Raw genomic sequence first — 55562 nt, 5'->3', positions numbered from 1 at the left:
TCTGCGCGAGAGAGCCGCCCTGACCGAATTGGCCGACAGCATCGGCGGATTCGCGGTGCCCGGCGACGTCTCCGACCCGGCCGAATGCGTGCGGATCGCCGACACCGTCGCCGACACCGCCGGCCGACTGGACGTGCTGGTGGCCAACCACGCCTACATGACGATGGCGCCGCTGCTCGAGCACGACGATGCCGACTGGTGGGCGGTCGTCGACACCAACCTCGGCGGCACCTTCTTCCTGGTGCAGGCGGTGCTCCCGCACATGCGGCGCCACGGGGAGGGGCGCATCGTGGTGATCACCAGTGAATGGGGAGTCACCGGCTGGCCGGAGGCGACGGCCTACGCGGCGTCCAAGGCGGGGTTGATCTCGCTGGTGAAGACCCTCGGCCGCGAACTGGCACCGGAGCGCATCATCGTCAACGCCGTCGCGCCCGGCGTCACCGACACCCCGCAACTGGAGGTCGACGCCGCCGCCGCGGGTGTCGACCTGGCCACCGTGCACGCCCAGTATGCCCAGGGCATTCCTTTGGGCCGCATCGGATCCGCTGCCGAGATCGCGGCCGCCGTGGAACTGCTCGCCGACTTCGAGGTCTCGGCCGTGGTGGGACAGGTGCTGTCCTGCAACGGCGGGTCCACGCGGTCGCGGGTGTGAAAAGGACGCGAAAGGAAGTAGCCATGGCACAGGGATCCCATGTGCGCACCGAGAGCGGCACGCTCGGACAGGTCGACGCCCAGCAGGTGCCCCGCTACGCGGGGCTGGGCACGTTCGCGCGGCTTCCGCAGCGCCACGAGGTCGAGCGCTACGACATCGCGGTGGTGGGCGTTCCGTTCGACAGCGGCGTGACTTACCGACCCGGGGCACGCTTCGGTCCGGCCGCGATCCGGCAGGCCTCGCGGCTGCTCAAGCCCTACCATCCGGCACTCGACGCCACGCCGTTCACCGCGGCGCAGGTGGTCGACGCCGGGGACATCGCGGCCAACCCGTTCGACATCTCCGCCGCGGTCGACCAGATCCGCGACGGCGTGGCGGCGTTGCTGACCGAGGATGGCCACCGGGTGGTGCTTCTCGGTGGCGATCACACGATCGCGCTGCCGTCACTGCAGGCGCTGCACGCCGTGCACGGTCCGCTCGCGCTGGTGCACTTCGACGCGCACCTCGACACGTGGGACACGTATTTCGGGGCGCCGTGCACGCACGGCACGCCGTTCCGGCGCGCCGCTGAGCAGGGGCTGCTGGTCAAGGACCGGTCGGCGCACGTCGGGATTCGGGGGTCGCTGTACGACCGGGCCGATCTGCTCGACGACGCCGAACTCGGGTTCACGGTGGTGCACTGCCGCGACATCGACCGCATCGGTGTGGACGGCACCATCGAGCGGATCCTGGAGCGGGTGGGCGACCATCCGGTGTACGTGTCCATCGACATCGACGTTCTCGATCCCGCGTTTGCGCCCGGCACCGGCACCCCGGAGATCGGCGGGATGACCAGCCGCGAGCTGGTCGCCGTGTTGCGCGCGATGCGGGAGCTGCCGATCGTCGGCGCCGACGTCGTCGAGGTCTCGCCGGCCTACGATCATGCCGAGGTGACCGCCGTCGCGGCGGCGAACCTCGCCTACGAGCTGATCACCCTGATGGCGGGACGATGACCGAATTCGCTTGGCCGCAAGGCAAGGTCGCGGCGGCGGCGTTCACGTTCGACGTCGACGCCGAGTCGGCGGTGCTGTGGGACGCCTCGGGCGACTGGGAGTCGGTGGGCGCCCGGATGAGCGTGATGAGCCATCAGGCCTACGGCCCGCTCGTCGGCCTGCCCCGCATCCTGACTCTGCTCGAGCGGCACCAGATCGCCTCGACGTTCTTCGTACCCGGCCACACCGCCGACCGTTACCCCGAGGCGATCCGCGCCGTCGTGGCGGCCGGTCACGAGATCGCCCATCACGGCTATCTGCACGAGCAGCCCACCCGCCTGTCGCTGGAGGGTGAGATCGACGCGCTGGACCGGGGATTGGCGGCGCTGGCCGACGTCGCCGGGGTGCGGCCGGTGGGCTATCGGGCGCCGATGTGGGACCTGTCCTGGCGCACGCCCGCGCTGCTGGTGGAACGCGGCTTCCTCTACGACTCCAGCCTGATGGACGCCGACCATCCCTACGAGCTCGCAGTCGGTGACGACCACCTCGTCGAGATCCCCATCCAGTGGGCGCTCGACGACTGGGAGCAGTACTGCTTCCTGCCCGACGTCTCGGGCAGCGGGCTCATCGAATCACCGCGCAAGGCAAGGGAACTGTGGCAGCTCGAGTTCGACGCACTGCGCGGGGTCGGCGGCTGCTGGGTGCTGACCAACCATCCCTTTCTGACCGGAAGACCTTCGCGCGCAGCCGAACTCAACGACCTGATCGGGTACGTGGCCGGTCACGACGACGTGTGGACCACCAGCCTCGGCGAAATCGCGACGCACGTGCGCGCGCTGGGGCTGCCGCCGCGCAGCATCAGCCCGCCCGACGTCCCGCGCTGAGGTCTAGTACCGCAGCCGGTCGTCGAGCACGTGGACCGGGGCGTCGCGGTGGCGCGCCGCATAGATCGGGTGCAGCAAGCTCGGATGCTCGCAGTGGGGGCAGGACACCCTCGGGTCTCGCCGGGAGTTGAATGCGAGGTGGTGACAGGCCGAGCACCGCACCACGTACAGCGCGCCGATCCAGTTCAGCAAACCCAGATAGATCGCGAGCGCGGCCAGCGTGGCCAGCGCCGTGATGAGGGCAACGGTCAGTACCTCGTAAACCGTCATATCGGCCTACCTTCTCCACGAAACTGCCTGACGGATTCCTCCACGGTACGCCGCTGACCAGGCGCGGATCAGGCCTTTCGCGCTCTCTTGAAGACCTTCTCCAGGTCCTTGCCGCGGATCCCGTTGCGCTCGGCCCTGCTGACCTTGTGCAGCACCACCGGGCACCGCTTGCAGCGGGGTTTACTGCGGCAGCACTTCTTCTTCGGGGTGAGCTCGGTGAGCTTGCGGGCCACGTGACGGGTGTCTCTCGTTTTCGCGATCGGTGCACGGCACTGCGACAATCACCGGCGTGACTGCACGCCCCGATTTCCGCAACGTCGCCATTGTGGCCCACGTCGACCACGGCAAGACCACGCTGGTCGACGCGATGCTGCGCCAGTCCGGGGCGCTGACCCACCGCGGTGACGACGCGATCGAACGGCTCATGGACTCCGGTGACCTGGAAAAAGAAAAGGGCATCACCATCCTGGCCAAGAACACCGCGGTGCACCGGCACCACGCCGACGGCGGCATGACCGTGATCAATGTCATCGACACCCCGGGTCACGCCGACTTCGGCGGCGAGGTCGAGCGCGGCCTGTCGATGGTCGACGGCGTGCTGCTGCTCGTCGACGCCTCCGAGGGTCCGCTGCCGCAGACCCGGTTCGTGCTGCGCAAGGCGCTGGCCGCGCACCTGCCGGTGATCGTCGTGGTCAACAAGACCGACCGGCCCGACGCCCGCATCGCCGAGGTCGTCGAGGAGAGCCACGACCTGCTGCTCGATGTCGCCTCCGACCTCGACGAAGAGGCGCAGGCGGCCGCCGAGAAAGCGCTCGACCTGCCCACGCTGTACGCGTCGGGCCGCGCCGGCATCGCCAGCACCACCCAGCCCGCCAACGGCGAGAACCCCGACGGGGAGAACCTCGACCCGCTGTTCGATGTGCTGCTCGAGCACATCCCGCCGCCGCAGGGCGACCCCGAGGCGCCGCTGCAGGCGCTCGTCACCAACCTCGACGCGTCGGCGTTCCTGGGCCGGCTCGCGCTGATCCGGATCTACAAGGGACGCATCCGCAAGGGCCAGCAGGTCGCCTGGATGCGCGAGGTCGACGGCCACCCCGTCATCACCACCGCGAAGATCACCGAGCTGCTGGTCACCGAGGGTATCGAGAGAACTGCGGCGGACTCCGCTTCGGCCGGTGACATCGTCGCCGTCGCCGGTATCCCCGACATCATGATCGGTGACACCCTGGCCGACCCCGACCACGCGCACGCGCTGCCCCGCATCACCGTCGACGAACCGGCGATCTCGGTGACCATCGGCACCAACACCTCCCCGATCGCGGGCAAGGTGTCCGGGCACAAGCTCACCGCGCGCATGGTGAAGAGCCGGCTGGACGCCGAACTCGTCGGCAACGTGTCGATCAAGGTCGTCGACATCGGCCGCCCGGACGCCTGGGAGGTGCAGGGCCGCGGCGAGCTGGCGCTGGCGGTCCTCGTCGAGCAGATGCGCCGCGAAGGCTTCGAGCTGACCGTCGGCAAGCCGCAGGTGGTCACCCGCACCATCGACGGCAAGCTGCACGAGCCGTTCGAGGCGATGACGATCGACTGCCCGGAGGAGTTCGTCGGCGCCATCACCCAGCTGATGGCCGCCCGCAAGGGCCGCATGGAAGAGATGACCAACCACGCCGCCGGCTGGGTCCGGATGGACTTCATCGTGCCCAGCCGTGGACTGATCGGGTTCCGCACCGACTTCCTGACGCTGACCCGCGGCACCGGCATCGCCAACGCGGTGTTCGACGGCTACCGGCCGTGGGCGGGGGAGATCCGCGCCCGCCACAGCGGCTCGTTGGTGTCCGACCGCAGCGGTCAGATCACCCCGTTCGCGATGATCCAGCTCGCCGACCGTGGGCAGTTCTTCGTCGAGCCCGGCCAGGAGACCTACGAGGGCCAGGTCGTCGGGATCAACCCGCGCGCCGAGGACCTCGACATCAACATCACCCGCGAGAAGAAGCTCACCAACATGCGGTCGTCCACGGCCGACGTGATGGAGACGCTGGCCCGCCCGCTGGAACTCGACCTCGAGAAGGCGATGGAGTTCTGCGCCGAGGACGAGTGCGTGGAGGTCACCCCGGAGATCGTGCGCGTGCGCAAGGTGGAGCTGACGGCGTCGCTGCGGGCGCGGGCCAAGGCGCGGGCCAAGCAGGCCAATTCGTAGCCGGCCGTCGGCACGCGTCGCCGCCGATCCGGCGGTCGATACGCTGGCAGCGTGCCGACCGCCCGCCGTGTGCTGACCTGCGCGGTCGCGGTGATGGTGCTCCTGGCGGGCTGCACGGTGAGTCCACCGCCCGCGCCGCAGAGCACCGACACCACCGAATCCACGGCCCCGCCGCCGACGAAGGCGACGCAGATCATCATGGCGATCGACTCGATCGGTCCGGGCTTCAACGCCCACCTGCTCTCCGACCAGTCGCCGGTCAACGCGGCGATCAGCTCGCTGGTGCTGCCGAGCTCGTTCCGGCCGATCCCGGATTCCCGCACCCCGACCGGGTCGCGCTGGGAGCTGGACACCTCACTGCTGGAATCCGCCGAGGTCACCAGCCAGGACCCGTTCACCGTCACCTACAAGATCCGCCCCGAGGCGCAGTGGACGGACAACGCGCCCATCGGCGCCGACGACTTCTGGTACCTGTGGCGGCAGATGGTCAGCCAGCCCGGCGCCGTGGACCCGGCCGGCTACGACCTGATCACCGGCGTGCAGTCGGTGGAGGGCGGCAAGACCGCGGTGGTCACCTTCGCCCAGCCGTACCCGGCCTGGCGCGAGCTGTTCAACGACATCCTGCCGGCGCACATCGTCAAGGACGTGCCCGGCGGTTTCCCCGCCGGTCTGGCGCAGGCGTTGCCGGTGACCGGCGGACAGTTCCGGGTGGAGAGCATCGACCCGCAGCGCGACGAGATCCTGCTGGCCCGCAACGACCGCTACTGGGGCAAGCCGGCCACCCCGGATCTCATCCTGTTCCGGCGCGGTGGCGCCCCGGCCGCGCTGGCCGACTCGATCCGCAACGGCGACACCCAGGTCGCCCAGGTGCACGGCGGTTCGGCGGTGTTCGCGCAGCTGTCCGCGATCCCCGACGTCCGCACGGCCCGCATCGTGACCCCGCGCGTCATGCAGCTGTCGCTGCGCGCCCAGCAGCCCGCCCTGACCGACGTCCAGGTGCGCAAGGCGGTCCTCGGTCTGCTCGACGTCGACCTGCTGGCCGCGGTCGGTGCCGGCGACGACAACACCGTGACGTTGGCGCAGGCGCAGGTGCGTTCCCCGTCCGACCCGGGCTACGTGCCGACGGCGCCGGCGGCGATGACGCGCGAGGAGGCGATGGCGCTGCTGGGCGCCGCCGGTTACCGCGTGGACCCCGCGCCCACCTCCACCCCCGGCCAGCAGCCGCCCGGACCGACCCCGCCGGAGAGCAACCGCGGTCAGCTGACCAAGGACGGTGAGCCGCTGACGCTGGTGCTCGGGGTGGCCAACAACGATCCGACCGCGGTCGCGGTGGCCAACACCGCGGCCGACCAACTGCGCAGTGTCGGCATCGCTGCGTCGGTCTCGGCTCTGGACCCGGTGACGCTCTACGGCGACGCGTTGGTCAACAACCGCGTCGACGCGGTGGTCGGGTGGCACCAGGCCGGTGGCGATCTGGCGACCGCGCTGGCGTCGCGCTACGGCTGCCCCGCCCTGGAGGCGACCGCCATCCCCACCGCGACGGCGCTGCCGTCCACCGGTGACAGCCCCACCCCGTCGCCGTCCCCGACGCCGTCCCGGCCGTCCGCCCCGGCGACGACGCCGACGTCTGCGCCGCCGGCGCCGGAATCGGGTCAGCTCGTCCAGGCGCCCAGCAACATCACCGGCATCTGCGACCGGGCGATCCAGCCGCGCATCGACGCGGCGCTGCAGGGAACCGCCGACATCGGCGAGGTGATCGACGAGGTCGAGCCGCGACTGTGGGACATGGCCACGGTGCTGCCGATCCTGCAGGACACCACGATCGTCGCCGCCGGACCGAGCGTGCAGGGCGTCAGCCTGACCGGGGCGGTGCCGGTCGGGATCGTCGGCGACGCCGGGCAGTGGGTCAAGCTGCCGCAGTAGCGGACCGTCGGCGCCGCCGCAGCGCCGCCAGACCGGCGGAGGTGAACGCCGCGAGCGCGAACACCGCCAGCAGCCAGACCGGCGGGCGAGCCAGCTCCCAGACGAACAGCGTCGCGAACAGCGGCGAGCGCTGGGTGATCGCCAGCACGCCCGCCGCACACGTCAGCGACACCGCCGCCACCGGCAGCGCGGTTCCCGCCCCCGCGTTGAGCGCGAGCGCCACCACCGAGCCCGCCGCCGCACCGGTCGCCAGCGCCGGGGTGAGCATCCCGCCCACCGCGCCCGCCCGCAGGAACAGCGCCGTCAGCACCGGCTTGAGCACCAGGATGGCAGCCGCCGCGGTGAGCGTGAGCCCGCTGTTGACGCTCACCTCGAGGACGCTGCGGCCGTTGCCCGGGAGCTCGGGCAGCCAGATCGAACACACGCCGGTGAGCAGTCCGGCCGCCGCGATCGCCGGAATCAGCGCGGCCGACCGCGGCGTGGTCGCCGGTCGCGCGGCGGCGGTCAGCCGGTCGAACGCCAGCCCGACCGCGACCGCGAGCGGCGCCAGCGCCACCGCGAGGAACCCGAACAGGTACGACAGGTCTGCGTCCGGCCACACCAGCGGGTGTTCGAGGTGGGTGACCGGCGCGGCCACGGCGACGGCCAGGCTCGAGGTGATCAGGGCCGTTCCCCAGGCCCGCGGATGCCACGTGCCGAGCAGGATCCGCGTCGCGAACAGCGCGCCGCCCAGCGGCACGCTGTACACCGCACCCAGCCCCGCGCCCGCCGCGCAGGCCAGCAGGATCTCGCGGTCGCGTGCGGTGAGCGCCCACCGCGACGTGCCGAGGTCACCCCAGGCCACGGCGAGCTGCCGCGGTGCTCCTTCGCGGCCGAGCGACGCCCCGGACCCGACGAGCAGCACCTGCAGTCCGGCGTCGACGGTCAAGCCGAGACGGCGGACCGGCCGCTCGCCGGCCAGCACCGCGGACATCCCCTGGACCGGGCGCCGGCGTCGCAGCAGCCACCACCCGAAGCCCGCCAGCGCTCCGCCGACCATCGGCCCCAGCGCACGGCGCAGGTCGCCGCTGTTCTCCACGCCCGTGAGCAGGGTGCCGAACGTGTACCGGTAGGTGAGATGTTCGACGGCGTGCAGCAGCAGTGTCGTCGCTGCGCCTGCCACACCGGCGAGCAGACCGATGAGCACGACGGCGCACCCGTACTCGACAGCGCGGCGGCTCACCAGGGGAATCTAAGGCAAGCTGAGCGCATGGAGACGCCGCGGCTTCTTTTCGTGCACGCCCACCCCGACGACGAGACCCTGACCACCGGCGCGACCATCGCGCACTACTGCGCGCGCGGCGCGCAGGTGCAGGTGCTGACCTGCACGCTCGGCGAGGAGGGCGAGGTCATCGGCGAGCAGTGGGCGCAGCTGGCCGTGGACCGTGCCGACCAGCTCGGCGGCTACCGGATCGGGGAGCTGACCGCCGCGCTGGCCGCGCTCGGGGTGGACCGGCCACGCTTCCTGGGCGGCGCCGGCCGGTGGCGGGACTCCGGCATGGAGGGAACCGCACCGCGGCATCGGCAGCGGTTCGTCGACGGGGACTTCGCGGAGCAGACCGCGGTACTCGCCGCCGTCGTCGACGAGCTGCGCCCGCACGTCGTCGTCACCTACGACCCGCAGGGCGGCTACGGCCACCCCGACCACATCCACGCCCACCGGGTCACGATGGCCGGCGTCGCCGCGGCACGCTGGCGGGTGCCGAAGGTGTACTGGACGGTGATGTCATGGACCGCCCTGTCCGCCGGGCTGGAGGCGCTGACGAACGTGCCCGAGGGGTGGATCCGCGTGGACGCCGGGGCCCTGCCGATCATCGGCTACGCCGACGACGCGATCGACGCGGCGCTCGACGTCGCCGCGCACGTGCCCGCGAAGCTGGCGGCGCTGCGGGCGCACGCGACGCAGGTGCAGGTGTCACCGGACGGCACCGCGATGGCGCTGTCCAACGGCATCGCGTTGCCGGTGCCGTTGGTGGAGCACTACACCCTGGTCGAGGGCGTTGCGGGGGAGCGCGACGACCGGGGCTGGGAAACCGATCTGCTGGCCGGTCTGAGCCTGGGGTGAGGGCGGGCCCGACGGGGTACAGTGCCCTCAACTGCACGGCGCGCGCGGAAGGCATGCACATGGATCCGGATCTCGATCCCAACCTGCAGCACTGGCAGGACCGTCTGGACAACTTCCAGTGGGTCGTCGGTTCCCTGGTGTCCGTGCTCGACAGCATTCCGACCTGACGGCGCCGACCGCGCCGGGGCCCGATCGGCTCCGGCTCCTCGTCCTGGGCGTGCTCGCGCTCGACGGTGTTCTCTCCGCGCTGATGGCCGTGTTCTTCCTGCCGCTGCGCATCGGCGGCGTCCCCCTTCCGATCAGTGCGGTGCTCAGCGGTGCGCTGAACGTCGGGCTGGTGTGGGTGGCGCTGCAGTGGACCACGTCGCCGCGGCTGGCGGCGCTGCCGCTGTGGACCTGGCTGGCGACGGTGCTGCTGTGCACGTTCGGCGGTCCCGGCGACGACATCGTGTTCGGCGGCTCCGGACTGATGGAGTACGCGTCGGTGCTGCTCATCGCCGTCGGTGCGCTGCCGGCGGGCTGGCTGCTGAGCCGGCGGCGGGCCGCGGCCCCCAGCACCGGGGCGGGCGCCCGGACGCGCGCTCGTTGACTACTGTGGCCGGTATGCCAGGCGCCTGGGTTCGTCGAATGTGTGACCCGCGGAAGATCCGCGGCCATGCCGGGGTTATGAGGAAGTGGCTCTGAACCCCCAGCGCGGCACCGACCTGCCCAGCCCCAGCGTCCCCCCTGTCTCGAGCGCGCCGTCCGCGGCCGCGCTGCGGAGGGTGTTGCGCCGCGCGCGTGACGGCGTGGCGCTCAACGTCGACGAAGCCGCGATCGCGTTGACGGCGCGCGGCGACGACCTGGCCGACCTGTGCGCCAGCGCGGCGCGGGTGCGCGACGCCGGCCTGGAGGCCGCCGGCCGTCGCGGGGCCACCGGCAAGCTGCCGGTCAGCTACTCCCGCAAGGTCTTCATCCCCGTCACGCATCTGTGCCGCGACACCTGCCACTACTGCACGTTCGTCACGGTGCCGGGCCGGCTGCGCGCCGCCGGCAAGGGCATGTTCATGGAGGCCGACGAGATCCTCGAGGTGGCCCGCCGCGGCGCCGAATTGGGCTGCAAGGAAGCCTTGTTCACGCTGGGGGACCGGCCGGAGGCGCGCTGGGAGGAGGCGCGCCAGTGGCTCGACGAGCGCGGCTACGACTCGACGCTGGACTACGTGCGGGCCATGGCGATCCGGGTGCTCGAGGAGACCGGGCTGCTGCCGCATCTGAACCCCGGGGTAATGAGCTGGTCGGAGCTGTCCCGGCTCAAGCCCGTCGCTCCGTCGATGGGCATGATGCTCGAGACGACGTCGCGCCGCCTGTTCGAGACCCGCGGGGAGGCGCACTACGGCAGCCCCGACAAGGACCCCGAGGTGCGGTTGCGCACGCTGGCCGACGCCGGCCGGCTGTCCATCCCGTTCACCACCGGGCTGCTCGTCGGCATCGGTGAGACGCTCGCCGAACGCGCAGACACGATCCACGCGATCCGGCGCTCGCACAAGGAGTTCGGCCACGTGCAGGAAGTGATCGTGCAGAACTTCCGCGCCAAGGACCACACCGCGATGGCCTCGGTGCCCGACGCCGGGATCGATGACTTCCTGGCCACCCTGGCCGTCACACGCTTGGTGATGGGGCCGAAGATGCGCATCCAGGCCCCGCCGAATCTGGTGTCGCGGCAGGAGTGCCTGGCGCTGATCGGCGCGGGCGTCGACGACTGGGGCGGGGTGTCACCTCTGACGCCTGACCATGTGAACCCGGAGCGGCCGTGGCCGGCGCTCGACGAGCTGGCCGCGGTGACCGCCGAGGCGGGATACGACCTGGTGCAGCGGCTCACCGCGCAGCCGCAGTACGTACAGGCCGGCGCCGCGTGGATCGACCCGCGGGTGCAGGGTCACGTCAACGCGCTGGCCGACCCCGACACCGGCTACGCGCTGGATGTCAATCCGGTCGGGCGGCCGTGGCAGGAGCCCGACGAGGCCGCCGAGTCGCTGGGCCGCACCGACCTGCACACCGCGATCGACTCGCAAGGACGGCTGACCGAGACGCGCAGCGATCTGGGCAGCGCGTTCGGGGACTGGGAGTCGATCCGGGAGAAGGTCAGCGAGCTGGCAGCCCGTGCCCCCGAACGCCTGGACACCGATGTGCTGGCCGCGCTGCGCTCGGCCGAGCGCGATCCCGCCGGCTGCACCGACGACGAGTACCTGGCCCTGGCCACCGCCGACGGTCCCGCGCTGGAAGCGGTTGCCGCGCTGGCGGATTCGTTGCGCCGGGACACCGTCGGCGATGATGTGACGTTCGTCGTCAACCGCAACATCAACTTCACCAACATCTGCTACACGGGCTGCCGGTTCTGCGCGTTCGCGCAGCGCAAGGGCGACGCCGACGCGTACTCGCTGTCGACCGACGAGGTCGCCGCCCGGGCGTGGGAGGCGCACGTCGCCGGCGCCACCGAGGTGTGCATGCAGGGTGGCATCGACCCGGAGCTTCCCGTGACCGGCTATGCCGACCTGGTGCGCGCGGTCAAGAAGCGGGTGCCCTCGATGCATGTGCACGCGTTCTCCCCCATGGAGATCGCCAACGGGGCGACCAAGAGCGGCATGAGCATCCGCGAGTGGCTGACCGCGCTGCGGGAGGCCGGACTGGACACCATCCCGGGGACCGCGGCGGAGATCCTCGATGACGAGGTGCGCTGGGTCCTGACCAAGGGCAAGCTGCCGACCTCGCTGTGGATCGACGTGATCACCACCGCCCACGAGGTCGGGCTGCGCTCGAGCTCGACGATGATGTACGGGCACGTCGACCAGCCCCGGCACTGGGTGGGACATCTGCGGGTGCTGCGCGGAATCCAGGACCGCACAGGCGGATTCACCGAATTCGTGCCGCTCCCGTTCGTGCACCAGTCCTCGCCGCTGTACCTGGCCGGCGGGGCGCGGCCGGGGCCGACGCATCGCGACAACCGCGCGGTGCACGCGTTGGCGCGGATCATGTTGCACGGCAGGATCTCCAACATCCAGACCAGCTGGGTGAAGCTCGGTGTCGAACGCACCCAGGTGATGCTCACCGGTGGCGCCAACGATCTGGGCGGCACGCTGATGGAGGAGACGATCTCGCGGATGGCGGGCTCGGAGAACGGCAGCGCCAAGACCGTCGCCGAACTGGTTGCGATCGCCGAGGGCATCGGCCGTCCGGCACGCCAGCGCTCGACGGACTACAGGCCGCTGGCCGCGTAACTTTTCGGCGCGCCTGTCGTGGCGCCGATTCACAGCTGCGACTGGTATCACAGTCACTGTGAAACTGCGGCGGGTGCTGACCGGCGGCGGGCTCGAGCTGCAGTCGCTCGACGCCGACGGTGCGTGGCACGCCACGTCGGACGATGCGGCGCTGGGCGGTCGGGTCTTCGACGCGGAGTGGGAGCTCGCCTGCGCGCAGCGCCATCACCAGGCGTCGGGCAACGTCCTGCCCTTCGCGCCCGCGTCGTTCCGCGACTTCATGCTCTACGAGAGGCACGCGATCGACGCGGCCCGCGGTCTGGTGCGCCGGTTCCATCCGGGTCAGTCGCGCGTCACCGGTGTCGTCGAGAGACTGAGCCGGAAACCGTTCCCGCTGTTCAGACCCAAGCCGCTGTTCTACCGGCAACCCATCTACTACATGTCCAACCATCTGAGCTTCGTGCCCAGCGGTACCCCGGTGGCGGTTCCGTCCTACTCGCGCGCACTGGATTTCGAGCTGGAGGTGGGCTTCGTGCTGCGCGCGCCGCTGCTCGACGCCGCGCCCGCCGAGGCGCTCGACGCGATCGGGGCCTTCGTCGTGGTGAACGATTTCAGCGCCCGCGACGTACAACGAAGCGAGATGGCAACGGGACTGGGGCCGCAGAAGGCCAAACACTTCGCCTCGTCGATGTCGGTGCTGGCCGTGACCGCCGACGAGATCCTGCCGCACATCGACGATCTGACGGGGTCCGTCACCGTGAACGGCACGACGGTGGCCACGGTGTTCAGTCGCGGCATGCAGTGGACGCTGGGCGAGGTGCTCGCGCACGCATCCCGGGACGAAAGACTCTATCCCGGTGAACTGTTCGCCATGGGAACCGTGCCCGGTGGAAGCGGTATGGAGACGGGCCACTGGCTGCGCCCCGGCGATCGACTGACGTTGGCCATCGACCAGATCGGCGAGATCAGCCATTCCATCGTGAGTTCCGAGGAGACCCCATGACCACTCTTGCCGGCCTGCCCGCGCACGCTCTGCTCGTCCACGGCGTCGTCGTTCTGGCGCCGCTGACGGCGATCCTGGCCATCCTGTGCGCGGTCTGGCCCGCAGCGCGACAGCGCTTCGTCTGGCTGGTGGTGGCGCTGGCGGCGATCAACCTGGCGCTGACACCGCTGACCACCTCGGCCGGTCAGTGGCTGTACAACCAGGAAAGCGAGCACCGGCCGATCCTCGAGAAGCACGAGGAGCTCGGCGAGACGATGATCTACTACTCCATCGGACTGCTCGTGGTCGCCCTCGCGATCGCGGTGCTGCACGTGCTGGCGCATCGCACCGACAAGACGCGGACCGTGGCCACCGTCGTCGTCGCGGTGGCGGCCGTCCTGGTCGGCGCGTCGGCGATCGTCGGGGTCGTCGGCATCGGACATTCGGGCGCCGAAGCGAAGTGGGGCACCGAATAGCCTGTGGCGGACGTCACCGGCCCCGTGCCGTTCGGTTTGCCGCCTGCCCGCCGTCTCAAGGGCAGTAACGGAAATCGAAGGAGTGGCAATCATGGGAGATCTGTCCGACAAGGCTCAGGAATTCGCCGGTCGCGCAAAGAAAGCCGCCGGCGACGTCACCGGCGATGACAACCTGCGCGCCGAGGGCGCCGCGGACAAGGCCGAGGCCGAGGTGAAGCAGAAGGTCGACGACGTGAAGCAGGCCGTCACCGAAAAGGCCTCCGACATCGCCGATTCGGCGCAGGACAAGGCCGAGGATGTCAAGCAGGCGGTCAGCGAGAAGGTGTCCGATGTCGCCGATTCCGCGCAGGACAAGGCGGTCGAGGTGAAGCACGCGGTCACCGAAACGGCCTCCGACTCGACGTTCGTCGCCGTACTGGCGGTGGTCGGCGCCGCCCTTGTCGCGGCGCTGTTGCTGCGGCGGCGGAGTCGGACTGCGTCCTCGGGGTCCGCGCGGTCCTCGGGCAAGCGACACAAGGGCCGCGCGGTCGCGACCAAGGCCGTGACCGCCGGACTGAAGGAAGCCATCGTGCGGTGACCGACTCGGGCCGCATCACCGATGCGGCCCGAGCCCACGGCGTCAGGCTTGCTTGAGGGCCTCGATCTCGAGGGTGATCGTCACCTTGTCGCCGACGACGGCCCCGCCGGTCTCCAGCGGCATGTCGATGTCGATCCCGAAGTCCTTGCGGTTGAGCACCACCGAGGCCTCGAAGCCGGCGACCTCGCCGTGGCCCATGCCGGGGTTGACACCGTTGAACTCCAGCGTCAACGAGATCGGCTTGGTGACGCCCTTGAGGGTGAAGTCGCCGTCGAGGACGTAGTGGTCACCGTCGGCCCGCACCGCCGTCGAGGTGAAGGTCGCAACGGGGTGGTTCTCGACGTCGAAGAAATCAGCGGCCCGCAGGTGCGCGTCGCGCTGCTCGTTGCGGGTGTTGACGGAGTCGACGGCGATCTCGGCGGTCACCGACGGGGTGCCGTCCTCGGCGACGGTGATGGCGCCGCTGAACGTGTCGAATTCGCCGCGCACCTTGCTGACCATCAGGTGGCGTACCGAGAAGCCGACCGAGGAGTGGACGGGGTCGATCGCCCAGGTGCCGGTGGGCAGGGCGGTGGCGACGGAAACGGGGCTGGTCATGGGTGTTCCTTCCGAGAGCGCGTCGGCCGATCCGACGATCACGCCCGGATAAACGGACCGCAGTCCGAATTCATTCCCGGCGGCGTCGCGGCATCCGAGACCGCGTCGATGTAAGACTTGTCAACATGGCGGCCACGTCGTACCACCACGGCAACCTCCGGCAGACGCTGCTCGACCACGGCGTCGCGCTGGCCCGCGCCGGCGGCCCCGACGCCGTGGTGCTGCGCGACGTCCAGCGCCTGGCCGGTGTCAGCAATTCGGCGGCCTACCGGCACTACGCCGACCGCCGTGCCCTGCTGGGCGCGGTGCAGATTCATGCGATGACCCAACTGGGCGAGGCCATGCGCGACGCGGTGGCGGCGGTGCCCAACCGCGGGCCGCGGGACCGCCGGGCGCTGGCCCGGCTCAGGGCGACGGGCCGCGCCTACGTCGACTTCGCGCTCGCCGAGCCCGGGCTCTTCCGCACCGCATTCGCCAAGGACGGACCCGACCGTGCCGACGAGGACGTCGACCCGTCGCGCCATCCGTTCCAGATCCTGACCGGCTGCATCGACGACCTCGTGGAGGTCGGGGTGCTGGCCGCGGACCGTCGCGCCGGCTTCGACGAGGCGGCATGGGCCGCCGTGCACGGTCTGGCGACGCTCTTTCTCGACGGGCCGCTGAGCCACGCCGGCGCCGAGGAGAAGCGGCTGATCAGCGAGCGGCTTCTCCAGGTCGTCGAGGACGGACTGCGATCGGCGCCACGCGCCTGACTCCATGTTGACAGCGTTAACTTGGCCTGCCATGCTCGCAGGTGTTAACACTGTCAACATAGAGGTGGCCGCCATGTCCCTGACCGCAGTCCCGCCCCGGCACCGCATGGCCGCGTCGTCGAAACCGATTGCCGCACTGGTCGTCACGCTGGTGGCCGCACTGGCCATCAACGTGGAGACGACGATCGTCAACGTCGCTCTGCCGACCCTGAATTCGGAACTGGGTGCCTCGACCCGAGGGCTGCAGTGGATCGTCGACGCCTACAACCTCGCGTTCGCCGCGCTGGTGCTCGCGGGCGGCACCGTCGGCGACAAGTTCGGTCGGCGACGCACGCTGATCGCCGGTCTGCTGCTGTTCGCCGCGGCGAGCGTCGGTGCGGCCCTGTGCACGACGACCGACGCGCTGATCCTGATGCGGGTGGTGATGGGCGTGGCCTCGGCGCTGATCTATCCGACCACGCTGGCGATCATCACCGACACGTTCCGCGACCCGCGTCGGCGCGCCGCAGCGATCGGGGCGTGGGGGGCGGTGACCGGCCTCGGGGTCGCCATCGGCCCGATCCTCGGCGGAGCGCTTCTCGAAAGCTTCTGGTGGGGAAGCCTTTTCCTGGCGCTCGCACCCATCGCGCTGCTGGCCGCGCTCGCTGCTCCGTGGGCGATCCGCGCGGCGGCGCCGGCCGACCGGACACGGATGGACCTCGGCGGGGTGGCGGTGTCGGTGATCCTGCTCGGCGCGCTCGTCTACACGATCATCGAGGCGCCCGCCCGCGGATGGGGCAGCGCCGCAACGCTCGGCGGCTTCGCCGTCGCGCTCTGCGCCGGGCTGGTGTTCGTCGGATGGGAACGCCGCCGTCCCGATCCACTGATCGACGTGTCGCTGTTCGCCAACCTGAGGTTCAGTGCCGCCAGCGGCGCGGTCACCGTGGCGTTCTTCGCGCTGTTCGGATTCATCTTCCTGATCACCCAGTTCATGCAGTTGCTCCAAGGGTTCAGCCCTCTGGGCACGGGCGTGCGCATCCTGCCGGTCGCGCTGTCGATCGCGGTCGGCTCGGTGCTCGGCACCCGGCTCGCGGTCACCCGGGTCGGCACGAAAATGATTGTCGCAGTGGGCTTGTTGATGATGGCGGCGTCGTTCGCGTGGATCTCCACGATCGACCTCACCGTCTCCTACCTCGAGATGGCGGCGCAGATGGTGCTGCTCGGCGGCGGGCTGGGCCTGACCTCGGCACCGGCGACCGACTCGATCATGGGGGTGGTGCGCCCCGAGCAGGCCGGCGCGGGCTCGGCCGTCAACGACGCCACCCGCCAGGTCGGCGGAACGCTCGGGGTCGCCGTGATCGGCAGCATCTTCGCCACGCTCTACACCGGCGGCCTCGGCGACACCCCGGCCGTCGCACTGCTGCCCCCGGCGCTGCGCAGTCTGGTCGGCGAAGGGCTGGCACAGGGTCTGGGCGTCGCGGCGCAGGCGCCCGAACCTGTCGCGACAGCCCTGCGAGCCGGTGTCACCGACGCGTTCCTGTCCGGTCTCGGGGCGGGCTGCCTGACCGCGGCCGCCGTGTGCCTGGCAGGCGCGGTGTTCGTCGCGGCGTTCCTGCCCGCCCACCCGCGGGCCGAGGTTCCGGCATGACGATCGCCGACCGGTACGGGCCGTGGGCGCTGGTCACGGGCGCCAGCGACGGGATCGGCCAGGCGACCGCCCGGCACCTCGCCGCGGCCGGCGTGCACGTGGTGCTGGTCGCGCGACGTGAGCCCGCTCTGCGGGACCTCGCCGAGGAGCTCGAGCGCAGCCATCACATCCAGACCCGGGTGGTGGCCGTCGACCTGGCCCGTCCTGCCGCGGCCGCCGAGGTGGCCGACGCGTGTGCGGGCGTCGACGTCGGCCTCGTCGTGCTCGCCGCGGGCTTCGGCGCGGCGGGCCCTTTCCTGGCGTCGCCGTCGGCCACTGCGCTGGAGATGATCGACGTCAACGTCACCGCGGTCACCGCGCTCACCCATGTCATGGGCGGCCGACTGGTAGCGCGCGGCCGCGGCGGCATCGTGGTGTTCGGCTCGATCCTGGGGTGGCAGGGCGTGCCCGGGCAGGCCGTCTATGCGGCCACGAAGGCATACGTCCAGACGCTGGCGAGGGGCTGCACCGCGAACTGGCCGACCGCGGCGTCGACGTCGTGTCCGTCGCGCCCGGCCCGGTGCACTCCGGTTTCGCGGCGCGCGCCCGCATGACGATGCGATCGGCCACCGCGCCCGACGTCGTCGCCGCGGGCGCGCTGAGGAGACTCGGCCACGGCGTGACCGCGGTGCCCGGCGTCCGGGGCCGGGGGCTGACGCTCGCGCTGGCGCCGCTGCCTCGCCGTGTCCGGTCCGCGATCCTGGGTCGCGTGGTCGCCGGCATGGTGGACGCCGGCCCGGGCTGACGCAGATGCGTGTGGTGCTAGGCGTCCAGTAAATGAGACGTTTAGTATCTGTAACCACGCGCAACCCCTAACCCGGTTGCGCGTACGAGTTAGGGCACACTGGCACGCGCGTCCAACCAGCGGCAGGGATACTTGCCACAACGGTTGCGCCCACCAGTGCGCTTGCCGGGACAGCCCCACCGGACAGGTAGTTCGAGAGGACTTAGGAGAAGTTCGTGACGTACACGATTGCCGAGCCCTGCGTCGACGTCAAAGACAAGGCATGTATCGAGGAGTGCCCGGTCGATTGCATCTACGAGGGCGCACGCATGCTGTACATCCACCCGGACGAGTGCGTCGACTGCGGCGCCTGTGAGCCGGTGTGCCCTGTCGAGGCCATCTACTACGAAGACGATGTGCCGGACCAGTGGAGCAGCTACACCCAGATCAACGCGGATTTCTTCAGCGAACTCGGGTCGCCCGGCGGCGCGTCGAAGGTCGGCCAGACCGACAACGACCCGCAGGCGGTCAAGGACCTGCCCCCGCAGGGCGAAGACTGAGCACGACCCCACGGCCTGAGGCGCGCCGGCCACTGCGGTCGGCGGCGCTGCCGGTGTTCCCCTGGGACACCCTCGCCGACGTCACGGCGACCGCCCGCGCACACCCCGACGGCATCGTCGACCTGTCGGTCGGCACGCCGGTCGATCCCGTCGCGCCGGTGATCCGGGAGGCGCTGGCTGCGGCCAGCGCCGCGCCCGGCTATCCGACCACTGCGGGCACCGCCGCGCTGCGCGAGGCCGCGGTCGCCGCGCTGGACCGCCGGTACGGGATCACCGGTCTCACGCCGACCGCGGTGCTGCCGGTGATCGGCACCAAGGAACTGATCGCGTGGCTGCCGACGCTGCTCGGCCTCGGCGCCGCGGACACGGTCGTCGTCCCCGAGCTTGCCTATCCCACCTACGAGGTGGGCGCGCTGCTCGCCGGTGCCGCCGTCGCGCGCGCCGACTCGCTGACCCAGCTCGGGCCGTCGGTACCCGCGCTGGTGTACCTCAACTCGCCGAGCAACCCGACCGGCAAGGTCCTCGGCGTCGAGCACCTGCGCAAGGTGGTCGGCTGGGCCCGTGAGCGGGGCGTGCTCGTCGCCTCCGACGAGTGCTACCTGGGGCTGGGTTGGGACACCGCGCCGCTGTCGGTGCTCCATCCCGATGTCTGCGACGGTGACCACACCGGTCTGCTGGCGTTGCACTCGCTGTCGAAGACGTCGTCACTGGCCGGCTACCGGGCCGGATTCGTCGCCGGGGACGCGGCCGTGGTCGCCGAGCTGCTCGCGGTCCGCAAGCACGCCGGCATGATGGTGCCCACCCCGGTGCAGGCCGCGATGGTGGCCGCCCTCGACGACGACGAGCACGAACGCGAGCAGCGCGCCCGCTATGCGCGCCGCCGCGAGCAGCTCTTGCCTGCGCTGCGGGGTGCGGGTTTCACCGTGGACCACTCCGAGGCCGGGCTGTATCTGTGGGCCACCCGCGGCGAGCCCTGCCGGGACACCCTGGCCTGGCTCGCCGAGCGCGGCATCCTCGTCGCGCCGGGCGAGTTCTACGGCCCCCGCGGTGCGCAGCACGTCCGGGTCGCATTGACCGCGACCGACGAGCGCATCGCCGCCGCGGCGGCCCGCCTGGCGGATTCGGCGCGCTGACGCACCTTGAGGGTTAGTGCGCGCGCCCGATTCGCTACACCTCTGTGGCGCGCAGCGCCAATGCCAGCACCAGGCGGTCGTCGGGGTCGTCCAGCGAGGTCGCCAGCAGCTTCTCCACCCGCCGGATGCGGTAGCGCACGGTGTTGGGATGCACGTGCAGACGCTGGGCGATCGCCCCGATGTCACCGAAGCCGTCGAGGAAGGCCTGCAGCGTGGTCGCCAGCATCGGCTCCTGCTCGCGCAGCGCGCGCACCCGCGGATCGACGAGCCGCGGCTGCGCCGCCACCTGCGAGACGATCTCGTCGAGCAGCACCGTCGTGCGGGCCTCGTCGACCGTCGTGACCTGACCGATCGCGCCGGGATGGCGCTGCGCGCTGTCGAACACGCGATCCACCTCGGCCCGGGCCGCCGCCGCGGCGGCCACGCCCGCCAGCGGGCAGGCCGTCACCGCCCGCACCTCAAGGTCGAGTTCGCGGCGCAGCGCGGCGACCAGGCCGCGCGCCCACGAGGTCANGCGGCGGCCACGCCCGCCAGCGGGCAGGCCGTCACCGCCCGCACCTCAAGGTCGAGTTCGCGGCGCAGCGCGGCGACCAGGCCGCGCGCCCACGAGGTCACCGACGCGGCCCCGGAGACCTTGGGCAGCACCACGAACACCCGGTCGCCCGCGCTGACCACCTGTGCGTCGGCGCGAAAAGCAGTCGCGCTCAACGCGATCACATCGGCGGGCACCGAATGGTCCAGGCCGCGGAACCCGACCACCGCCGCGCGGGCGTCGGCGGGGATACCGAGATCGCGGGCCAGCGCCGCCACGTCGTCGGCGTCCGTGCCGGCGAGGCCCAGCAGCTGCTGCACCCGCGCGGTGTGCTGCGACGGCGCCGCGGCCAGCCGTGCCATGATGCGCGCCGCCAGCACGGCCCCGCCGCGCAGAATCTCCTCGACGTCGTCAGCCAGCGGCGCCGACCCCTGCTGGAGCCAGATCGTCCCGGCGAAGCCCGGCCGCTCCCGGTCCCCGGACGGAAGATGCACGCCGACCGCCAGCCGCGGCCGCAACCCGAGTTCGGGACGCTCGGCGACCCGCACCACCTCCGAGCCGGCGCGCAGCGCATCGAAGATGCCCCACTGGCCGATCCACTCCAGATGCTCGGGCGGACCGGACCGGCCCAGGATCGTCAGCCGGCGCAGCTCGTCGGCCTCCCCGCTGGAGGCCGAGTACGCGAGCATCCGGCTGTCGGCGTCCTCGATGCACACCATGCCGCGGGTGCGGTCGGCGATCGACTGGGCCAGCCCGAACAGGTCGGTGCCCGAATCATGCTGCGGGTCAGCGCGATCGCCGTGGTGCTCGAAGGCGTGGTTGACGAGGCGGTACAGGTGTTCCCAGCGGGCCTGCGGTTCGACGGCGACCACCGCGGCGCCCAGTGCCGCCGCCCGGGTGACCGCCGCCGCGGTGGGTTCCTTGACGAAGATCGCCGCGGGCCGGCCGGCATGCCGTTCGAGCCATCCGACCGCCTCGATATCGGAGACCCCGAGCAGGAAGAACACGTCGGCCGGCCCGGGGCCGACGGCCAGCCCGAGACGCACGTCGTCGGCGTCGACGAGCGCCACCGAGCTCACCGGCATGTCCAGCCCGCGCGGCGCCTCGACGAGCGTCACCATCGTGCGGTCGAGCGCCAGGAGGAGCTGGCCCAGGCCCAGGCCCGTCGATGTCGCCGCCATGGCGCCTCCCTCTTGTGTGATCCAACCAACAAGTCTGCCAGGTGTTGTTCGATCGGCCATCGGATAACGCGGCCGAAGTGGGCATGCTTGGGCACATGGATGCGATCACCGACGTACCGCTGCCCGCCAACGAGCCGGTCGGGGACTTCGCCCCCGGTTCCCCGGAACGCGCGAGGCTGCTCGACGCACTGACCCGGCTCGCCGCCGACCCGATCGACCTGCCGCACGTCATCGGCGGCCGGCACCGCATGGGTGCCGGCGAGCGTATCGACGTCGTGCAGCCGCACCGGCACGCCGCGCGGCTGGGCACGCTGACCAACGCCGACCACGCCGACGCCACCGCCGCCGTCGAGGCCGCGCTCGCCGCCAAGGCCGACTGGGAGGCCACCCCGTTCGACGAGCGCGCCGCGGTGTTCCTGCGCGCGGCCGACCTGCTCGCCGGACCGTGGCGTGAGAAGATCGCCGCCGCCACGATGCTCGGCCAGTCCAAGTCCGCCTACCAGGCCGAGATCGACGCGCCGTGCGAGCTCGTCGACTTCTGGCGGTTCAACGTCGCGTTCGCCCGGCAGATCCTCGCCGAGCAACCCGTCAGCGGACACGGGGTGTGGAACCGCACCGATCACCGCCCGCTCGAGGGCTTCGTCTACGCGATCACCCCGTTCAACTTCACCGCGATCGCCGGCAACCTGCCCACCGCACCCGCTCTGATGGGCAACACCGTGGTGTGGAAGCCGTCGCCCACGCAGACGTTCGCGGCGTACATGACCATGCAGCTGCTCGAGGCGGCCGGCCTGCCGCCGGGGGTCATCAACCTCGTCGCCGGTGACGGCAAGGCAGTGTCCGACGTCGCGCTGGCCGACCCGCGGCTGGCGGGCATCCACTTCACCGGGTCCACCGCGACGTTCCAGCACCTGTGGCGCGAGGTCGGCACCCACATCGACCGCTACGACACCTACCCGCGGCTGGTCGGGGAGACCGGCGGCAAGGACTTCGTCGTCGCCCACGCATCCGCGCATCCGGATGTGTTGCGTACCGCCCTGATTCGCGGTGCGTTCGACTACCAGGGGCAGAAGTGCTCGGCCGCATCGCGGGCCTACGTCGCGCGCTCGGTGTGGCAGCAGATGGGCGACGACTTCCTCGGCGCCACCGAAGCGCTGCGCTACGGCGACGTCACCGACCTGACCAACTTCGGCGGCGCGCTGATCGACGAGCGGGCGTTCGCCAAGAACGTGGCCGCGATCGAGCGGGCCAAGGGCGCGGCGGGTGTCACGCTGGCCGCCGGCGGCGAATACGACGACAGCGAAGGCTATTTCGTCCGCCCCACCGTGCTGCTGTCCGATGATCCGACCGACGAGGCGTTCTCGACCGAGTACTTCGGGCCGCTGCTGGCCGTGCACGTCTACCCCGACGACGACTACGACCGCATCCTCGACGTCGTCGACGGCGGGGCCCGGTACGCGCTGACCGGTGCGGTGATCGCCAACGACCGCGCCGCGGTGCTCACCGCGCAGCAGCGACTCCGGCACGCGGCGGGCAACTTCTACGTCAACGACAAGCCGACCGGCGCCGTCGTGGGCCAGCAGCCCTTCGGCGGCTCACGGGCCTCGGGCACCAACGACAAGGCCGGTTCGGCGCTGAACCTGACGCGGTGGACGTCGGCCCGCTCCATCAAGGAGACCTTCGTCCCCCCCACCCACCACACCTATCCCCACATGGAGGGCTGAGTCATGGGCGTGTTCGGACAGTTCGCGCGACCGGTCATCCTGGCCGCCGCCAAGCAGGACGGCCTGCGCCGCGCCGCCGAACGGGTCCCGCTGACCCGGCGGGTGGTGCACCGCTTCGTGCCGGGTGAAGGACTCGACGACGTGATGACGGCGATTGTCGCGCTGCGGGATTCGTCCCGGCTGGTGTCGATCGACTACCTCGGCGAGGACGTCACCGACGCCGATGCCGCCGATGCGACGGTCCAGGCGTACCTGGGCCTGCTCGCCGCGCTCGCCGGCCGGTCGGAGGCGGCGGAGCCGCGGGTGCGTCCGCTCGAGGTGTCACTGAAGCTCTCCGCCCTCGGGCAGGCATTGCCGCACGACGGCGAGAAGATCGCCCTGGAGAACGCGCGCACCATCTGCGAAGCCGCGCACCGCGCCGGGGTGTGGGTGACCGTGGACGCGGAGGACCACACCACGACGGATTCGACGCTGTCGATCGTGCGGGACCTGCGGGTCGACTTCGAGTGGGTGGGCACCGTGCTGCAGGCCTACCTCAAGCGGACCAAGGCCGACTGCTCGGAGTTTGCGGCCTCGGGGGCCCGAATCAGGTTGTGCAAGGGCGCTTATGACGAGCCGGCGTCGGTGGCCTACCGCGACACCGACCAGATCACCGACTCCTACCTGGGGTGTCTGCGCATCCTGATGGCCGGCCGCGGCTACCCGATGGTGGCCTCACACGATCCGGAGATCATCGCCGCGGTGGCGCCGATGGTCCGCGAGAATCAACGCAGCACCGACGATTTCGAGTACCAGATGCTCTACGGAATCCGCGACGGCGAGCAGCGCCGGCTGGCCGACGAGGGCAACCACGTGCGGGTGTACGTGCCGTTCGGCTCGCAGTGGTACGGCTACTTCGTGCGCAGGCTCGCCGAGCGGCCGGCCAATCTGACGTTCTTCCTGCGGGCGTTGACCGAGCGGCGCGCTCAGGCCGGATAGGCGGCGACGGGCATCACCACGGTGCCCTTGCAGATGCCGTCGAGGATCTCGGTGCGCCAGCTGCCGTACATCGAGCCGTCCAGCGTCGGTGCGTAGAACACCAGTGAGCGCGCCGGGGCGTACTCGCGCGGCACGTCGTCGCCGCGGAAACACTCCCACTGCCAGTTGTAGTTGAACACCCACTGCTTGCCGTCCCACGTGTACCGGCTCGGCTGGGGGATCGTCGGATTGCTCGGCGCGGGACCGTCTTTCGCGGTCGCCACGCAGGTGCCCGCGCACGAGGTGCTGAAGGTGTACTGCGCACGAAAATCCGGTTCGGGCTGGCGGGCCGCGATGCTGGTGCCCAGCTTGTTCGACGCGAAGGTGATCACCGTGTAGCGCCCACTCCACTCCGGCGGCGCCGCCGCGGCGGTGGCACCGGGGCAGACACAGGCCGCCGCGACGAGCGTCGCCGCCGCCAGTGCACTCCGTCGGGCAGACATGGTCCCTCGCAATGGTTCTCCAGTGACCTCTGCAACGTATCGGTCCGGGACCCCGCGGTGGCCCTTCGACACGACACCCACGGGCACGGTTGCGTCACGGGTTGGTCTCGCCGGCGCGCGTCAGTGTCCCGCGAGCAGCAGCAGCGTCCAGGCGGCCATCGACTGCGCGTCGGTGATCACGCCGTCGCGCATCATCTGTTCGATCTCGGCGCGCTCGAACCACGCGCTGCGCATGTCCTGCTCCTCGTGTTCGCGGTCGTGCGGCCCCTCGACGATCCCGGTGGCCAGGAAGACCCGACCTCGTTGGCTGCTCATCCCGGGCGCGACGTCGAGCATGCCGAGTTCGACCAGCGATGCCGCGGTCAGGCCGGTCTCCTCGCGCAGTTCGCGGGCCGCCAGCGCGGCCGGCTCGAGATCGGCCCGGTCGGGCGCGGTGCCCTGCGGAAACTCCCAGCGCCGCAACCCCAGCGGATAGCGGAACTGCTCCACCAGATGGAACCGGTCCCCGTCACGGGGGATCACCAGCGCGTACGTCGGCTTGTCGACCACCGCGTAGATGCCGCTGCTGCCGTCGGGCCTGCGGATGTCGTCCTCACGGATCGTCAACCAGTTGTTCTGGTACACCTGGCGGGAGGCGAGCGCCCGGATCGAATCCATCGCATCAGTATGACCGGCGGGTAGCCTCAGTTCTCGTGCTGCTGGCCTCCCTGAACCCCGCGGCCGTCGCCGCGGGCGCCGACATCGACGACGCCGTGCGCATCGACGGCGTGACGCTCAGTCGCAGCGATCTGGTGGGCGCGGCCACCTCGGTCGCCGAACGGGTGGGTGGCGCCGCCGCGGTCGCCGTGCTGGCCCGCCCGACACCGACCACGGTGCTCGCCGTCGTCGGCTGCCTGATCGCCGGGGTGCCCGTCGTCCCCGTGCCCGCCGACGTGGGCGCCGCCGAGCGCCGACACATCCTCACCGACTCCGGCGCCCAGGCATGGCTGGGCGAACGGCCCGACGACACCGACGGCTTGGCGCACATTCCGGTGCGGCTGCACGCGCGGTCCTGGCACCGCTACGCCGAACCGCCACCGGACGCCACCGCGCTGATCGTCTACACCTCCGGCACCACCGGCCTGCCCAAGGGCGTGCTGCTCAGCCGCCGGGCGATCGCCGCCGACCTGGACATGCTCGCCGCGGCGTGGCAGTGGACGGCCGAGGACACCCTTGTTCACGGGCTGCCGCTGTACCACGTGCACGGCCTGGTGCTGGGCCTGCTGGGATCGCTGCGGGTCGGCAACCGCTTCGTCCACACCGGCAAGCCCACGCCGGAGAACTACGCGCAGGCCGTGGCCGGGGGCGGGTCGCTGGTGTTCGGCGTGCCCACCGTCTGGTCGCGGATCGTCGCCGACGGCGACGCCGCCCGCGCGCTGGCGCCGGCCCGGCTGCTGGTCTCGGGCAGTGCGCCGCTGCCCGTGCCGGTGTTCGACGGGCTGGCCGCGCTCAGCGGCCACCAGCCGGTGGAACGGTACGGCAGTACCGAAGCTCTGATCACGCTGAGCACCCTGGCCGCCGGGGAGCGCCGTCCCGGCTGGGTCGGGCTGCCGCTCGAGGGGGTCACCACCCGACTGGTCGCCGAGGACGGCACCGCCGTGCCGCACGACGGCGAGAGCATCGGGGCGCTGCACCTGCAGAGCCCCACGCTGTTCGACGGCTATCTGAATCGCCCCGACGCCACTGCCGAGGTGCTGGACGCCGACGGCTGGTACCACACCGGCGATGTCGCGGTGATCGACGCGGGCGGGATGCACCGCATCGTGGGCCGCGCGTCGGTCGACCTGATCAAGAGCGGCGGCTTCCGGATCGGTGCGGGCGAGATCGAGACCGTGCTCCTCGGTCATTCCGGGGTGGCCGAGGCCGCGGTCATCGGGGCGCCCGACGCCGACCTCGGGCAACGGATCGTCGCGTTCGTGGTCGGCGATGCAGCCCCCGAGGAGTTGATCAATCATGTCGCACAGCAGCTTTCGGTGCACAAGCGACCGCGTGAGGTCCGCGTCGTGGACGCCCTGCCACGCAACGCGATGGGGAAGGTCTTGAAGAAGGAACTGCTGCAATGGGTCTGAGGTTCTCCGAGGTGTGCATCGACGCTCACGACACGCAGGCGCTGGCGGCCTGGTGGGCCCGAGTCCTGGGCTGGCCGGCCGAGGACACCGACGACGGCGACGTCGCGCTGCGCGCCCCGGCGGGCGCCGGCCCGGACTGGCTGTTCCTCGCCGTGCCGGACGAGAAGGTGGTGAAGAACCGGATCCACTTCGACTTCACCCCCGACGACCAGGACGCCGAGGTCGCCCGCGTGCTGGAGCTCGGAGCGCGCCGGGTGGATATCGGTCAGGGTGACGAGAGCTGGGTGGTGCTCGCCGACCCCGAGGGCAACGAGTTCTGCATCCTGGCAGCCGACGAGTGAATCCCGTTTCCCCGCGAGCGTGCGGGTCTGCACGCGACACGCCGCGCCGTTCCGGCATTCCGCGCACGCTCGCGGCGCTCGGCGGAGCGCTGGCGTTCGCGCTGACGGCGTGCGGCCAGTCACCCGAGGTGATGCTCGTCCAGACCAGCATCGAACTGCCCCCGCCGCCGCCCGAGCCGGTGACGCCGCCCCCGCCCGGTGATCAGCTGGTGATCGGTCCCGCCGCTGTCGACACCACCGGCGGCTGGCTGCCCGACGGCACCACACTCTCACCGTTCGATGTCACGAATCCGATTCTCTCGCAGATCGATCCGGCACTGCTGACCGCTGTGCAGAACGCCGCGCGGGCCGCCGAGGCCGCGGGTATCGAGCTGCGCGTCACCTCGGGCTGGCGCTCGAAAGGCTTCCAGCAGAGGCTGTTCGACGACGCGGTGGGGACCTACGGCAGCGTCGCGGCGGCCGCGCAGTTCGTCGCGACCCCCGAGGTGTCCAAGCACGTCACCGGTCAGGCCATCGACATCGGTCCGCCCGAGGCGGATCAGTGGCTGATCGCCAACGGAAGGCAGTTCGGGCTGTGCCAGATCTACGCCAACGAGATCTGGCACTTCGAGCTCGCCGCCGACGCGCAGGGCAACTGTCCGCCGCTGCGGCCCAACGCCGCGGGCTGACCTACGGCTGAGCCGGAAAGGCATTGCGGGACAGTGCGACGACGGCGGTGCCCGCGCCGATCAGTGCGATGGCGACCCAGGGGAGCACGCCCAGGCCGGCGGTCTCGAGTAGCGCGGCGCCGATGGCCGATCCACCGGCGATTCCCACGTTCGACGTGGCGTTGACCCAGGCCCCCGCGCGTTCGGGCGACACCGCGTGGGTGCGCACCGCGCACGCCTGATACAGCGACGGCACCCCGCCGAACGCGCCGCACCAGATCGCCGTCGCGGCCAGCACGCCGGCCATCACCGGCCACGCGACACCCAGCACGGCCACCGCGATCATCGTGACGCAGAGGATGATCAGCGTGGTTCGGCGCGGATTGCGATCCAGGCCGCGGCCCGCGTACCACAGTCCGATCAGCCCGCAGGCGCCGCACCCGAGCAGGATCGGGCCGATGAACGCCGCATCCACGCCGCTGCCGATGAGCAGCAGGCTGATGAAGGTGTAGGCGGTGAAATGTCCGATGAACACGAGCATGTTGGACGCCGACACGGCCACCAGCCGGCCGCGACGGCCCGGCTCGCGTGCTCCGGTTTCGCTGGTGTTGGCTACGCCCGGTAGCACGGCGCCGATCCACGCGAGGGTGCCGACGGCCGCGACGGCGAGCGCCGCGAACGGCGTGCGCCAGCCGGTGGCCGCGCCGAGTGACGTCAGCAGCGGCACGCCGAGCACCAGGCCGGCCGAGACGCCGCATCCTGCGATCGCCAGCGCTCTGCCCACGAGTGCCCGGGACACCAGCCGTGGCGTGTACCCGATCAGCAGCGAGAAGAACAGGGCGTGGGTGAGACCGCCGACGGTCCGGCCCGCCGCGACGACCGCGAACGACGGCGCCAGGGCGACCGCGGCATTGCTCACCGCGTACCCCGCCACGGTGGCCATCAGCAGCGGCTTGCGGGCGAACCGCGAGGTGACCATCGTCAGCGGCACCGCGAACACGGCCACCATCACCGCGTACAGCCCGACGAGGAGGCCGGTCGTGGCGTCCGACACCCCGAACGCCGCGCCGAGGTCGGGCAGCAGGCCCACCGGGAGCATCTCCGTGGTCACCGCCAGGCACGAGGCCAGCGCCAGCGAGAGCAGCGCCGGCAGGGCGTCGCGGAGTCCGCGCGTCGCGGCCTGATCGATGGTCACACTCACGCGGTGTGAATATACTCAACGGGCGAGTTTAAACCAAAGGAATACTCACGTCATGGTTTCCCCGCAGTCCGGACGGCTCCGGTGGCACAGTGCCGCCGAGCTTCTCGGGGTCGTGCGTGCCGAGCCGGGCATCACCCGGGCCGCGGCGGCCGCGCGCCTCGGGATCGGCAGCGGCGGGGCCAGTGAACTGATCTCCCGGATGCGCGCAGCCCGGCTGCTCGACGAGGCGCCCGCTCCGGCCCGGGGCCGGGGCCGGCCGACGACCGTGCTCGGCGGCCACGACGAGGGACCGCTCGTGCTGGCGGCGGAGTTGCGGGCCGCTGACTGGCGGCTGGCGCTCGCCGGCCTCGACGGCAGACCCGACATGGTGGCCCGGCATGGCTATCCGGGCGACCTCGACGACGCACTCGGCCGGCTGGCCGGCGCGATCGGCACCGTCTACCGCCGCCATGCCCCCCGGCTCACGGCCGTCTCGGTGTCGGTGGCGGGAACGGTCAGCGATGCCCGGCTGGTGCAGTTCACCTCGCGCGGGCGCCGCGACGTCGACCTGTCGGTGCTGACCGCGAAGATCCCTCGCCGCGCCAACATTCCCGTCCTGGTCGGCAATGACGCCACGCTGGCCGGGCTCGCCGAGGCCCGCACGGGGGCCGCCCGCGCCGCGTCGACCGCGCTACACCTGATGGTCGCCAAAGGTGTCGGTGGGGTGCTGGTGGTGCACGGCGAGCCGGTGTCCGGAGCGCACGGCGCAGCGGGGGAGTACGGCCACATCCCGTTCGGTGATCCGGCGCTGATCTGCCCCTGCGGTGCCCGCGGCTGCTGGGACCTCACCGTGGACGGCCGCGCGATGGCGCGTCACCTCGGCGTCGACGAGCCCGCCGACCCCGTCGACTATCTGCACGGGCTACTCGGCCGTCGGGATGCCAAGACGCGCAGTGCTTTTCGGAAGGTCACGATCTCGCTCGGCCGGGGCGCCGGGGCGCTGGTGAACCTCCACGATCCCCAGGTGGTGACGCTGGGAGGTGTCGCGGCGCTGCTGCGGGCCTGTGCCACCGAGGAATTCGAGGCCGCCTACCGCGACGCCCTGATGGCGTTCCGCAAGGAATCGCCGCCGCCGGTGCGCGACGCCCAGCACGGTGAGGACGGCCCCTTGCACGGTGCGGTGATTCGGGCGCTCGACCACGTCACGACGCCCGACGCGCTGGCCGCGTGGGCGGCGCGCCACCGTGCGTGACGGGCGCGCTCAATTGGCGTGCAGGGCCTCGTTCAGCGTGATGCCGGTGCCGTCGCGCTTGACCACCTCGACCGCCCCGGTCAACGAATTGCGGCGGAACAGCAGGTTGTTCGCGCCGGAGAGCTCGCGGGCCTTCACGCTCTGCCCGTCACCGGTCACGACTTTCGTGCCGGCGGTGACGTACAGGCCGGCCTCGATCACGCAATCGTCGCCCAGCGAGATGCCCAGGCCGGCGTTGGCGCCCAGCAGGCAGCGCTTGCCGACGGAGATCACCTGCGTGCCACCGCCGGAGAGCGTGCCCATGATCGACGCGCCGCCCCCGACATCGGACCCGTCGCCCACCACGACGCCCGCCGAGATGCGCCCCTCGACCATCGAGCTGCCCAGGGTCCCGGCGTTGAAGTTCACGAAGCCCTCGTGCATGACCGTCGTGCCCGGAGCCAGATGGGCACCGAGGCGCACCCGGTCAGCGTCGGCGATGCGCACGCCGGAGGGCATCACGTAGTCGACCATGCGCGGGAACTTGTCGACGCCGTAGACCGTGACCGGACCGCGGCGGCGCAACCGACCCCGCGTGATCTCGAATCCCTCGATGGCGCACGGTCCGTAGTTGGTCCACGCGACGTTGGTGAGCACGCCGAACAGCCCGTCGGCGTTCAGCCCGTGTGGCGCCACCAGCCGGTGCGAGAGCAGATGCAGGCGCAGATACGCGTCGTAGGCGTCGACGGCCTTGTCCTCCAGTGAGGCGATCGCGGTGCGCACGATCACCGTCTCGACGTCGCGGTCCTCGTCGCGGCCGGCGAGCTCGGCCAGTTCGGCGGGTACCTCGGCCACCGACAGCCGCACCGTGCCGGCACTGGATTGCTCGGACAGTTCCGGCGCGGGGAACCACACGTCGAGAACGGATCCGTCGGCTGCGAGCGTCGCCACGCCGATACCTGAAGCTCCTGAAGTCACGGTGCTTCAGGCTACCGGTGCGCCTAGCATCGCTTCACAGGTCCCGACCCGGGCCTCGACAGGACGGGAGGCGAACCACGAGCACCGACGTGACGTTGCGCCAACTGCGCTACTTCGCCGTCCTCGGCCAGGAGCTCAACTACCGGCGCGCCGCCGAGAAGCTGTTCATCACCCAGCCCGCGCTGTCCACCGCGATCAAACAACTCGAGCACCACTTCGGCGTCGTGCTGTTCCGGCGCAACACCCGCGAGGTCGCGCTCACCGATCTCGGCGCCGCCTGGCTGCCGCAGGTGCAGCAGGCCCTGTCCGGGGTGGACGCGGTCGTGGACAACCTGGTCACGCTGTCGGGCACCCGGCTGGGAGTGCTGCGCGTCGGCTACCTCATCGGCACCGGCGCCGACCTTTTGTTCCGGCTGGTGCGACACTTCGAGGCCGCCTACCCCGACGTCACCGTCGAACCGATCGAGTTCGACTTCGCCGACCCGACGGCGGGCCTGGCCGACGGCACCACCGAGGTCGCGATCATCCGGCCGCCGGTGGATCTGCCCGAGCACCGCATGCTGATCCTGGACTCCGAGTCGTGGGTGGCCTGCCTGCCCCGGGATCACCGGCTCGCGGGGCGCCCCGAGGTCTCGATCGTCGAGCTGCTCGACGATCCGATCGTGTGTGCGCCGCTCACGGCGGGCACCTGGCGCGACTACTGGCTGGCGATGGACGTACGCGGCAACCGGCCCCCGACCATCGCCGCGGTCGCCGCCACCTACGAGGCCGAGACCACCGCGATCGCCCGCGGGCTGGGCATCAGCTTCACCACCTCGTCGGTCGCCCGGTTCTACGACCGGCCCGGCATCGCGTACGTCCCGATCAGCGACCGGCCGCCCAGCCACACCGCGCTGGCCTGGAACCCCGGCAGCCTGACCCCGCAGGCCGACGCCCTGGTCCGGCTCGTCCAGGAGCAGTGGAGCGGCGGCGAGCCGTCACCTGAGCGGCAGTGATAACCGCAGTTTATGACCAGATCAAAACATCGAACTTCCGGTGGCGCCGAGATGGCGGTTGTCTGTCTGCAGGTGTTCATCCCCACGGCCTGACCTGGAGCGACCATGACAGACGCAGTGATCCGACCGACTCATTCAGAACGACCCCCCGCGCCCAACGCCGAGGACGCGGTCCTGGCCGAGCTCGGTTACACCCAGAAGCTGGACCGCTCGGTCGGCACGCTGGCCTCGTTCGCGATCGGGTTCGCGACGATCAGCGCCACCACCGCGGTGTTCACCGGCTTCGGCGCCGGCTACTTCACCGCCGGCGCACCGTTCGTGTGGACGCTGCTGCTGGCCGGCGCGGTGTTCGCACTGTGGACGTTCATCGCCGCCGACCTGACCGCGAAGCTCCCCCTCGCGGGTTACTCCTATCAATGGATCAGCCGGATCAACGGGCCCAATCTGGCGTGGTTCACCGGCGTGATCGCGCTGTTGGGCTGGGTCTGCGGCATGACGGGCGTCGGATTCATCCTCTCCGGCTACCTGGGCGGGCTGTTCGGCTGGAGCATGAGCCAGAGCGCGCAGATCCTCCTGGCCATCGCCGTGGTGTTCGTCTGCGTGCTCATCAACATCTACGGCGTGCGGTTCGCGACGATGGTCAACAACATCGGCGTCAGCCTCGAGCTGGTCATCACCGTCGGCGCCACCGCACTGATCGCGATCATCGCCTTCTCGTCACCGGAGAACCACCAGCCGATCTCCACCCTGTTCACCGGCGGGCAGTCCGGCGACAAGGACTCCTACATGCTGGCGTGGCTCGCCGCCGCCTTGGGACCGTTCTTCGGTCTGATCGGCGTCGAATCCGGGGCCGATGTGGCCGAGGAGACCAAGAACGCCCGCCGCGTGGTGCCGAAGACCATGTTCTATGCGCTCATCACCTCGATCGTCATCGAATTCCTGATGTACGTGGTGTACGTGCTGGCCATCAAGGATGCCGCTGCGGTCGAAGCGAATTCGGCCGCGCCGATCGAGGAGATCATCACCCAGCAGGCCGGCCCGGTCGTCACGAAGATCGTGGTCGCCGTGGCGCTGACGAACATCCTGGCGTGCCTGCTGGCCAACATCCTGGTGGCCACCCGGCTGACGTACTCGATGGCCCGCGACAACATGCTGCCGTTCTCCCACGTGTGGCGTCACGTCTCGCCGAAGTCCAAGGCGCCGACGTACGCGGTGCTCGGATTGGGCTGCCTGTCAACGGTTCTGCTGCTCTCGGCGCTGGTCAACGAGAAGGCGTTCAACTACATCATCGGCATCGCGTCCCTGCTGTTCTTCTTCGTCTACATCCTGCAGACCATCGGCCTGATCGTCGGCTACCGGCGCGGCACGATCCCCCAGGGTGAGCCCGGCACCTTCGACCTCGGCCGGTTCCGGCTTCCGCTCTACGTGACGGCACTGGTGGTGTTCCTCGCCGTCGCGGTGGCCCTGCTCTTCCTCCCGCAGTTCACCAGCAACAAGTGGGTGTTCCTCGGCATCGTCGCCGTCGCGGCGCTGTGGTGGGCCACCGGCCTCAAGTCGCGCCTCGCGCGCGGTGACGCCGGCGCGACCTACGCCAAGAACCACAATCTGTGAGCGCCACCCCTGATAACCGAAAGGCATTGTCTCCCATGACTGTTACTGACACAGGAAAGTCCAACCTCGTCGCCGTCGAGCCCGGCGCCATCCGCGAGGACACCCCGCCCGGCTCGGTGATCCAGTACAGCGACTACGAACTGGACACCTCGAGCCCGTACGCGGGCGGCGTGGCCTGGATCGAGGGCGAGTTCATCCCCGCGGAGGACGCGCGGATCTCGATCTTCGACACCGGGTTCGGGCACTCCGATCTGACCTACACCGTCGCGCATGTGTGGCACGGCAACATCTTCCGCCTCGGGGATCACCTCGACCGGCTGCTCGACGGCGCCCGCAAGCTTCGCCTGGACGCCGGAATGAGCAAGGACGAACTCGCCGAGATCACCAAGAAGTGCGTGAGCATGTCGCAGCTGCGGGAGTCGTTCGTGAACCTGACGGTCACCCGGGGTTACGGACGCCGCAAGGGTGAGAAGGACCTGTCCAAGCTCACCCACCAGGTGTACATCTATGCCATTCCGTACCTGTGGGCGTTCCCGCCGTCCGAGCAGATCTTCGGCACCACCGCGGTGGTGCCCCGGCACGTCCGGCGCGCCGGCCGCAACACCGTCGATCCGACGATCAAGAACTACCAGTGGGGCGATCTCACCGCGGCCAGCTTCGAGGCCAAGGACCGCGGCGCCCGCACCGCGATCCTGCTCGACTCCGACAACTGTGTGGCCGAGGGCCCCGGCTTCAACGTGTGCATCGTCAAGGACGGCGTGCTGGCATCCCCGTCGCGCAACGCGCTGCCTGGCATCACCCGCAAGACGGTGTTCGAGATCGCCGACGCGATGGGCATCGAGGCGACGCTGCGTGACGTCACCAGCCACGAGCTCTACGAGGCCGACGAGATCATGGCGGTCACCACCGCCGGCGGGGTCACGCCGATCAACACCCTCGACGGGGAGCCGATCGGCTCCGGTGCGCCCGGTCCGATGACCGTCGCCATCCGGGACCGGTTCTGGGCACTGATGGACGAGCCGTCGCCGCTGATCGAGGCCATCGAGTACTGACCGCTCACCGCGACAGCACCAGCGCGACCGCCACGGCCAGACCGAAGGCCGCCGTCCCGTAGCCGAGGATCAGCACCTCCAGCGACGGCACCTCGACGCCGCGCTCGCCGCGCAGGCGCCGCGCCCGTCGATAGCCGAGGCCGAGCACCACCAGCGCCAACAACCCGGCCGTCACCGCCAGCACGGCCCGCCCCGCGATGGGCGGGCCGTGGTGGCGGATCAGCAGCAGGACGCCGCCGACGAGCAGCCCCAGGGAACTGCGCTCCCATGACAGCAGGGTGCGTTCGGCCTGCAGCCCGGGCTTGGCGGTCTGGGGCATGTCAGCGGCTTCCCGGTGGCCAGATCAGCAGGACGACGACGACGCCGACGGTCACCAGGAAGATGCCCGCGGCCAGCGCCAGGGGGATCCGGGTGCGCGGCAGGTCCGCGCCGGTGCGCATCGCCTCCTGCACCACCTGCCACCGCCGGACGGCCAGCACGGCGAGCGCACCGCCGGCGGCGGTCAGCGCCACACTCAGGATGTGCCGGACCCCGGCGATGCCGAACGCCGGCGCGAACTGCACGATGGCGACCCCGCCCGCGATCAGCGCCAGCGCGGTGCGGATCCACGCCAGGAACGTCCGCTCATTGGCGAGGGTGAACCGGTAGTCCGGCTCCTGGGGCGTCGGCGTCATTCGGCTGGTGCCTCCCTTGCCGGCGGACGCGTCCGGCGTTCTCACGCTAGCGAACCGGCTAACGTGGTGTCTCGTGCTCGACCTCCACGGTGATCCGATCGCGCTGACCGCGGCGCTGGTGGACATCCCCAGCGAATCCCGCCACGAGCAGCGCATCGCCGACGAGATCGAGACCGCGCTGCGCGCACAGACCACCGGCTTCGAGATCGTCCGCAACGGCGACGCGGTGCTGGCCCGCACCGACTTCGGCCGGCCCTCGCGGGTCCTGCTGGCCGGCCACACCGACACCGTCCCCGCCGCCGACAACCTGCCCAGCCGCCGGGACGGCCGGCTGCTGTACGGCTGCGGCACCTCCGACATGAAATCCGGCGACGCGGTGTTCCTGCACCTGGCCGCCACGGTCGCCGACCCGGCGCACGACATCACGCTGGTGATGTACGACTGCGAGGAGATCGAGGCGTCGGCCAACGGCCTCGGCCGCATCGAGAGGGAGATGCCCGACTGGCTGACCGCCGACGTCGCGATCCTCGGGGAGCCGTCGGGCGGACTGATCGAGGCCGGCTGCCAGGGCACCCTGCGGGTGGTCATCAGCGCCTCCGGGACCCGCGCGCACTCGGCTCGATCCTGGTTGGGCGACAACGCGATCCACAAACTCGGTGCCGTGCTGGCCCGGCTCGAGGCCTATCAGGCCAGAAGCGTCGACATCGACGGCTGCGTGTACCGCGAAGGCCTGTCGGCGGTGCGGATCGACGGCGGCGTGGCCGGCAACGTCATCCCCGACGCCGCCTCCTTGACGGTGAACTTCCGCTTCGCGCCCGACCGCAGCACCGAGCAGGCCTACGCGCACGTGCGCGAGGTCTTCGACGGCCTCGACGTGGCCGTCGAGCTGACCGATGCCGCGGCGGGCGCGCTGCCCGGCCTGAGCCGGCCGGCGGCGGCCGCGCTGGTCGCCGCCGCCGGGGGAGAGGTCCGGGCGAAGTACGGCTGGACCGACGTGTCCCGGTTCGCGGCGCTGGGCGTGCCCGCGGTCAACTACGGTCCGGGTGACCCGAACACGGCGCACCGCGCCGACGAACACGTCGATGTCGATCAGATCACCGCGGTCACCGAGATGTTGCGGCGGTACTTAATCGGTTGACGGGTCCGGTTACCCTGGTCCCATGCTCTCGCGCTGACGACTCCGTCCCGCCGTCTTTCCCCTGAGTACGTCTCGAGAGTTCCCCCATGCCATCGATCGTCCTGTCCCACGTCTCGTTCTCCTGGCCCGACGACACCCCGGTGTTCACCGACCTGTCGTTCTCGGTCGGGCCCGGCCGCACCGGGCTCGTCGCCCCCAACGGCGCGGGCAAGAGCACGCTGCTCGCACTCGTCGCCGGTGAGCTGACCCCCGCCGCGGGCACGATCACCGTCGACGGCGCCGTCGGCTACCTGCCCCAGACGCTGCCGCTGCTCGACGACCGCACGGTCGCCGAACTTCTCGGTGTCGCCGGCGTGATGGCCGCGCTGGACGCGCTGGCCCGCGGCGATGCGGGTGAGCAGGTGTTCGCCGCGATCGGTGACGACTGGGACGCCGAGGAGCGGGCCCGCGCCCAGCTGGATCGCCTCGGGCTCGGCCACATCGGCCTGGATCGGTCCCTGCGCACGCTGTCCGGTGGCGAGGTGGTCACCCTCGGGCTGGCGCGGGAGCTGCTGCGCCGCAGCGATGTTCTGCTCCTCGACGAGCCGACGAACAATCTGGACCACGACGCCCGCGACCGGCTCTACGAGGCGCTCGACGACTTCAGCGGCTGCCTGCTGCTGGTCAGCCACGACCGGGTGCTCCTCGACCGCATGGACCGCATCGCGGAGCTGCGCGGCGACGAGATCACACTCTACGGAGGGTCTTTCAGCGCCTACCGGGATGCCGTCGAGAATGCCGATCAGGCCGCCCGCAGTGCGGTCCGGCAGGCCGAGCAGCAACTGCAGCGCGAGAAGCGGCAGCGTCAGCAGGCGCGTGAGCGCGCCGACCGGCGCGCCGGCACCGCGAAGCGCTCACTGCCCGACGCGGGCCTGCCCAAGATCGTCGCCGGCGCGATGAAGCGGCGCGCGCAGGAGACGGCCGGGCGCACCGACGACGTGCACGCCCGGCGGCTCGACGACGCCCGCGTCCGGCTCGACGAGGCCGAACGTGCCGTCCGCGACGACGACGCACTGGTCCTGGATCTGCCGGACACCACGGTGCCGGCAGGCCGGACGCTGGTGCAGCTGAACGACGTTCGACTCGGACGTGGCGGACGGCAGGTGCTCGCCGGAGTGAACCTGACCGTGCGTGGTCCCGAGCGGATCGCCCTGACCGGACCCAACGGCAGCGGGAAGACCACGCTGCTGCGGACTCTGCTCGGGGAGGTCGAGCCCGACGGCGGCACGGTCGAACGCTTCGGCGGACGAATCGCCTATCTGTCGCAGCGGCTGGACCTGCTCGACGACGAGCGCACGGTCGCCGACAACCTCGCCGCGACCGCGCCGACACTGTCGGTGACCCGACGACGACATCTGCTGGCGCAGTTCCTGTTCCGCGGTGACGCTGTCGAGCTCCCAGTCGGCGCGCTGTCGGGCGGAGAGCGACTCCGCGCGACGCTGGCGTGCGTGCTGTTCGCCGAACCGGCGCCGCAGCTGCTGCTGCTCGACGAACCGACCAACAATCTGGATCTGGTCAGCGTCGCCCAGCTCGAAGCCGCCCTGGCTGCCTACCGGGGCGCGTTCGTCGTGGTCAGCCACGACGACGCGTTCCTGGCCGGGATCGGCGTCGACCGCACCCTGCGCATCGCCGACGGCGTGATGCGCTGAGCCTCAGCTGTTTTCGGCTGCGGCCAGGGCGGACCGCCCGAACGCGCAGTCGACGGTGGCGCACAGCCGGCGCAGCGTCTCGGTCCCGCGCGGATCACCCAACTGCACCGCGTCGGCGGCCGCCCGCAGCGCCACGGCGTGCTGCCCGCCGCGTTCGGCGGCCTTGACGGCGTCGCGCACCGCGGCCACCGCGCCGTGGCTGTCGCGGCGCGCCGACGTGGTCCACGCCCGGGCCAGGGCCAGCTCCGGGGCGAACAGCATCGACTTCAGCCCGTGCCGGGATTCGGCGCGGGCCAATGTCTTTCCCGCCTCGACGGTCTCCCCGAGCCGGCCCAGCGCCTGCGCCAGCAGCATCCACGCCAGCGGCCCCCAGGAATACCCCGTCGGCGCCAGCGTCACGGCCGCCTCCCGCAGCAGCGGCACCGCCCGCGCCGTCTGGCCGGTGGCGATCAGCACGTCGGCGGTCAGGACCTCGCCGATCGCGCGGCCGGGTTGCCTGCGCTGCGCGAAATCGGTGAGCCGCTGCGCCAGTGCCAGCGCCCGGTCGGGCTCACCGGTGAGCAGCAGCGCCGTGGTCTGACCGAAGCCGCTGGTGAACCGCAGTAGTCCCGGCTGCCCGGCCGACATGGCCCGCTCGGCCAGCGCGTCGACCTCGGCGAGCCGGCCCATCCGGGCCGCGCACAACGCCGCCGCCGAACCTGCCCACCCGATCGCGGTCTCGTCGGCCGTCGGCGAGTCCAGCACCTCGTGTGCGAGTTCGGTTGCTCTACCGAGGTTTCCGGCGTTCATGGCGAACGTGGCCGACAGCGCGTCGAGCGTCGTGCGGGCCGCCGCGGAGCCGACCTTGCTGCGGGTGGCCTGCAGGAACGCCGTCGCGCGCTCCGGTTCGGACAGCATCCAGAACTGGTTGGCCGCGGTGGGCAGCGCCCAGGCCATCAGCTCCTCTTCCCCCAGTGCGGAGGGATCGATCTCGGCGAGCACCGCGTCGGCGTCGCGGCCGCGGCCCTGCCACGCCAACGCGTACCCGACGGTCAGGCGGGCGTCCAGCCCGGGTTCCCGCGAGAGCGCGGCCCTCCCCAGCCGTTCGCTCAGCTCCAGATCACCCAACCGCAACGCATCCCGCGCGGCCGCGCACACCTCGGCCACCGGCTGCGGCCGGTCGCTGTCGATGGCCAGCGTCGCCAGCCGGAGCCGGGCGACGACGCCGCGCGGGCCCGCCGCCGCCAGACGCCCCACCACCGCGGACCGCAGCCGGCGTAGATCAGGGCCGCCCAGCTCGCCGCGCACCGCGTCGCAGAACAGCGGATGCGCCGGACGTACCCCGTCCTCGTCGACGGCGATCGCGCCCGCCTGCGCGGCCTCGTCGACGGCGTGCGCGCTCGTCAGCACCGCCACGTCCTCGAGGCTGAGCGGCTCGTACACCGACAGCACCTCCAGCACCCGCCGGGAGGCGGCAGGCAGCGTGTCGACGAAGTCGGTGACGTGCGCCATCAGCCGCTCGTCGTCGTGGCCCGGCGGGTCCAGGTCGATCCGGGTCACCAGGCCGTCGCGCCACAGCGCGGCGATCTCGGCGGGGGCCTCGTTGTCGGTGGCGGACAGCAGTATTCGCACCGTCGCGCTCACCGCCAGCTGATAGACCAGTGCCGCCGACAGCGAGTCGAGCAGGTGCGCGTCGTCGATCACCAGCAGCCGACCGTCCCCGAGACTCTCGCGGGCGACGCGCAACACCGCGGCGGTCTTCCCGGTCTCCGGCACCTCGAGGAGGTGCTCGAACGCGGCGAACGGAAGAGGCCGGCGCGCCGAGGTGGCACGCACCCAGTCGACCCGCGGGAAGCCCGACCCGAGGCGCTCGACGGCGCGGCGCGTCAGCCAGGTCTTGCCGACGCCGGCGGGTCCGATCAGCGCCGCGCCCGATCGGTGCTGCACCCCCGACTCGAGTTGTGCCAGCGCAGGTTCGTCCGGTGCGGTCACCCAGGGGACAGGCGCGGGCACAGGCACCGCCGGAGTCTATGGCTAAGTTTTAGCTCGTGTCCCAAGAACCTGACCGTCGATGGGCCGTCTGCGTCTATTGCGCATCGGGCCCCACCCATCCCGAACTTCTCGACCTCGCGCGCCGGGTCGGCACCGGCATCGCCGACCGGGGCTGGGCGCTGGTGTCCGGGGGCGGCAACGTCTCGGCGATGGGAGAGGTGGCCGCCGCGGCCCGCTCCCACGGCGGCCACACCATCGGGGTCATCCCCAAGGCCCTCGTGCACCGCGAGGTCGCCGACACCGAGGCCGACGAACTCGTCGTCACCGACTCCATGCGTGAGCGCAAACAGGTGATGGAGGACCGCGCCGACGCGTTCATCGCGCTGCCCGGCGGCATCGGCACACTCGAGGAATTCTTCGAAGCCTGGACAGCGGGCTATTTGGGTATGCACTCCAAGCCGATCGTGATGCTCGACACTCTCGGGCACTACGACGGACTGCTGGCCTGGCTACGTGGGCTGGTCGGAAGCGGGTACGTCGCCGAAGGCGCGCTGGCGCGTCTCGTCGTCGTCGACGACGTCGAATCCGCTCTGGCCGCGTGCGCGCCCGGTCGGGATGACCGACACAACGACATGAGGAGCGGGGAATGAGCGGGAAGTCCGGCAAACGGAGCAGTGTCGGGGTACTCGACATCGCGGGCCAGGTACCGGGACTACTGATGGACACGCCCACGATCCTGCAGGGGGTCGTCACCGGATTCCTCGCCCGGCCGACGGCCAAGACGTCCATCGGCAAGGTGTTCCAGGATCGCGCGTCCCGCTATGCGGACAAGGTCTTCATCAAGTTCGAGGACACCGAGCTGACGTACGGCGAGGCCAACGAGACCGTCAACCGCTACGCCGCGGTGCTGGCCGCGCGCGGCGTCGGGCACGGCGACGTCGTCGGCGTCATGCTGCGCAACTCGCCGGACTCGGTGCTGCTGATGCTCGCCGCGGTCAAGTGCGGCGCGATCGCCGGGATGATCAATTACCACCAGCGTGGCGACGTGCTCTCCCACAGCCTGGGGCTGCTGGAGGCGAAGGTCGTCGTCGCCGAGGTCGACCTGGTCGAGCCGATCAACGAGAGCGGCGCCGACACCTCCGGCCTGGTCACCGTCGACGAGATGAAGCAGCTCGCCGCCACCGCACCGACCACCAACCCGGCCGCCACCTCGGCGGTGCTCGCCAAGGACAAGGCGTTCTACATCTTCACCTCGGGCACCACCGGGATGCCGAAGGCCAGCGTGATGACGCACTACCGCTGGCTGCGCGCACTGGCCGGCTTCGGCGGCCTGGGCATGCGCCTGAACAGCAGCGACACGTTGTACTGCTGCCTGCCGCTCTACCACAACAACGCGCTGACGGTCGCGCTGTCGTCGGTGCTGAACTCGGGGGCGACCCTCGCGCTGGGCAAGTCGTTCTCGGCGTCGAAGTTCTGGGACGACGTCATCCGCTACGAGGCCACCGCGTTCGTCTACATCGGCGAGATCTGCACCTACCTGCTGGGCAAGGAAGAGAAGCCGACCGACCGCCAGCACAAGGTGCGGGTCATCGCGGGCAACGGTCTGCGCCCGGCCATCTGGGACGACTTCACCGAGCGGTTCGGCATCAAGCGGGTCTGCGAGTTCTACGCCGCCAGCGAGGGCAACACCGCGTTCGTCAACGTCCTCAACATCGACAAGACCACCGGGATCTGCCCGACCCCGGTCGCGTTCGTCGAATACGACCAGGACACCGGCGAGCCCAAGCGCGACGACAACGGCCGGCTGCGCAAAGTCAAGAACGGCCAGCCCGGTCTGCTGCTGTCCAAGGTGAGCAACTTCCAGCCCTTCGACGGCTACACCGACAAGGAGGCCACCGAGAAGAAACTGGTGCGCGACGCCTTCAAGGAGGGCGACGTCTGGTTCAACACCGGCGACCTGATGCGCGCCCAGGGCTTCGGGCACGCCGCGTTCACCGACCGGCTCGGCGACACGTTCCGGTGGAAGGGCGAGAACGTCGCCACCACCGAGGTCGAGGCGGCGATCTCGACCGATCCCCAGGTCGAGGAGGCCACGGTCTTCGGCGTCGAGGTGCCCGGCGCGGGCGGCCGCGCCGGGATGGCGGCGGTGCAGCTCAAGGAGGGCCAGGAGTTCGACGGCAAGTCGCTGGCCAAGGCGGCGTTCGACAAGCTGCCCGGGTACGCGGTGCCGCTGTTCGTCCGGGTGGTCGAGGAGTTGGCGCACACGTCGACGTTCAAGTCGCAGAAGGGTGATCTGCGCAAGGAGGGCTACGGCAAGGCGTCCGGCGACGACGACGATTCCGAGGACGTCGAGATCGACGATCCGATCTACGTGCTGTCCGGCAAGGACGAGGGGTACGTGCCGTTCTACGACGAGTACCCCGAAGAGGTCGCGGCGGGCAAGAAGCCCAAGTAACGAGTGATCTCGGTGTAGTTGGTCACCCTCAGCGTGACGATCTACACCGAAATCGCGAGTCCGTAGCCTGGTAGGCGTGCAGTCGACGTTTCTCGGGCGGCCGGTGGCCGGTGATCGGGCGCTGATCATGGCGATCGTGAACCGGACGCCGGACTCGTTCTACGACCGTGGCGCCACGTTCACCGACGAGGCCGCCAAGCAGGCGGCCCACCGGGTGGTCGCCGACGGCGCCGACATCGTGGACGTCGGTGGGGTGAAGGCCGGCCCGGGGCAGACGGTCGGTGTCGACGAGGAGATCGCCCGCGTCGTGCCGTTCATCGAATGGCTCCGCGGCACCTTCCCCGACCAGCTGATCAGCGTCGACACCTGGCGAGCCGAGGTCGCCAAGCAGGCGTGCGCGGCCGGTGCGGACCTGATCAACGACACGTGGGCGGGCGCCGATCCGGACCTGCCGGCTGTCGCCGCCGAGTTCGGCGCGGGCCTGGTGTGCTCGCACACCGGCGGCGCGGTTCCCCGGACGCGGCCGTTCCGGGTGAACTACGGCATCGCCGAGCGCGGCGTGGTCGACGACGTGATCACGGAGGTCACCACGGCCGCCGAGCGCGCGGTGGCGCTCGGGGTGCGCCGGGACGGCATCGTCATCGATCCGACCCACGATTTCGGCAAGAACACTTACCACGGTCTTAGTTTGTTGCGCCACGTAAAAGAGCTTGTAAACACTGGATGGCCGGTCCTGATGGCGCTGAGCAACAAGGATTTCGTCGGGGAGACTCTGGGGGTGGGACTCACCGACCGCCTCGAGGGCACCCTGGCTGCGACCGCGCTCGCCGCCGCTGACGGTGCCGCGATGTTCCGGGTGCACGAGGTGGGCCCCACACGTCGGGTACTGGAGATGGTGGCGTCGATCCACGGCGTCCGTCCACCGCAACGCACGGTGAGAGGACTGGCATGACGGTGTTGTCTGATCGCGTCACGGACACGGTCGCCGATGGGATGGCCGAGCACCGGTGGCTGACCGACCACAGCTGGAGCCGGCCGTCCTGGACGGTCGCAGAGCTGGAAGCCGCCAAGAAGGGCCGCACCGTCTCGGTCGTGCTGCCCGCGCTCAACGAGGAGGAGACGGTCGCCGGGGTGGTCGAGACGATCACGCCGCTGCTCGGCGGGCTGGTCGACGAACTCATCGTGCTCGACTCCGGCTCCACCGACGACACCGAGATCCGCGCGGTGGCCGCCGGCGCACGGGTGGTCAGCCGCGAGGTCGCGCTGCCCGAGGTGGCCCCGCAACCCGGCAAGGGCGAGGTGCTGTGGCGCTCGCTCGCCGCGACCACCGGCGACCTGATCGCGTTCGTCGATTCCGACCTGCTGGACCCCGATCCGATGTTCGTGCCCAAGCTGCTCGGCCCGCTGCTGACCGCTGAGGGCGTGCACCTGGTCAAGGGGTTCTACCGGCGCCCGCTCAAGGTCAGCGGCCGCGAGGACGCCAACGGCGGCGGCCGCGTCACCGAGCTGGTGGCCCGCCCGCTGCTGGCCGCGCTGCGGCCCGAGCTGTCCTGCCTGTACCAGCCGCTGGGCGGGGAGTACGCCGGCACCCGGGAGCTGCTGACGGCGGTGCCGTTCGCGCCGGGCTACGGCGTGGAGATCGGTCTGCTGGTCGACACCTACGACCGGCTCGGACTCGACGCGATCGCGCAGGTCAACCTCGGGGTGCGCACCCACCGCAACCGCCCGCTGACCGAGCTGGCCGCGATGAGCCGTCAGGTCATCGGCACGCTGCTGCAGCGCTGCGGTGTCCCGGACTCCGGGGTCGGGCTCACCCAGTTCTTCGCCGACGGCGAGGACTACACGCCGCGGACGTCGGCGGTGTCGCTGGACGACCGTCCGCCGATGATCACGCTGCGCCCGCGCTGACGGTTCGGCTCCCGGTTTGTCGGAAGCATCCGGCAGTATCGACGTGTGACGCTCGTACTGCTCTACCTCGTGGTGCTCGTGCTGGTCGGGATCGTGCTGTTCGCGACCGGCAGTGTGCTGTTCGGCCGCGGCGAGGTGCTGCCCCCGCTGCCGAAGGCGACGACGGCCACCGTGCTGCCCGCGGCGGGTGTCACCGGCGCCGACGTCGACGCGCTGAAGTTCACCCAGACGCTGCGCGGCTACAAGGCCGCCGAGGTCGACTGGGTGCTGGAGCGGTTGGCCCGCGAGATCGACGATCTCCGCGGTGAGCTGGCGGCCATCCGGGCGTCCGAGACGGCGGGCGGCGAGGGGTGACCGAGGCGCCACCGGACGACCGGATCCGGTGCGGCTGGATCGACCGGTCACGCCTGTCGGCCGACGATTTCGTGCTCTATCGCGATTACCACGACACCGAGTGGGGACGCCCGTTACGTGACTCCGCCGCGCTGTTCGAACGGATCAGCCTCGAGGCATTCCAGAGCGGGTTGTCCTGGCTGATCATCCTGCGTAAGCGGGACAACTTCCGGGCGGCGTTCGACGGCTTCGACGTCGACCGCGTCGCCCGCTACACCGACCGCGACGTCGACCGGTTGATGGCCGACCCGGGCATCGTGCGCAACCGGTCGAAGATCGAGGCCACCATCTCCAACGCCCGCGCGGTGGCCGATCTCGCCGACGCGGGCGACGACCTGGCCGAGCTGCTGTGGTCGTTCGCCCCCGCCGACCGCGCCACCCGGCCGCGGCCGGGCGATCTGTCGGCGGTCGCCGCCGTCACCGCGGAGTCCACGGCGATGGCCAAGGAGCTCAAGCGGCGGGGCTTCCGCTTCGTCGGCCCGACCACGGCGTACGCGCTGATGCAGGCCACGGGCATGGTCGACGACCATGTCGCCGACTGCTGGGTGCCCCGCTCGTGACCGCGGAGGCGGTCGCGCGCACCGCGGTCCTCGTCGCCGCCATCCGGGCCGACGAGTCGCGGCGGGACGATCCGCTGTTCGAGGACCCGTTCGCCGCGCGCCTGGCCGGCGACGCGGGCCGGGAGATGCTCGCGCGCATGGTCGCCGAGGCGGGGGAGCAGTCGACCGCCCAGATCGTGGTGCGGACCCGGTTCTGGGACGAGGCGCTGCTGCGCGCCGCGCAGACCGCACGGCAGGTGGTCATCCTGGCCGCCGGGCTCGACGCCCGCGCGTTCCGGCTCGCGTGGCCGCCGGGCACCACCGTCTTCGAGGTGGACCTGCCCGCCGTCATCGCCGCCAAAGACGGTGTGCTCGCCGATGAGCAGCCGCGCTGCGCGCGGGTGACCCTCGGTGCCGATCTGGCCGGCGACTGGACTGCCGCGGTGACCGCCGCCGGCCTGGATCCCTCGCAGCCCACCGCCTGGCTGATCGAGGGCCTGCTGCAGTACCTCGACGGCGACGCCGTGCAGCGGTTGTTCGACCGGGTGGACGCGCTGTCGGCGCCCGGCTCGGTGCTGCTGTACGACATCGTCAGCGCGACGCTGTTGACCGCACCCGCGATGGCGGGTCTGCTCGCCGCGATGGCCGCGCAGGGATCGCCGTGGCTGTTCGGCAGTGACGCGCCGGGGGAGCTGGCCGAATCGCTGGGCTGGCGGGCCACCGTGACCGACGTGGCCGAGCCCGGCGCGGCGTTCGGTCGATGGCCCGATGCGGCCACCGGCGGCGGCTTCTTCGTCGAGGCGCACAAGGGGCCGGACGCGCAGCGATAGCGGGTCTTGGCACACGAGCTGGCCCGGATAGGGAACAATGGACGTCTAGAGCAGTTCAGAGCCGATGCTGTCAGCATTCGACGTCATGGCTCGTACGACGAATCGGGCCCTGACGGGCACGCCCATTGTGGAGGAGGCACTCGATGGCGGCGATGAAGCCCCGGACCGGCGACGGTCCACTGGAAGCAACCAAGGAGGGGCGCGGCATCGTGATGCGGGTACCACTGGAAGGCGGGGGCCGACTTGTCGTCGAGCTGACCCCGGATGAGGCAGCCGCCCTGGGCGACGAACTCAAGGGCGTCACCAGCTAGCGCTGCACCGCCCTACGACGAGACCTTGCGGTAGATCTCCAGGGTCTGTTCGGCGATCTGTGCCCACGAGAACTCGTCGATGCAGCGCTGCCGGCCCGCGGCGCCGAAGTCGCCGGCCCTGTCCGGATCGGCCACCAGCGCGTTGACGCCTTCGGCGAGGTCGCGTTCGAAGGACGCGGTGTCGTCCGCGTCGTAGTGCACCAGCAGGCCGGTCCGGCCGTCGGCGACCACCTCCGGGATGCCGCCGACATCCGAGGCCACCACGGCGGTCCCGCACGCCATCGCCTCGAGGTTGACGATGCCCAGCGGCTCGTACACCGATGGGCACACGAATGTCGTTGCTGCGGTGAGGATTTCGCGGATCTTGGCGGTCGGCAGCATCTCGCGCACCCAGAACACGCCGGTGCGCGCGCGGGACAACTCGTGCACCGCCGAGGCCACCTCCTCGGCGATCTCGGGGGTGTCCGGGGCGCCCGCGCACAGCACGAGCTGGACCTCCGGGGCGAAGTGGTGGGCCGCCTTCACCAGGTGGGCGACCCCCTTCTGCCGGGTGATGCGGCCGACGAACGCGACGATGGGGCGGCCGGGGTCGACGCCGAGCTCGGCGAGCACCGACTGCCCCGGGTCGGGCTCGGCCGGATACCAGACGTCGGTGTCGATGCCGTTGCGTACGACGTGCACCCGGTCGGGGTCCAGACCCGGGTAGGTCCGGAGCACGTCGTCGCGCATCCCGGAGCTGACCGCGATCACCGCGTCCGCGGCCTCGACGGCCGTCTTCTCCACCCACGACGAGATGCGGTAGCCGCCGCCGAGCTGCTCGGCCTTCCACGGCCGCATCGGCTCCAGCGAGTGCGCGGTCAGCACGTGCGGCACGCCGTAGAGCAGAGCCGCCAGATGCCCGGCCATGCCGGTGTACCAGGTGTGCGAATGCACCACCGTGGCCTGCGAGCTGGTGTTGACCATGTTGAGATCGGCCGACAATGTCGCGAGCGCGGCGTTGGCGCCCGCGAGCGCCGGATCGGGCGCGGCGACGGTCACTCCCGGCCGTGGCGCGCCCATACAGTGCACGTCGACCTCGCACAGGTGCCTCAACTGCGCAACCAGTTCCGTGACATGAACGCCCGCACCGCCGTACACCTCGGGGGGATACTCCCGAGTCATCATCGCCACCCGCATGGTGTGACCGTACCCAGAATCCCGGGCGGCTCGCGTGGCATCACCAATTGTCTTGATGGACAGCCCGAGAACCCGCCAAAGACCGGCAATAGCTGGCCCCTGTCCCAACCGGCCGTTAGGTTGGGTTCATGAGGGAAGCGCCACACGTGCTGGGCATCGTCCTCGCCGGCGGGGAAGGCAAGCGGCTGTACCCGTTGACGGCCGACCGGGCCAAGCCCGCGGTTCCGTTCGGAGGCGCCTACCGGTTGATCGACTTCGTGCTCTCGAATCTCGTGAATGCCCGATTCCTGCGGATCTGCGTTCTGACCCAATACAAGTCGCATTCGCTGGATCGCCACATCTCGCAGAACTGGCGGTTGTCGGGGCTTGCCGGGGAGTACATCACGCCGGTGCCGGCCCAGCAGCGGCTCGGGCCGCGGTGGTACACCGGATCGGCCGACGCGATCTATCAGTCGATGAACCTCATCTACGACGAGGACCCCGACTACATCGTGATCTTCGGTGCCGATCACGTGTACCGGATGGATCCGGAGCAGATGGTCCAGCAGCACATCGAGAGCGGCGCGGGTGCCACGGTCGCCGGAATCCGGGTTCCGCGCGCCGAGGCGAGCGCGTTCGGGTGCATCGATGCCGACGACTCGGGCCGCATCCGCGGGTTCATCGAGAAGCCGGCCGACCCGCCGGGGACACCCGACGACCCCGAGCAGACGTTCGTGTCGATGGGCAACTACATCTTCACCACCAAGGTGCTGATCGACGCGATCCGCGCCGACGCCGAGGACGACGACTCCGACCACGACATGGGTGGGGACATCATCCCGCGGCTGGTGTCCGACGGCATGGCCTCGGTGTACGACTTCAACAACAACGAGGTGCCCGGCGCCACCGAGCGTGACCACGGCTACTGGCGCGACGTCGGCACCCTCGACGCCTTCTACGACGCGCACATGGACCTGGTGTCCGTGCACCCGATCTTCAACCTCTACAACAAGCGGTGGCCCATCCGCGGCAGCTCGGAGAACCTCGCGCCCGCGAAGTTCGTCAACGGCGGATCGGCGCAGGAGTCCGTCGTCGGTGCCGGCAGCATCATTTCGGCTGCGTCGGTACGCAACTCGGTGCTCTCGTCGAACGTCGTCGTCGACGACGGCGCCATCGTCGAGGGCAGCGTGATCATGCCCGGCGCCCGGATCGGCCGCGGTGCGGTGGTGCGGCACGCCATCCTGGACAAGAACGTGGTCGTCGGGCCCGGCGAGATGGTCGGGGTGGATCTCGAGAAGGACCGCGAACGGTTCTCGGTCAGCGCGGGCGGCGTGGTGGCGGTCGGCAAGGGAGTCTGGGTCTGACATCGCGCCCGACAGAGGAGCCGGGCCACCGTCACACCGCACCGTCGTTTTACGACGCCCTGTCCCACCTCGTGCGTGATTCGCTGAGATGCCGGCGAGCTCTCATCTGCTTCGAGGACGGATCCGTCCATGGCGGCACCCCCGACGAGGGTGTCGCCCCCGAACACTGGCCGGCGCCGGGGACGGTGGTGGTGATTCCGGACACCGGGGCGTCGGATCAACCACTGGCCGCGGCGTTCCCCGACGCCGAATTCGTCGCCGCCGTCCCGATCACGCGCGACCGCACGGTCGCCGGCATGCTCTGCGTGACCGATGCGGCCCCACGGCCGCACGACCCAGAATTGGTGGGTCTGCTGACCCGCTTCGGGCACGTGGCCTCGCTGCATCTGCAGCGCGGCGCCGACGCGGACCTTTTCCGCGTGGTGGCGGAGAACTCGGCGGACACCCTGATCCGGGGCAGCCTCGACGGCGTTCGTCGCTATGTGTCGCCCTCGATCCGGACCCTGCTCGGTTACGAGGCCCACGAACTGGTGGGCCTTCGCGCGCGAGACAACGTCCATCCCGACGACCTCGACGAGTTCGCCGCGCAGATGGCCGCACTGGGAGACGGCCGCATCGACACCTTCACCACCGAGCACCGCCAGCGCCACAAGGACGGCTACTGGGTCTGGCTGGAGGCGTTCGTGCAGGTCACCTGCGATGAGGCGACCGGCGAACGAGACGGTTACGTGGTGTCGGTGCGCGACACGTCACGCCGCAAGGAGTTCGAAACGCAGTTGGTGCACAACGCTTTTCATGATGTGCTGACCGGTCTGCCCAATCGTGCGCTGCTGTACGAGCGGCTCGCGCAGGAGATCGACGGGGGTGGCGAATTCGCGGTCCTGTGTCTGGACCTCGACGGGTTCAAAGCGGTCAACGACGAACTCGGCCACGCGGTCGGCGACTCCGTGCTGGTCTCGGTGGGGGAGCGGCTGCTGTCGTGCGTCGATCGGCCCGACATGGTGGCCCGCCGCGGCGGCGACGAGTTCGTGATCATCCACGTTCCCGACCGTGCGGTGTCCGCCTCGGCCGAGGCGCTGGCGCAACGCCTGATCGACGCGGTCGCATCGCCTCTGGCGATCGCGGGATGGTCGGGAACCATCGGCCTGAGCATCGGGATCGCGGTCGTGTCGGGGTCGTCGCGTGACGGGGAGGCCGTGCTGCGCGCCGCCGACGAAGCCATGTATTCGGTGAAGGCCGCGGGCCGCAACGGGTACCGCACCGCCGGGACCGGTGAGGTGCCCGATGGGCGCCGCCGGCCTGTCGGCGACACGTAGTCCGGCCCGGTGACCGCGTCCGTCAGCGAGTGCCGTGCCCCGCCGCGGGTCTGCGCCTGCGGCGCCGGATCAGCCGGAACGCGGCCCAGCCGAGCGCGACGATCGCGACCAGCACCAGGACCGGCAGCAGGATCGCGAGCACCACGAGCACGACGCTGACGATGTCCTCGACCGTACTGAGCACCGGCGCCGCCATGCCGGCCGTGGCGACGTTCGCGGCGGGCCGCACCGTCGATTTGGTCAGCGACACGACCAGCGCCACGACGACGCCGAGGGCGACGGGAATCCACTGTCCGGACTGGGCGAAGGCGCCGGGGTCGGTGACGGCGGCGGTCTGCGCTGCGGTGCCCGAGCCGAACACGATGCCGCCCGCGGTCGGCCGGACGAAGGTCTGGACCGTGTCGTTGACCGTGTCGAGCGCGGGCACCTTGTCGGCCACGACCTCGACCGCGAGCAGCACGGCCACGATCGCCATCACCCACCCGTTCTCCAGCCAGGCCCACCCGGCGGGCAGCGAGACGAGGTCGGTGAACCGGGCGAGCAGCCCCAGCGCCAGCAGCGGGATGTAGGCGTTGAGCCCCGCGGCGGTCGCCAGCCCGAACCCGGTCAGCAGCTCCATGGCATCAGTATGGGCGCCGCGTCACCACACGCCGGGGATCAGCCGATATCGCACCTGACGGGTGTACTCGGCGTACCCGGCAAGGTCGTCGGTCAGCGCCTTCTCCTCGTCGAGGAGGCGGGCCATCAGCACCGGCACTGCCGCGAGCACGGCCGTCAGACCCCACAGCGAGCCCAGCGCCGGGGGAGTGCCGAGCATCATGATCAGGGAAGCGGCGTACATCGGGTGCCGCACGATCCCGTACAGACCGGTCGACACCAGCGGCTGGCCCTCTTCGACGGTGATGCTCGCGCCGGCGTAGTTGTTCTGGACCACCACCAGCTGAGCGCCGAGCAGTCCGACGCCCACCATCACGTCGCCGGAGATCACCAGCCACAGCGGCACCGACGACCAGCCGAAGCGCCAGTCCAGCGCGCTGATCACCATCACCGCGATGCCCGCCAGGAAGGTCGCGGTGATGATGACGCGTTGCACGGGGCGGGTTTCGGCCTTCGGTCCGGCCTTCATCCGGCGGGCCAGCGCGTCGGGGTGGCGGACCGCCAGATAGACGCTGGGCACGAACGTCGACACCGCGAACACCGCGACGAACACCCAGGCCTGCCAGTAGTGGAACGTGCCCGCCGGTAGGAACAGGACCAGCCCGAAGAAACCCAGCCCCAGCACGATCGAGGTCGCGGTCTGCACGGCCAGTTTCACGCGTCCTCCTCAGCGTAGGTCGCGGCGGCGAAAGGCGATGGCGCCCAGCAGGATCAGAGCCGCGTCGAGGGCCAGCAGCCACAGCAGCGGGGCGGGGGTGAAAGCGCCGATGCCGACATGCGGGATGTGGGTGAAGGGTTCGAGGTCGAGCAGCCACTGCGGTGAGCCGGACAGGGAGCCGAGCATGAACACCGCGATGAACGCGACGAGTACACCCCAGCCCACCGGTGTGAAGCGCGGCAGTGCACCGAACAGTGCCACCGTGACGGCGGCGAGCAGCCACACCGCGGGCAGTTGGACGGCCGCCGTGCCGAGCACCCTCGGCAGCGTGCCGCCGATGTCGCCCGCACTGGCCCCGTAGGTGAGCCCGGTGACGAGACCTGCGACCAGCAGGGCCGCGGCGGGGCCGCCCAGCGCGAATGCCAAATGGCTTGTCAACCAACGGGTTCGGCTGACCGCGCCGGCCAGCACCGTCTCGGCGTGTCCGCTGGACTCCTCCTGGTGCAGCCGCAGGGTCAGCGAGATCGCGAACGCCGCGGTGATCATGCCGAGCATGCTGAACGCGACCGCGATGAACGCCTGCTCCATCGCATCGGTGCCGCCCAGGCGTGCGACCACGTCGCGGGCGATCTGGCTGCCGCCGATCTCGTCGCCGATACCGTGCACGATGCTGCCGATGATCGCGCCGTAGAGGCCCAGACCGACGGTCCACACGATCAGCGACCCGCGGTCCAGCCGCCAGGCCAGGCCCAGCACCCCGTGCAGGCGGCGCCCGCCGCGCGGCGGACCCAGGCGCTCGGCGAGCAGTCCCGCGCCGACATCGCGTCGGGACAACAGGACGTAGGCGAGCACGAGAAGGACGGCGGTGAGCGTCACGTGCAGGCCGAGCACCCAGAACCGGTCGCCCGCGTAGGGGCGCACCTGCAGCGACCAGCCCAGCGGCGACAACCACGTCAGCACCTGCGCCCCGGCGCCCGCGTCACCGACCGCCCGCAGCGTGAACGCCACCCCGAGCGCGGCGAACGCGACACCGCGTGAGAACCGCGCGCTCGAGGACACCTGTGCGCTGACCGCAGCCACCGCGGCGAACACCAGCCCCGAACAGGCCAGCGCGGCGCCGAACGCCAGCGACCCGGCCGCCGGGACGTCCTGCGTCAGCAGGCCCGCGGCGCCGATGACGCCCGTCAGCACCGAGGCGCCGCCGGCGAGCAGCAGCGCCGCCGTCAGGCCGGCGTACCGGCCGACCGCGGTCGAGTCGAGGAGCTCGCCGCGGCCGTTCTCCTCGTCGGCGCGCGTGTGGCGGATCACGGTGAGGATGACCGCGACGGCGATCAGCACGTGGAACATGCCGGCCTTCCAGATCCCCACCGCGCCGAGGCTGTCGTTGAAGACCTGACCGTAGAGTGCGCGCTGCGCGGGGCTGGCCATGATCGACGCGGCGAACGTCGCGCGATCAGCCGCCGTCGGATAGACGGCCTGGATGCTGCCGACGTACACCGTCGACAGCGGCACCGACAGCAGCAGCACCCACAGCGGCAGCACCACCCGATCGCGCCGGGCGTAGAGCCGAAGCAGCCCAAGGGTTCCCGTCAGAGCGGTGCCGGGCCGGGGCGCTTCGTGCGCGGGCCGGTGCGGGCGCTCGAGCAGCGTGGTCATGCGGTCACCTGCTCGGGGGTGTCCGACGTGTGGTAGTGCCGCAGGAAGAGTTCCTCCAGCGTGGGCGGCTGACTGATCAGGCTGCGCACCCCCGCGTCGCCGAGGACCCGGATCACCTCGGCCAGGCTGCCGCTGTCGACCTGCGCGCGCACGGTGCGCCCGTCGACGCTGACGTCCTCGACGCCGGGGATGCGGCCGAGATCGACCGCGTCGCCGATCATCTCGGCCTTGATGGAGGTGCGGGACAGATGCCGCATCGAATCCAGCGTGCCGCTCTCCACGGTGCGGCCGGCCCGGATGATGGTGACCCGGTCACAGAGGGCCTCGGTCTCGGCGAGGATGTGGCTGGACAGCAGGACGGTGACGCCGCGATCGCGGGCCTCCCCGACGCACTGCTGGAAAACGTTCTCCATCAACGGATCCAGCCCGCTGCTCGGTTCGTCGAGCAGCAGGAGGCCGGCGTTCGACGAGAACGCCGAGACCAGCGACACCTTCTGCCGGTTTCCCTTCGAGTAGGTGCGCGCCTTCTTGGTGGGGTCGAGGTCGAACCGCTCGATGAGTTCCGCGCGCCGCGTCTCGTCGATGCCGCCCCGCATGCGGGCCAGCAGGTCGATGGTCTCGCCGCCGGTGAGCGTGGGCCACAGCGTCACATCGCCGGGCACGTAGGCGAGTCGGCGATGCAGCGTGACGGCGTCGGTCCACGGGTCGCCGCCGAGCAGACGGACGGTGCCCGCGTCGGCGCGCGCCAGCCCGAGCAGGATGCGGATCGTCGTCGACTTGCCGGCGCCGTTGGGTCCGAGGAAGCCGTGCACCTCGCCCTCGGCGACGGTCAGATCGAGGCCGTCGAGGGCGCGCACGGCGCCGAAGTTCTTGATCAGTCCGCGGATCTCGACGGCGGGGGAGGTGTGGTGATCAGTCACGGTGATCTCCTTGGGTGGGGGTGAACGGAATGCCCTTCTCGCGCTGGGCCAGAAAGGCGTCGTACATCGTCGAGTCGGCCATCAGGCCGTGGGTGTAGAGCTCCAGGGCGGGCAGCACCATGTCCTCGGCGTAATCGCGCAGCACCGCACGCAGGTCCGTCGGGTTCTCGTGCAACTGCAGGTAGAGCAGGAATCCGCCGCCGTTGGCCATCGCGACGAAGCGGGCGCGCGCCTTGGGGTCGACGCTGGGCTTGATGGTGCCGGCCCGCACGCCCTCCTCGATGTACTGCTCGGCGTTGTCGATCATGCTGCGCCACAACATCTTCGCGAGCTCACCGCCGCTGCTCATGCTGCGCACCAGGTACGCCATCATCGGGGCGTAGTCCTCGATCTCGGCCATCTGCGCCAGCCAGGTCGCCGGATCGGAGCTGCGGATCGTCTCCGTCTTGCTCGTCCGCACGGTTTCGGCGACGTAGTCGTCGCAGGCGCGGTGCAGCTTCTCCTTGGATCCGAAGTGGTGGATGACCAGGCCGGGGCTCACCCCGGCGGCCGTCGCGATGGCCCGCACGCTCACCCCGAAGCCTTCGCGGCCGAACAGGTCGATCGCGGCGTCACGGATCCGTGCCACCGCGGTGAGATCGTCCGCTGAACGCATGTTCAACATGCTAAACACGCGTTTAGTCCGCGGTCAAGAGTTCACCGCGGAATAGCGTTCCGGGTTGCGAAAAGGCCGGATCAGCGACCAGGAATGCGCTTCCGCGGTAAAGGGGAAGAGGGGGTCAGTCGCGGGCGGCGGCGAGCAGGCCGTCGCCCAGGGGGATCAGCACCGGGGTCAGCCGCTCGTCCTCGGCGATCAGCCGCGCGGCCTCCCGCACGGCAGCGACTTCGGCGTCGTTGGCCGTGGCGTCGCCGGCCCGGCCGCCCAGCGCGGCGCGGTGCACGACGATGACACCGCCCGGCCGCAGCAGGCGCACGCCCTCGACGACGAACTGCGGCTGGTCGGCCGGATCGGCGTCGATGAACACCAGGTCGTAGGACTCGTCGGCGAGCCGGGTGAGCACCTCCTGCGCACGCCCGCCGATCAGCCGGGTCCGCCCCGGCCCGACGCCGGCTTCGGTGAACGCCTGCTTGGCGATGCGCTGGTGTTCGGGCTCGACGTCGATCGTGGTGAGCACGCCGTCTTCGCGCATC

At 70.8% G+C, this 55562-nt stretch carries 57 protein-coding genes and 1 pseudogene (2 of these 58 cut by a window edge); 38 read left to right on the top strand and 20 right to left on the bottom strand.

Annotated elements, in window-relative coordinates; genetic code table 11:
* The 3 genes in view from MCHUDSM44219_RS11950 to MCHUDSM44219_RS11940 are tightly spaced (at most 23 nt apart) and all read left to right on the top strand, a layout consistent with a single transcriptional unit that may run on beyond the window.
* Window positions 1-652, top strand: the 3' portion of a protein-coding gene (locus tag MCHUDSM44219_RS11950) for an SDR family NAD(P)-dependent oxidoreductase (protein ID WP_048418437.1). The gene continues 113 nt to the left of window position 1, outside the view; 652 of the gene's 765 nt are visible here — the last part of the coding sequence; its start codon lies beyond the left edge, outside the window; the stop codon is at window positions 650-652.
* A 23-nt stretch (window positions 653-675) separates the two neighbouring features.
* A complete protein-coding gene (gene speB, locus MCHUDSM44219_RS11945) occupies window positions 676-1644 on the top strand; it encodes an agmatinase (protein WP_048418436.1) in 969 nt (322 codons plus the stop codon).
* Window positions 1641-2507 carry a polysaccharide deacetylase family protein gene (locus MCHUDSM44219_RS11940; protein ID WP_048418435.1) on the top strand — a complete coding sequence of 289 codons (867 nt, stop codon included), beginning with the start codon at window positions 1641-1643 and terminating at the stop codon, window positions 2505-2507. Before speB ends, MCHUDSM44219_RS11940 begins: the two co-directional genes overlap by 4 nt.
* A gap of 3 nt (window positions 2508-2510) precedes the next feature.
* Here the strand turns inward: MCHUDSM44219_RS11940 and MCHUDSM44219_RS11935 are convergent, their stop codons facing one another.
* Window positions 2511-2777: a hypothetical protein gene (locus MCHUDSM44219_RS11935; RefSeq protein WP_048418434.1), complete on the bottom strand. Its 267-nt coding sequence runs from the start codon at window positions 2775-2777 to the stop codon at window positions 2511-2513.
* Between the two features lie 68 nt (window positions 2778-2845).
* Window positions 2846-3010 carry a hypothetical protein gene (locus MCHUDSM44219_RS30300; RefSeq protein WP_109777711.1) on the bottom strand — a complete coding sequence of 55 codons (165 nt, stop codon included), beginning with the start codon at window positions 3008-3010 and terminating at the stop codon, window positions 2846-2848.
* A 56-nt stretch (window positions 3011-3066) separates the two neighbouring features.
* On the opposite strand from MCHUDSM44219_RS30300, the gene typA reads away from it, so the two are divergent.
* Window positions 3067-4971, top strand: coding sequence for a translational GTPase TypA (gene typA, locus MCHUDSM44219_RS11930; protein WP_048418473.1), 1905 nt, complete (start codon window positions 3067-3069; stop codon window positions 4969-4971).
* A 93-nt stretch (window positions 4972-5064) separates the two neighbouring features.
* Window positions 5065-6894, top strand: a complete 1830-nt coding sequence (locus MCHUDSM44219_RS11925; protein ID WP_048418472.1) for an ABC transporter family substrate-binding protein — start codon at window positions 5065-5067, stop codon at window positions 6892-6894.
* On the opposite strand, the gene MCHUDSM44219_RS11920 is transcribed toward MCHUDSM44219_RS11925, so the two are convergent.
* A complete protein-coding gene (locus tag MCHUDSM44219_RS11920; RefSeq protein ID WP_048418433.1) occupies window positions 6878-8116 on the bottom strand; it encodes a chloride channel protein in 1239 nt (412 codons plus the stop codon). The genes MCHUDSM44219_RS11925 and MCHUDSM44219_RS11920 overlap by 17 nt on opposite strands.
* 27 nt (window positions 8117-8143) lie before the next feature.
* Between MCHUDSM44219_RS11920 and mshB the strand changes: the two genes are divergently transcribed.
* The 6 genes from mshB to MCHUDSM44219_RS28870 all read left to right on the top strand — a co-directional run bounded on the left by mshB (window position 8144) and on the right by MCHUDSM44219_RS28870 (window position 14266).
* Window positions 8144-8998, top strand: a complete 855-nt coding sequence (gene mshB, locus MCHUDSM44219_RS11915) for an N-acetyl-1-D-myo-inositol-2-amino-2-deoxy-alpha-D-glucopyranoside deacetylase (protein WP_048418432.1) — start codon at window positions 8144-8146, stop codon at window positions 8996-8998.
* Between the two features lie 118 nt (window positions 8999-9116).
* Complete coding sequence (locus tag MCHUDSM44219_RS11910; protein WP_082162157.1) at window positions 9117-9587, top strand: hypothetical protein; 471 nt, start codon at window positions 9117-9119, stop codon at window positions 9585-9587.
* A gap of 85 nt (window positions 9588-9672) precedes the next feature.
* On the top strand, window positions 9673-12252 hold the full coding sequence (locus MCHUDSM44219_RS11905) for a bifunctional FO biosynthesis protein CofGH (RefSeq protein ID WP_048418431.1): 2580 nt from the start codon (window positions 9673-9675) through the stop codon (window positions 12250-12252).
* Between the two features lie 58 nt (window positions 12253-12310).
* Window positions 12311-13234, top strand: coding sequence for a fumarylacetoacetate hydrolase family protein (locus MCHUDSM44219_RS11900; RefSeq protein WP_048418430.1), 924 nt, complete (start codon window positions 12311-12313; stop codon window positions 13232-13234).
* Entirely contained in the window at window positions 13231-13689 is a 459-nt protein-coding gene (locus MCHUDSM44219_RS11895) for a DUF2231 domain-containing protein (RefSeq protein WP_048418429.1), read from the top strand. The genes MCHUDSM44219_RS11900 and MCHUDSM44219_RS11895 overlap by 4 nt, the downstream gene beginning before the upstream one ends.
* A gap of 91 nt (window positions 13690-13780) precedes the next feature.
* On the top strand, window positions 13781-14266 hold the full coding sequence (locus tag MCHUDSM44219_RS28870; protein ID WP_165762010.1) for a CsbD family protein: 486 nt from the start codon (window positions 13781-13783) through the stop codon (window positions 14264-14266).
* A 42-nt stretch (window positions 14267-14308) separates the two neighbouring features.
* On the opposite strand, the gene MCHUDSM44219_RS11885 is transcribed toward MCHUDSM44219_RS28870, so the two are convergent.
* Complete coding sequence (locus tag MCHUDSM44219_RS11885) at window positions 14309-14863, bottom strand: YceI family protein (protein ID WP_048418469.1); 555 nt, start codon at window positions 14861-14863, stop codon at window positions 14309-14311.
* Window positions 14864-14988: 125 nt separating this feature from the next.
* Between MCHUDSM44219_RS11885 and MCHUDSM44219_RS11880 the strand changes: the two genes are divergently transcribed.
* From MCHUDSM44219_RS11880 to dapC, 6 genes are all read left to right on the top strand, one after another.
* Complete coding sequence (locus tag MCHUDSM44219_RS11880; RefSeq protein ID WP_048418428.1) at window positions 14989-15615, top strand: TetR/AcrR family transcriptional regulator; 627 nt, start codon at window positions 14989-14991, stop codon at window positions 15613-15615.
* 73 nt (window positions 15616-15688) lie between these two features.
* Window positions 15689-17242 (top strand): MFS transporter, encoded by a 1554-nt coding sequence (locus MCHUDSM44219_RS11875; protein WP_201778142.1) that lies wholly within the window; start codon window positions 15689-15691, stop codon window positions 17240-17242.
* Window positions 17239-17835, top strand: a complete 597-nt coding sequence (locus tag MCHUDSM44219_RS11870) for an SDR family NAD(P)-dependent oxidoreductase (RefSeq protein ID WP_201778141.1) — start codon at window positions 17239-17241, stop codon at window positions 17833-17835. Before MCHUDSM44219_RS11875 ends, MCHUDSM44219_RS11870 begins: the two co-directional genes overlap by 4 nt.
* Window positions 17832-18026: a hypothetical protein gene (locus tag MCHUDSM44219_RS30465; protein ID WP_201778140.1), complete on the top strand. Its 195-nt coding sequence runs from the start codon at window positions 17832-17834 to the stop codon at window positions 18024-18026. Before MCHUDSM44219_RS11870 ends, MCHUDSM44219_RS30465 begins: the two co-directional genes overlap by 4 nt.
* A gap of 215 nt (window positions 18027-18241) precedes the next feature.
* Window positions 18242-18565 carry a ferredoxin gene (gene fdxA / locus MCHUDSM44219_RS11865; RefSeq protein ID WP_043411558.1) on the top strand — a complete coding sequence of 108 codons (324 nt, stop codon included), beginning with the start codon at window positions 18242-18244 and terminating at the stop codon, window positions 18563-18565.
* 53 nt (window positions 18566-18618) lie between these two features.
* On the top strand, window positions 18619-19698 hold the full coding sequence (dapC, locus tag MCHUDSM44219_RS11860; protein ID WP_048418427.1) for a succinyldiaminopimelate transaminase: 1080 nt from the start codon (window positions 18619-18621) through the stop codon (window positions 19696-19698).
* Window positions 19699-19732: 34 nt separating this feature from the next.
* Here dapC and MCHUDSM44219_RS30955 read toward each other — a convergent pair.
* Window positions 19733-20211: pseudogene (locus MCHUDSM44219_RS30955) on the bottom strand (helix-turn-helix domain-containing protein); the annotation flags it as partial.
* 1 nt (window position 20212) lies between these two features.
* Window positions 20213-21411, bottom strand: a 1199-nt coding sequence (locus MCHUDSM44219_RS11855; RefSeq protein ID WP_236695434.1) for a CdaR family protein, incomplete at its 3' end; no start/stop codon positions are given.
* Between the two features lie 95 nt (window positions 21412-21506).
* Here MCHUDSM44219_RS11855 and pruA point away from each other — a divergent pair.
* Together pruA and MCHUDSM44219_RS11845 are read left to right on the top strand one after the other, a co-directional pair.
* Window positions 21507-23135, top strand: a complete 1629-nt coding sequence (gene pruA / locus MCHUDSM44219_RS11850) for an L-glutamate gamma-semialdehyde dehydrogenase (RefSeq protein ID WP_048418426.1) — start codon at window positions 21507-21509, stop codon at window positions 23133-23135.
* 3 nt (window positions 23136-23138) lie between these two features.
* Window positions 23139-24113 carry a proline dehydrogenase family protein gene (locus MCHUDSM44219_RS11845; RefSeq protein WP_048418425.1) on the top strand — a complete coding sequence of 325 codons (975 nt, stop codon included), beginning with the start codon at window positions 23139-23141 and terminating at the stop codon, window positions 24111-24113.
* On the opposite strand, the gene MCHUDSM44219_RS11840 is transcribed toward MCHUDSM44219_RS11845, so the two are convergent.
* Together MCHUDSM44219_RS11840 and MCHUDSM44219_RS11835 are read right to left on the bottom strand one after the other, a co-directional pair.
* Window positions 24101-24595 (bottom strand): Rv2253 family sensor-like surface protein, encoded by a 495-nt coding sequence (locus tag MCHUDSM44219_RS11840; protein ID WP_048418424.1) that lies wholly within the window; start codon window positions 24593-24595, stop codon window positions 24101-24103. The genes MCHUDSM44219_RS11845 and MCHUDSM44219_RS11840 overlap by 13 nt on opposite strands.
* Before the next feature lie 120 nt (window positions 24596-24715).
* Window positions 24716-25252, bottom strand: coding sequence for an NUDIX domain-containing protein (locus MCHUDSM44219_RS11835; RefSeq protein WP_048418423.1), 537 nt, complete (start codon window positions 25250-25252; stop codon window positions 24716-24718).
* A 35-nt stretch (window positions 25253-25287) separates the two neighbouring features.
* Between MCHUDSM44219_RS11835 and MCHUDSM44219_RS11830 the strand changes: the two genes are divergently transcribed.
* The 3 genes from MCHUDSM44219_RS11830 (at window position 25288) to MCHUDSM44219_RS11820 (ending at window position 27712) form a co-directional block, all read left to right on the top strand.
* The gene (locus MCHUDSM44219_RS11830) at window positions 25288-26703 is read left to right on the top strand and encodes an acyl-CoA synthetase (RefSeq protein ID WP_048418422.1); all 1416 of its coding nucleotides are present in this window, start codon (window positions 25288-25290) and stop codon (window positions 26701-26703) included.
* Window positions 26694-27044 carry a VOC family protein gene (locus MCHUDSM44219_RS11825; protein WP_048418421.1) on the top strand — a complete coding sequence of 117 codons (351 nt, stop codon included), beginning with the start codon at window positions 26694-26696 and terminating at the stop codon, window positions 27042-27044. The genes MCHUDSM44219_RS11830 and MCHUDSM44219_RS11825 overlap by 10 nt, the downstream gene beginning before the upstream one ends.
* Window positions 27045-27175: 131 nt before the next feature.
* Window positions 27176-27712, top strand: coding sequence for a M15 family metallopeptidase (locus MCHUDSM44219_RS11820; RefSeq protein WP_048418467.1), 537 nt, complete (start codon window positions 27176-27178; stop codon window positions 27710-27712).
* 1 nt (window position 27713) lies between these two features.
* On the opposite strand, the gene MCHUDSM44219_RS11815 is transcribed toward MCHUDSM44219_RS11820, so the two are convergent.
* On the bottom strand, window positions 27714-28886 hold the full coding sequence (locus tag MCHUDSM44219_RS11815) for an MFS transporter (RefSeq protein WP_048418466.1): 1173 nt from the start codon (window positions 28884-28886) through the stop codon (window positions 27714-27716).
* A gap of 58 nt (window positions 28887-28944) precedes the next feature.
* On the opposite strand from MCHUDSM44219_RS11815, the gene MCHUDSM44219_RS11810 reads away from it, so the two are divergent.
* A complete protein-coding gene (locus MCHUDSM44219_RS11810; protein WP_048418420.1) occupies window positions 28945-30123 on the top strand; it encodes an ROK family transcriptional regulator in 1179 nt (392 codons plus the stop codon).
* 9 nt (window positions 30124-30132) lie between these two features.
* On the opposite strand, the gene dapD is transcribed toward MCHUDSM44219_RS11810, so the two are convergent.
* A complete protein-coding gene (gene dapD, locus MCHUDSM44219_RS11805) occupies window positions 30133-31080 on the bottom strand; it encodes a 2,3,4,5-tetrahydropyridine-2,6-dicarboxylate N-succinyltransferase (protein WP_048418419.1) in 948 nt (315 codons plus the stop codon).
* 89 nt (window positions 31081-31169) lie between these two features.
* Here dapD and MCHUDSM44219_RS11800 point away from each other — a divergent pair, with 89 nt between their 5' ends.
* From MCHUDSM44219_RS11800 to MCHUDSM44219_RS11790, 3 genes are all read left to right on the top strand, one after another.
* Window positions 31170-32075 carry a LysR family transcriptional regulator gene (locus tag MCHUDSM44219_RS11800; protein ID WP_048418418.1) on the top strand — a complete coding sequence of 302 codons (906 nt, stop codon included), beginning with the start codon at window positions 31170-31172 and terminating at the stop codon, window positions 32073-32075.
* 105 nt (window positions 32076-32180) lie between these two features.
* The gene (locus MCHUDSM44219_RS11795; protein WP_048418417.1) at window positions 32181-33686 is read left to right on the top strand and encodes an APC family permease; all 1506 of its coding nucleotides are present in this window, start codon (window positions 32181-32183) and stop codon (window positions 33684-33686) included.
* A gap of 35 nt (window positions 33687-33721) precedes the next feature.
* Entirely contained in the window at window positions 33722-34738 is a 1017-nt protein-coding gene (locus MCHUDSM44219_RS11790; protein ID WP_053081231.1) for an aminotransferase class IV, read from the top strand.
* 4 nt (window positions 34739-34742) lie between these two features.
* Here the strand turns inward: MCHUDSM44219_RS11790 and MCHUDSM44219_RS11785 are convergent, their stop codons facing one another.
* The gene (locus tag MCHUDSM44219_RS11785; protein ID WP_048418416.1) at window positions 34743-35057 is read right to left on the bottom strand and encodes a DUF202 domain-containing protein; all 315 of its coding nucleotides are present in this window, start codon (window positions 35055-35057) and stop codon (window positions 34743-34745) included.
* Window position 35058: 1 nt separating this feature from the next.
* Window positions 35059-35412, bottom strand: a complete 354-nt coding sequence (locus MCHUDSM44219_RS11780; RefSeq protein ID WP_048418415.1) for a YidH family protein — start codon at window positions 35410-35412, stop codon at window positions 35059-35061.
* Between the two features lie 73 nt (window positions 35413-35485).
* Here MCHUDSM44219_RS11780 and dapE point away from each other — a divergent pair, with 73 nt between their 5' ends.
* Window positions 35486-36550, top strand: a complete 1065-nt coding sequence (gene dapE / locus MCHUDSM44219_RS11775) for a succinyl-diaminopimelate desuccinylase (protein WP_048418414.1) — start codon at window positions 35486-35488, stop codon at window positions 36548-36550.
* An 86-nt stretch (window positions 36551-36636) separates the two neighbouring features.
* Window positions 36637-38238, top strand: a complete 1602-nt coding sequence (locus tag MCHUDSM44219_RS11770) for an ABC-F family ATP-binding cassette domain-containing protein (RefSeq protein ID WP_048418413.1) — start codon at window positions 36637-36639, stop codon at window positions 38236-38238.
* Window positions 38239-38241: 3 nt separating this feature from the next.
* Here MCHUDSM44219_RS11770 and MCHUDSM44219_RS11765 read toward each other — a convergent pair whose 3' ends face one another.
* On the bottom strand, window positions 38242-40236 hold the full coding sequence (locus MCHUDSM44219_RS11765) for an AAA family ATPase (protein WP_236695432.1): 1995 nt from the start codon (window positions 40234-40236) through the stop codon (window positions 38242-38244).
* A gap of 29 nt (window positions 40237-40265) precedes the next feature.
* On the opposite strand from MCHUDSM44219_RS11765, the gene MCHUDSM44219_RS11760 reads away from it, so the two are divergent.
* The 8 genes from MCHUDSM44219_RS11760 to MCHUDSM44219_RS28865 all read left to right on the top strand — a co-directional run bounded on the left by MCHUDSM44219_RS11760 (window position 40266) and on the right by MCHUDSM44219_RS28865 (window position 46645).
* Window positions 40266-40859, top strand: a complete 594-nt coding sequence (locus MCHUDSM44219_RS11760) for a cytokinin riboside 5'-monophosphate phosphoribohydrolase (protein ID WP_048418411.1) — start codon at window positions 40266-40268, stop codon at window positions 40857-40859.
* A complete protein-coding gene (fadD6, locus tag MCHUDSM44219_RS11755; RefSeq protein WP_048418410.1) occupies window positions 40856-42664 on the top strand; it encodes a long-chain-acyl-CoA synthetase FadD6 in 1809 nt (602 codons plus the stop codon). Before MCHUDSM44219_RS11760 ends, fadD6 begins: the two co-directional genes overlap by 4 nt.
* A gap of 76 nt (window positions 42665-42740) precedes the next feature.
* A complete protein-coding gene (folP, locus tag MCHUDSM44219_RS11750) occupies window positions 42741-43616 on the top strand; it encodes a dihydropteroate synthase (RefSeq protein ID WP_048418409.1) in 876 nt (291 codons plus the stop codon).
* Window positions 43613-44572, top strand: coding sequence for a glucosyl-3-phosphoglycerate synthase (locus tag MCHUDSM44219_RS11745; RefSeq protein ID WP_048418408.1), 960 nt, complete (start codon window positions 43613-43615; stop codon window positions 44570-44572). The genes folP and MCHUDSM44219_RS11745 overlap by 4 nt, the downstream gene beginning before the upstream one ends.
* Before the next feature lie 45 nt (window positions 44573-44617).
* Window positions 44618-44926, top strand: a complete 309-nt coding sequence (locus MCHUDSM44219_RS11740) for a DivIVA domain-containing protein (RefSeq protein ID WP_048418407.1) — start codon at window positions 44618-44620, stop codon at window positions 44924-44926.
* Window positions 44923-45525 carry a DNA-3-methyladenine glycosylase I gene (locus tag MCHUDSM44219_RS11735; protein WP_048418406.1) on the top strand — a complete coding sequence of 201 codons (603 nt, stop codon included), beginning with the start codon at window positions 44923-44925 and terminating at the stop codon, window positions 45523-45525. Before MCHUDSM44219_RS11740 ends, MCHUDSM44219_RS11735 begins: the two co-directional genes overlap by 4 nt.
* Window positions 45522-46334, top strand: a complete 813-nt coding sequence (locus MCHUDSM44219_RS11730) for an SAM-dependent methyltransferase (RefSeq protein WP_109777709.1) — start codon at window positions 45522-45524, stop codon at window positions 46332-46334. The genes MCHUDSM44219_RS11735 and MCHUDSM44219_RS11730 overlap by 4 nt, the downstream gene beginning before the upstream one ends.
* Window positions 46335-46477: 143 nt before the next feature.
* Complete coding sequence (locus tag MCHUDSM44219_RS28865; RefSeq protein WP_003406247.1) at window positions 46478-46645, top strand: DUF3117 domain-containing protein; 168 nt, start codon at window positions 46478-46480, stop codon at window positions 46643-46645.
* 12 nt (window positions 46646-46657) lie between these two features.
* Here the strand turns inward: MCHUDSM44219_RS28865 and glgA are convergent, their stop codons facing one another.
* Window positions 46658-47821, bottom strand: coding sequence for a glycogen synthase (gene glgA, locus MCHUDSM44219_RS11725; protein ID WP_109777707.1), 1164 nt, complete (start codon window positions 47819-47821; stop codon window positions 46658-46660).
* A gap of 128 nt (window positions 47822-47949) precedes the next feature.
* On the opposite strand from glgA, the gene glgC reads away from it, so the two are divergent.
* A complete protein-coding gene (gene glgC, locus MCHUDSM44219_RS11720; protein WP_048418405.1) occupies window positions 47950-49164 on the top strand; it encodes a glucose-1-phosphate adenylyltransferase in 1215 nt (404 codons plus the stop codon).
* 71 nt (window positions 49165-49235) lie between these two features.
* Window positions 49236-50480: a sensor domain-containing diguanylate cyclase gene (locus MCHUDSM44219_RS11715; RefSeq protein WP_112744740.1), complete on the top strand. Its 1245-nt coding sequence runs from the start codon at window positions 49236-49238 to the stop codon at window positions 50478-50480.
* Window positions 50481-50502: 22 nt separating this feature from the next.
* On the opposite strand, the gene MCHUDSM44219_RS11710 is transcribed toward MCHUDSM44219_RS11715, so the two are convergent.
* From MCHUDSM44219_RS11710 to MCHUDSM44219_RS11685, 6 genes are all read right to left on the bottom strand, one after another.
* Complete coding sequence (locus tag MCHUDSM44219_RS11710) at window positions 50503-51099, bottom strand: DUF4126 domain-containing protein (RefSeq protein ID WP_048418404.1); 597 nt, start codon at window positions 51097-51099, stop codon at window positions 50503-50505.
* 21 nt (window positions 51100-51120) lie between these two features.
* On the bottom strand, window positions 51121-51795 hold the full coding sequence (locus MCHUDSM44219_RS11705) for a methyltransferase family protein (RefSeq protein ID WP_048418403.1): 675 nt from the start codon (window positions 51793-51795) through the stop codon (window positions 51121-51123).
* A 9-nt stretch (window positions 51796-51804) separates the two neighbouring features.
* A complete protein-coding gene (locus tag MCHUDSM44219_RS11700; RefSeq protein WP_172506373.1) occupies window positions 51805-53451 on the bottom strand; it encodes an ABC transporter permease in 1647 nt (548 codons plus the stop codon).
* Entirely contained in the window at window positions 53448-54371 is a 924-nt protein-coding gene (locus tag MCHUDSM44219_RS11695; protein ID WP_048418402.1) for an ABC transporter ATP-binding protein, read from the bottom strand. The genes MCHUDSM44219_RS11700 and MCHUDSM44219_RS11695 overlap by 4 nt, the downstream gene beginning before the upstream one ends.
* The gene (locus MCHUDSM44219_RS11690) at window positions 54364-55026 is read right to left on the bottom strand and encodes a TetR/AcrR family transcriptional regulator (RefSeq protein ID WP_048418401.1); all 663 of its coding nucleotides are present in this window, start codon (window positions 55024-55026) and stop codon (window positions 54364-54366) included. Before MCHUDSM44219_RS11690 ends, MCHUDSM44219_RS11695 begins: the two co-directional genes overlap by 8 nt.
* Before the next feature lie 124 nt (window positions 55027-55150).
* On the bottom strand, window positions 55151-55562 hold the 3' portion of the coding sequence (locus MCHUDSM44219_RS11685; RefSeq protein ID WP_048418400.1) for an O-methyltransferase. The gene runs 269 nt beyond the window's last position; 412 of the gene's 681 nt are visible here — the last part of the coding sequence; its start codon lies off the right edge, out of view — the gene reads right to left on this strand; its stop codon occupies window positions 55151-55153.

The organism is Mycolicibacterium chubuense (assembly GCF_001044255.1).
Taxonomy (GTDB): domain Bacteria; phylum Actinomycetota; class Actinomycetes; order Mycobacteriales; family Mycobacteriaceae; genus Mycobacterium; species Mycobacterium chubuense.
The sequence above is the reverse complement of the archived record's forward strand: the minus strand, read 5'-3'. Positions and strand labels throughout refer to the sequence as shown.

Coding starts and splice junctions, on each gene's coding strand:
- speB (WP_048418436.1), top strand. CDS start 676: ATGGCACAGGGATCCCATGTGCGCACCGAGAGCGGCACGCTCGGACAG.
- MCHUDSM44219_RS11940 (WP_048418435.1), top strand. CDS start 1,641: ATGACCGAATTCGCTTGGCCGCAAGGCAAGGTCGCGGCGGCGGCGTTC.
- MCHUDSM44219_RS11935 (WP_048418434.1), bottom strand. CDS start 2,777: ATGACGGTTTACGAGGTACTGACCGTTGCCCTCATCACGGCGCTGGCC.
- MCHUDSM44219_RS11925 (WP_048418472.1), top strand. CDS start 5,065: ATGGTGCTCCTGGCGGGCTGCACGGTGAGTCCACCGCCCGCGCCGCAG.
- mshB (WP_048418432.1), top strand. CDS start 8,144: ATGGAGACGCCGCGGCTTCTTTTCGTGCACGCCCACCCCGACGACGAG.
- MCHUDSM44219_RS11895 (WP_048418429.1), top strand. CDS start 13,231: ATGACCACTCTTGCCGGCCTGCCCGCGCACGCTCTGCTCGTCCACGGC.
- MCHUDSM44219_RS28870 (WP_165762010.1), top strand. CDS start 13,781: ATGGGAGATCTGTCCGACAAGGCTCAGGAATTCGCCGGTCGCGCAAAG.
- MCHUDSM44219_RS11885 (WP_048418469.1), bottom strand. CDS start 14,863: ATGACCAGCCCCGTTTCCGTCGCCACCGCCCTGCCCACCGGCACCTGG.
- MCHUDSM44219_RS11880 (WP_048418428.1), top strand. CDS start 14,989: ATGGCGGCCACGTCGTACCACCACGGCAACCTCCGGCAGACGCTGCTC.
- MCHUDSM44219_RS11875 (WP_201778142.1), top strand. CDS start 15,689: ATGTCCCTGACCGCAGTCCCGCCCCGGCACCGCATGGCCGCGTCGTCG.
- MCHUDSM44219_RS11870 (WP_201778141.1), top strand. CDS start 17,239: ATGACGATCGCCGACCGGTACGGGCCGTGGGCGCTGGTCACGGGCGCC.
- MCHUDSM44219_RS30465 (WP_201778140.1), top strand. CDS start 17,832: ATGACGATGCGATCGGCCACCGCGCCCGACGTCGTCGCCGCGGGCGCG.
- pruA (WP_048418426.1), top strand. CDS start 21,507: ATGGATGCGATCACCGACGTACCGCTGCCCGCCAACGAGCCGGTCGGG.
- MCHUDSM44219_RS11845 (WP_048418425.1), top strand. CDS start 23,139: ATGGGCGTGTTCGGACAGTTCGCGCGACCGGTCATCCTGGCCGCCGCC.
- MCHUDSM44219_RS11840 (WP_048418424.1), bottom strand. CDS start 24,595: ATGTCTGCCCGACGGAGTGCACTGGCGGCGGCGACGCTCGTCGCGGCG.
- MCHUDSM44219_RS11835 (WP_048418423.1), bottom strand. CDS start 25,252: ATGGATTCGATCCGGGCGCTCGCCTCCCGCCAGGTGTACCAGAACAAC.
- MCHUDSM44219_RS11825 (WP_048418421.1), top strand. CDS start 26,694: ATGGGTCTGAGGTTCTCCGAGGTGTGCATCGACGCTCACGACACGCAG.
- MCHUDSM44219_RS11820 (WP_048418467.1), top strand. CDS start 27,176: ATGCTCGTCCAGACCAGCATCGAACTGCCCCCGCCGCCGCCCGAGCCG.
- MCHUDSM44219_RS11810 (WP_048418420.1), top strand. CDS start 28,945: ATGGTTTCCCCGCAGTCCGGACGGCTCCGGTGGCACAGTGCCGCCGAG.
- MCHUDSM44219_RS11795 (WP_048418417.1), top strand. CDS start 32,181: ATGACAGACGCAGTGATCCGACCGACTCATTCAGAACGACCCCCCGCG.
- MCHUDSM44219_RS11790 (WP_053081231.1), top strand. CDS start 33,722: ATGACTGTTACTGACACAGGAAAGTCCAACCTCGTCGCCGTCGAGCCC.
- MCHUDSM44219_RS11785 (WP_048418416.1), bottom strand. CDS start 35,057: ATGCCCCAGACCGCCAAGCCCGGGCTGCAGGCCGAACGCACCCTGCTG.
- MCHUDSM44219_RS11780 (WP_048418415.1), bottom strand. CDS start 35,412: ATGACGCCGACGCCCCAGGAGCCGGACTACCGGTTCACCCTCGCCAAT.
- MCHUDSM44219_RS11770 (WP_048418413.1), top strand. CDS start 36,637: ATGCCATCGATCGTCCTGTCCCACGTCTCGTTCTCCTGGCCCGACGAC.
- fadD6 (WP_048418410.1), top strand. CDS start 40,856: ATGAGCGGGAAGTCCGGCAAACGGAGCAGTGTCGGGGTACTCGACATC.
- MCHUDSM44219_RS11745 (WP_048418408.1), top strand. CDS start 43,613: ATGACGGTGTTGTCTGATCGCGTCACGGACACGGTCGCCGATGGGATG.
- MCHUDSM44219_RS28865 (WP_003406247.1), top strand. CDS start 46,478: ATGGCGGCGATGAAGCCCCGGACCGGCGACGGTCCACTGGAAGCAACC.
- glgA (WP_109777707.1), bottom strand. CDS start 47,821: ATGCGGGTGGCGATGATGACTCGGGAGTATCCCCCCGAGGTGTACGGC.
- glgC (WP_048418405.1), top strand. CDS start 47,950: ATGAGGGAAGCGCCACACGTGCTGGGCATCGTCCTCGCCGGCGGGGAA.
- MCHUDSM44219_RS11710 (WP_048418404.1), bottom strand. CDS start 51,099: ATGGAGCTGCTGACCGGGTTCGGGCTGGCGACCGCCGCGGGGCTCAAC.
- MCHUDSM44219_RS11700 (WP_172506373.1), bottom strand. CDS start 53,451: ATGACCACGCTGCTCGAGCGCCCGCACCGGCCCGCGCACGAAGCGCCC.
- MCHUDSM44219_RS11690 (WP_048418401.1), bottom strand. CDS start 55,026: ATGCGTTCAGCGGACGATCTCACCGCGGTGGCACGGATCCGTGACGCC.